Genomic DNA, 57,671 nt, shown 5'->3' with positions numbered 1-57,671 from the left:
TAGCGATTTGTTTTACTCGCTCAGGCAAATGACGGAACCGCTATAAAAAGTCTTGCGTGAGTTCAGATTTCATCGCAAAAATCGGGCGATCAATAAAAAAGTGTGCCATGTGATGAATCCTGTGGAGGGGGAAGATTGAGTGTATTAAAAATACTCATCCCGTTTTAACAAAAAAGGGACAGCTACAGGTCACAACTAAAACTACCTATTTTTCTTTATTGAGATGACAGCGTACTTTTGACTTCAAAGATGATTACATAAACGCAAGTTGCTTTAGATTTTCAGGAGCGCTCGTGCTATTTTTCGATAGGATCGAAAGCGCATAATTTGAAATAAATAACTCGTTTCCTTTATCGGCTTTACCTTGTTTATAATTATTCATGCCGTATTGCAATTCCCATTCGTAAATGTTTGCAAACGCAAAGTTGTTTCGGATTTCTGGCGAATCATCATAGGTAATAAGCCATGAATGGTTGCATGTTTTCAGCGCACTCGCAAAATCATCGTGATTAAATGCGGTATGCAAAATGCCATTTTTTCCATACAATTTTGATTTCGTTGCTTTGAAATACGGTGGATCAAGAAAGGTAAATACCTCGTTGCCGCCACTCGTCAATACTTCACGGTAATCTAAAAATGTAATTTTAATTCCTTCTAATAACTTTCCAAGTTTTGCAACACGTTCAATTGAAGATTCAGTAAAACGTCCAACGAAAGCCAGTTGTGAGTACCCGCCAGATTCAACCACGCCCGAAAATGTAATTCGATTTAAAACAAAAAAACGGACGGCACGTTCTAATTCAGTCAAGGTGTCATTCTTCACCGTTAATAATTCGCTGAACAATGCCTGACCATGTGCGCGCTTTGTTTTAATTTTCAAAACTTCATGTGCTAATTTTTCAGAATCAATTTGAGCATATTTCCAGAACAAATAAAGTTCTGGATTGAGGTCGTTAATCCAAATTTTTAATTCTGGATAGGTTTGTCGCAGATAGATAAAAAACGACCCACCACCAACAAAAGGTTCTCTGTATTCCTCAAACGCTTTTGGCAAAAGAGATTTCATTTGTTGAATAGCGCGAGACTTGCCGCCGGGGTATCGTAAAGGACTTTTTATCATTGGGTGTTGGATGACATTTGCATGACAAATTTTTGTCACTATTCAGCCCAAATTGAATTTTAGAAAATGCAGTTAGATAGCGTTTATTTAATAAAACTGATCGTCCCCACGCCCGCGCATGGGAACGCGCTGGTCATCAATTTAATGCACGGGCGCCGCCGCCGCGCCCGCCTCAACCACCTTCACCTGCATCCCCGGCCGCACATGTTGCAATCCCTCCACAATCACCCGCTCACCCGCCGCCAAGCCGCTCTCCACCAGCCACTGATCGCCCTGAGTGCGGTTAATTTGCAACACATGCTGCGCCACCTGATTGTCCGCCGTCACCACCAGCGCCGTCGGATTGCCACGCCGATCGCGTTGCACCGCCTGCTGCGGAATCAAAATTGCATCCGCCCGCGTCCCCTCCTCGACCAGAGCGCGGACAAACATCCCCGGTAACAAAATACGGTCGGGATTGGGAAAGGTCGCCCGCAACGTCACCGTCCCCGTGCCTTGTGACACCGTCACCTCCGAAAATTTCAACCGCCCGGCGTGTGGATAGCGCGTTTCATCCTCCAAAATCAACGTCACACTCGGCTGTTCACCAGCCGGCCGTTGCAAGCGCCCATCCGCCAGCGCCTGCCGCAATCGCAACAATTGCGCGCTCGATTGCGTCAGATCAACGTAGATCGGATCAAGTTGTTGCACCGTCGCCAACGCCTGTTCCTGATTCGCCGTGACCAACGCCCCCTGCGTCAACGCCGACCGCCCAATCCGCCCCGCAATCGGCGCCTTGACCTGCGTGTAATCCAAATCAATCCGCGCCGCCGTCAAACTCGCCTGCGCCAGCGCGACTTCGGCATCCGCCTCCTTCAACGCCGCGGCGGTATCGTCAGAATCCTCCTGACTGACCGCCTTCGCCCGCAGCAAATTGGCGTAACGATTCGCCTTCAACTTCGCCCGCGCTTGCGTCGCCTGCGCCCGCGCTAACGCCGCCTCGGCACTGGCATAGGTCGCCCGATAACGCGCCGCATCAATCTGATATAACACCTGCCCGGCGCGAATCTGCGCCCCCTCCTGAAACGCCCGCGCTTGAATTAACCCGCCAACCTGCGGGCGGACTTCGGCAATTTGATACGGCGCAGCGCGGCCGGTCAGCTCAGTGGTCAAGGTCACGGGCGCGGTTTTGACCACGACCACGCTGACTTCGGGTGTACCGCGACCACCGGGCGGCCCGCCCGCTGCCGGCGCCGTCGCGTTATTGCAACCAGTCAACACGGCGGTTGTGGTGAATAAAAACCAGCACGAGGTGAATAATGAACGCGGCAAATAACGCAATAACACGGATGGCGACCTCGCAGATTAAACAATCAACAAAAAGCGGCTCATTTGATTAGATAGTTCGGATGATAACGAATAAAAACTTGCGCACATTCATTGACGCAAATAAGTCAAGGCCCGCGCAGTTAATGGCGTGGGTGTAATGCCCAAACGTTGAAACCCATCATCACCGCACACATTGCCTGCTAATAACATGCGCAATTGATCGCGGGTGACCGGAAACCACGCAAAGCGATCAAACACCGCCGCCACCGATTCAATCATCGCTGCTGGCGCTGGTACCATCAATTTGGATTTACCCGCCGCCTGCGCAATTAACGTTAATAATTGTTTCCACGTCATCCGCGCCGGCCCGCATAATTCATAAGTCTGACCAATGGTATCGGTACGATGACAGGCAATTGCAAAAGCGGCGGCGACATCATCCACCCACACCGGACCCAATTCAAATGAACCGGCATTCACCGGCAATACACCCGAATAAAACAGTGGCGCGGGCAGCAGGCTGTCAATCAATTCCGCTTTTAATTGGGTACAAATCTCCATCCGCCCCTGACCATGCGGATCACCAAAGATCACCGACGGGCGAAAAATGGTGAAATCCAATCCCGAGTCTTTTAATGCCTGCTCGGCTTGCAATTTGGTGATTTGATACGAAGTCATAGCCGCATCAATCCCATTTGCGCTCATCAATAAAAAGCGTTTCACCCCGCTCGCCTGCGCGGCGGCAATGGTATTTTTCACTCCTTGATAATGCAGCGCCTCAAAAGTAATGCCCGCCGCCGGCCGCTCGCGTAATAAACCTACCAAATAAATCACCACGTCACTGTCATCTAAACACGCTTGCAATGATGCCGGGTTATTTAATTCACCGGCAATCCAAGTGCAGCGCGGATGAGTAAAGGCTTTATGTTGACTGGTTGAGCGGACTAATAACCGAATTTGATGGCCGTCATTTAATAATTTCGCCACCACAGCGCGCCCGACAAAGCCCGTGCCGCCAATCACGCTAATCCGCAGTTTTGATCCCGATTTAGAGGAATTAGATGATGAGTTAGTAGTCATAGCGATTCGTTCCTTAATGGCAGTTATTTGACGTTTATAATAGCACCAGATTGTCGCGGTGAATTAACTCCGGATCCGCAATAAACCCCAGCAATTCCACAAATTCCGTACTCGATTGTCCTTGAATCCGCCGCGTTTCATTCGCATCATAATTGATTAACCCCCGCGCAATTTCATTACCGGCCAAATCCACACACGCCACCACCTCGCCGCGATTGAACTCGCCCTGCACCATTTTGACACCGACCGCCAGCAAACTTTTGCCCTGCTCGCGCAACGCCCGCACCGCGCCGGCGTCAATCATCACCCGCCCGCGCACCTGCAAATGTCCCGCAAGCCATTGTTTTTTCGCCACTTGTGGCTCTTGCACCGGCGTTAATAGTGTACCAACCAACTCGCCGTGATGAATGCGCGTCAAAATCTGCTCGCCACGCCCGGGCGCAATTACGGTGGCACATCCCGAGCGGGCGGCTAATCGGGCTGCGCGGATTTTGGTGGTCATGCCGCCGCTGCCTAACGCGCTGCCGCTGCCGCCCGCGACCACATCTAATTGCGCGTCATTCACCGGAATAGTGCTAATTAACGTGGCATCTGAATTAAAACGCGGGTCGGCGTCAAATAGCCCGTCTTGATCGGTGAGCAGGATTAATAATTCGGCTTCAATTAAATTGGCCACCAGCGCGGCCAGTGTGTCATTATCGCCAAAGCGCAATTCATCGGTGGCGACCGTGTCATTTTCATTAATGATCGGAATCACGCCCAGTTTTAATAAGGTGCGCAAGGTACTGCGCGCATTTAAATAGCGCCGCCGATCAGCCAAATCATCTCGCGTTAATAACACTTGCGCGGTGTGTAATCCCAGCCGTTGAAAGCCATCTTCATAGGCGCGCACCAAGCCCATTTGACCAATAGCGGCGGCCGCTTGTAATTCGTGCAACATCTTTGGCCGCCGCTGCCAACCCATACGCACCATGCCCTGCGCGACCGCGCCGGAGGTGACTAAAACTAATTGATGTCCATTGCGGCGGCGAGTGGCGATCTGTTCAATCCATAATTGCAAAATGTCCGGATCCAAGCCGGCACCGTCGCGGGTAATTAATGCACTACCAATTTTAACGACCCACCGTTTGGTAAAGGGAATGCGAGCGCGTGCAAACATGTTGATAATAATAACGTGGCAAGTTGAATGGCGAAATGGTCAAGGAGATTGGCAATGGTGTAATTGACCATTGCCAATGAACATCTTAATCGAGCGGATGCCAGGGCGCGGTTTGAGTCGGCGGGTTGCGTATTGAATTGGGCAATGAATCCGCTAATGAATCATCGAGCGGTTGTGTGCGCAGCACGTCAAGGCGCTGCATCAAGGCGTGACACAATTCAGTTAATCCATCACCCGTCAGCGCGGAAACGCAATACACCGGCCCCGTCCAATTCAAATCAGTGATTAACTGTTGCCGCGTGAATTCTAATTCTTCCGCATCCAATAAATCCGTTTTATTCAATACCAACCAGCGCTCTTTGTCATCCAGATTGGCGCTATACGCGGTCAATTCCTGTTCAATCGTGCGCACCTGTTCACTGGGCGACGGTAATTCGGGCAGTGGGGCGGCGTCAATTAAATGCAGTAATAAACGGGTGCGCATTAAATGTTTTAAGAATTGAATACCCAAGCCCGCGCCGTCGGAGGCACCGGGAATTAACCCGGGAATGTCGGCTAATACAAAATGTTGCCGCTCGGCTACGCGCACCACGCCGAGATTGGGATATAAGGTGGTGAATGGATAATCGGCAATTTTCGGGCGGGCGCTGGAGACTTGACTAATTAAACTTGATTTACCGACATTGGGTAATCCGAGTAAACCGACATCCGCTAATAATAATAATTCTAAATGCAGATCGCGGCGCTCGCCGGGGGTGCCGGGCGTGAATTGACGCGGGGCGCGGTTGACGCTGGATTTATAACGCGCATTGCCGATGCCGTGAAATCCGCCCTGCGCGACCAGTAACTGCTCGCCGTCGTTGAGAATATCGCCCAGCAAGTCTTGGGTTTCGGCGTCGTGAACCCGCGTCCCGACTGGCACGGGGACGAATAAATCCACGCCCGAGCGGCCGGTCATGTTGCGGCCGCGGCCGTTGTGACCGCGTTCGGCGCGGTGGACGCGCTGGTGGCGGAAGTCAATCAACGTGTTTAAGCCCGCGTCGCCGACTAAATAAATTGAGCCGCCGTTGCCACCGTCGCCACCGTCGGGGCCGCCGCGGGGAATGTATTTTTCACGGCGGAAACTGACGCACCCGCTGCCACCATCGCCCGCTTCGACGCGGATACCGGCTTCATCAACGAATTTCATTAATGCAATTTCACCGTTAATAATGACGCAATTCAATAATGACAAATGGTCTGGTTTGCACTGACCAATGTGATTAAAAACGTCCTGTGATTAAATGCAAAACGCCTCACCGCTGGCGGCAAGGCGTTGCACGAATTGACCATTAACAATGAAGCGGCGTTATGCGGGAGTAGCGACCGGCTCAATCCGAATATAACGGCGATTATTTGGTCCCTTTATTTCAAAATGCACAAAGCCATCCGCTAATGCAAACAACGTATGATCGCGCCCTAATCCGACATTGACGCCATTATGAAACTGCGTCCCGCGCTGCCGCACTAAAATGGTGCCGGCATTCACTAATTGTCCACCGAAACGCTTGACGCCCAACCGTTTTGATTCTGAATCGCGGCCATTGCGTGAACTGCCGCCTGCTTTTTTATGTGCCATTACTAAAATCCTTTAATCATTAAAGCGGAAATGTGCAATGCAAATGCTTGAATTAACCGCCGACGCCGGTGATTTCAATTTCAGTAAACCATTGCCGATGCCCTTGCCGTTTTAAATAATGTTTGCGGCGGCGGAATTTGACGATATGCACCTTTTTTGCCCGCCCGTGCGCTTTCACTGTCGCCCGCACCACCTGACCGGCCAACAGCGGTTGCCCAATCTGCACCTGATCGCCGTCCGCCAGCAGCAACACCTGATCTAACTCAACTGTTGTGCCAATGTCCGCCACGAGTTTTTCCACCCGCAACCGATCCCCTTCCGCCACCCGATACTGTTTTCCACCGGTTTGAATCACCGCGTACATGCCCTTTTGCTCCTCACAAGCGAAATCAAGCGAAAAATCCTAAAACACGTCAGGGTACCGGAACGGGGCAAGATCAGTCAACCACATTAATAAATCTGCGCATTGACCTTGACCGTTGCGGGAATGAAAAATCACCAGCGTTGCGAATAAAACTGGCAATGAATTGGTCGGTTGGGTTGCGCAGTAACTCAATACTTTCCTCTCATTCACCCCAATTGATTGAATGAAACAACCAACCGCCGCCGATTAAATTGATTCGAGCGGTTTTTTATTGCGGGCGAAATGCTGGGTTGCCCGTCAATAGAAATGAGTGACTTGATTAAACGCCGCAGCCGCGCCAGCGCGTAAGTCCTGAATTTGCTTAAGTTTCCTGTACTTTTGCCGATAAACGTTATGGCTAGTAGAGTTCAGCGGTATAAACTTCTGAGCTGATTTGTTCAACGGCGTAGCTTCTGACAATAATGGAGTACGAATATGAAAATCAATACGAATATGGCAAGTCTATTTGCCTATCGCAGTTTGGCTGGTCAGGAACACCATCTGCAAAAGATAACACAGCGCCTGGCGAGTGGTGTGCGCATCAATAACGCGGTTGATGATGCGGCGGGTTTGGGGATTACCGAGCGCATGACCGCCCACATCCGCGGGTTAAATCAGTCCCACCGCAACGTCAACGACGGGGTCTCCTTGCTGCAAACGGCCGATTCGGCGCTGGGGAGTGTCGGCGATGCGTTGCAACGGATTCGTGAAATTGCGGTGCAAGCGGCAAATGACACCTACAGCACCACTGATCGCAGTTCCATGCAGAGCGAAGTGTCGCAGTTGATGTTGGAAATCAATCGCGTCGCCATTGATACGCAATTTAACGGCAAGTCGTTGATGGATGGCACCGGCAGCTTGATGGGCGGCAGCGAGAATGAGCAATTTGTCATTAGCGGCCTGCGCGGGTCTTGGCTACGCGAATCCGAGAGTCGCATTGCGGAGTATTACGGTCTTGAGGGCAAGGGGAGTGATTTCAAAATCATTCTGGAAGAAGATGCGCCTGGCGGAACTATCGCGTCCATCACTCCGCTGGCTAATGGTACTAAAGAGATGCGCGTGGATATGCTGGATTTTACTGCCCCGGATGGTCTTGGCGGGTTTTCAGCCGACCGGGTGATCGCCCATGAAATGGTTCATACGGTGATGGTAGATAACATGAATCTCTTCGCCATGCCCTGGTGGTTTATCGAGGGCACGGCGGAATTCATTCACGGCGCAGACGAGCGCGTGGAAGCAGATTTCACCACCGCCGCCGCATTGGTGGCCGCCGTACCCACCGTCCAACCGACTACCAGCTTCGAGTATTCCAGCGCCTATGTCGCCGTGCGTTTTCTAAACGAGCAAATGAGCGGCGGCATTAAAAGCATTATGGCGGAACTCGGAACTGGCGCAACCTTCGATCAGGCGCTCGCCGCCACCACTGGTTTTGCCGACGACGCGGCTTTTCGGGCGGCCTACACCGGCGCCACCGGACAAAGTTATGTGCAAGGACTGTGGGATGGCGGTTATTTCAGCAATGAGGACACCGGCGCGATTGGCGGGGCGGATGCGGACGGCGGCGAGGTGCTGACGGGCGCGTCGGTCATTCCCGATACCGGCGGCTACACCTACGATCCCTTGAGCAATTATGCGGAAATATGGCCGGGCGGTTTTGATCGGAGCGCGAGCGCAAATACGTTCGCTTTGCAGATTGGCGAGAATAGTGGCGACAGTTTGGCGGTCAGCATCGGCGCCACCACGATCAACGCGCTCGGCCTTGCCGGGATTGATGTGTCAACCGCGCCACAAACGGTGATTGGCAAGGTTGATCTGGCAATTGATTATCTTAACGAACAACGCGGCCGCGTCGGTGCCAGCATCAACCGGCTTGACCATACCATTAACTCCATTGCCCACAATATCGAAACTACGTCCGCCGCCCGCTCGCGGATTCTCGACACCGACTTTGCCCGGGAAACTGGTGAACTGACGCGCCAGCAGATTCTGCAACAGTCCAGCCAAACGATACTGGCGCAGGCCAATAAGTTACCCCAACAAGTGCTCAGTTTATTGGGTTAACATTCCAGCGATACCCGTGCTATTGACATTCAATCCAATTGATTGAGTGAAACAATTAACCGCTACCGATTGAATTTTGGAGCGGTTTTTTATTGCAGGGAAAATGTTGGGTTGCTCGTCAATAGAGATTGGTGACTTGATTAAACGCAACCTAACCGCCGCGCAGTTGCCAATAAAACTGGCAATGAATTGTCACCGCCGGCGAATCAACGTCCCGACGCCTTCATCCGTGAACAAGTCTAATAACACCGCATGTTCCACCCGCCCGTCGAGAATATGTGCGGCATTAACACCGGCTTGAATCGCATCTAATGCGCAGCGAATTTTGGGTAACATGCCACCGAAAATCACGCCCGTTTGAATTAAATTGGCCACGCCGGCCGCGTCAATTTGGCGAATTAACTCACCCGCGCTGTCTAATAAACCCGCCGTGTTGGTTAATAACACCAACTTTTCTGCGTGCAACACTTCGGCCAATTTTCCCGCCACCAAATCGGCATTGATGTTGTATGAAAACCCATCCGCGCCGACGCCAATCGGGGCAATGACGGGAATGAAATTGCCGCTGACTAACATATCCACCACGCCGGCATCAATGCTTTCTACTTCGCCGACGTGACCTAAATCAATCAATTCGGGAATGTCGGTTTCTAATACGGTAGTATCGCTCGCATCACGCCGTAATAATAATTTGCGGGCGCGAATTAAATCGCCATCTTTACCCGTTAAACCAACCGCCGCGCCGCCGTGGCGGTTAATTAAATTGACGATTTCTTTATTCACCGATCCGCCGAGTACCATTTCCACCACGTCCATTGTTTCGCTATCGGTGACGCGCATTCCCTGCACGAATTCGGTGGCCTTGCCCAAGCGTTTGAGTAATTGACCAATTTGCGGCCCGCCGCCATGAACAATCACCGGGTTGACGCCGACTAATTTCATTAATACGAGATCGCGGGCAAAGCCGTCTTTTAAGTGCGGCTCGGTCATCGCATTGCCGCCGTATTTAATGACAATGGTTTTACCAGTAAAGCGGCGAATGTACGGCAGGGCTTCAATCAATACTCGCGCAATGTTTTGGGCGCGTTCAGCAGCAATGGGCATAATAATTAAATGGTCAAATGAAGTGAGTGGAAGTAATTAACGGTTAAACAATTTAACTCGACTAGCAATTATTTATCATGTTTTAAGCGGTTGGTTTAAGCAAAGTTGGCGTGCGGGTTTTGTTTTTTATAAAAACAAATCCAATGATTCCTAATACCAACGCTACGCCCAATACAACAATCCAAATAATGTAGTGCGGATGATCTGTATTCGCATGTCGGCGTGACGCATTATCAAACATCTTGATTTGTTCTATTTGCGCTTGCGGTAATCCAAATATCAGTTGAATACCACGTTTATCCGTCTCAGACTGCAATGCCTGCAAATAGCTGAGATTATCGGGTTTATTGGTGATGGTGCAAAAGAGAACAACGTGATTGCTATTCGCGTTTTTATATGCAACTAAGGTATCTAAATCCGCTCTAAACCTATCCAATCGTATTTTTGTTGTTGAGGCATAGTTTTTAGCTTCAATCGCAAATAACCGATCTTTTTTATTAAGCAATAGATCAATATCTGTGGCCCCTTTTTTTAAACCATCGTTAAATTTTTCTCCTATTCCTAACACTTTAAACCCATTTGTTACCGCGCTCTCTGCAATCCTGAGTTCATTCAAATGCCCAATGGTCACAGCACGATTGTTGCCAATAATTTTCCGCAAAGTTGCCCGAAACCCAGGCACGCCAGTTAATCGCGCAAACATCCCCTCGGCTGTCTGTCTATCTAATTTTTCCTGATAAATGGCAATTCTCAAAAACGCATCTTCGAGGACATCATTAGGCAAATTCAATTCACCCAGTTCTTTTCCAACTTTCTGAGTACCTTTAACCTCATCTGATAGTTTTGAGAGCCTCACAATGTCATTGTCAGATAACGCCTGAGTGTTTTCAGTAATTGCCGCAATTGATTGCGTCATCAACCCCCAAGCACTATTGGCTTGAGAAATTAAAGCAGCAAAAACAATTACAATTAAACCCAATTGTCTATAAAACATGATCGGCTCTCTTGATGAGCGAGTGCGGGGCGTCATCTAATTCACGGTCGCCACCAACCGCTTGGGCATTGGCAAACGCGGGCGCATCGTCACCAGCCGACACAGCGCCTCCAGCAGTGCCGCGTCACTGGCTTCGCTCGCCACCGCCACCACGCGAAAACCCAGTTGCATCGCCGTCGCCGCCGTGCGCTCGCTAAACACCGCCAGCGGCAAACTGCGCAGCCACGCCTGATCGGCCTCCGGCACCAGTTGATACAGGTTATTTAATATCTCGTCACTGGTCGCGGTCAGCAAATTCAGCGACCGCCGCCACTCGGCAATCAACGGTTTAACCTCCACCTCGGGCAATGCGCGACGGTACACCTCGGCATACGCCACCTCCGCCCCGCGCTGCATCAAGGTTTCCGCCAACACCGCCCGCCCGCCTTCGCCGCGCACAATCAAAATCCGTTGCCCCTTGACGTGCCGCAACTGCCGCAGCGCCAGCAACCCTTCGCTGTCAAACTTTTGATTGGCGGGGATTAAATCCGGCACCCGCCCGGCCTGCCGCAACGCCACCGCCGTCCCCGCCCCAACAGCGGCCAGCGCGACATCGGTGGGCAGTCGCTGATCGGGCAGCAACGGCAGCGCGTAATTGACTGCGTTGCGGCTGACAAAAATCCACACATCCCAGGTCGCCCGCAGCAACGCCTGCGCCGCGGTCATTTGCCGACCGGGACGGATGATGACGGTTGGAAAAGACTGCGCCACGCCGCCGGCGGTGTGGATTAATTGGCACAAGCCCGCAGCCTGTTCCGCCGGACGGGTGACGAGGATGACCTGCCCGCTCAGATCGCACGGCGCGTTCATAGCTCGCGCACTGCCTCCAAAATGTGATCGGCACCGTGCGCGAGTAATTCTTCGGCTACCTCGCGTCCAATTGCTTCACCATTCGCTGGATCACCGCGCCGTTCGCTGCGCAAAATCAGTTGCCCGTCGGGTAATCCCACCAAGCCGCGCAGGTACAGTTGCCCGTCGGGTTCTAACACCGCGTGACCGGCAATTGGTACTTGGCAGCCGCCGTCCAGTCGCGCATTCATCGCCCGTTCGGCCAACACGCAATAGGCGGTGGCGGGGTGATGCAGCGGCGCAATCAATTGATGCACCCGCTCGTCGGCGGTGCGGCACTCGATGCCAATCGCGCCCTGACCAATCGCCGGCAAGCTGTCCTCTAAACTGAGCCGCGCTCGGATGCGCTCGGCCAATTCCAGCCGAATTAATCCCGCTGATGCCAGCAAGATGCCGACAAATTCGCCGTCGTCCAATTTGCGCAGGCGGGTGTTGACGTTACCGCGTAACGAGGCGATGCGGATGTCAGGACGGCGGGCGGCGAGTTGACATTGGCGGCGCAGGCTGGAGGTGCCGATGCAGGCGCCGAACGGTACCTCATCAATGGTGGCGTATTGGCTCGACACCCACGCATCGGTCGGGTCTTCGCGCTCCAAAATGGCGGCTAAATGCAGCCCGTCGGGAAATTCGACCGGCACATCTTTCATCGAGTGGACGGCGATGTCGGCGTCCCCGTCGAGCATTCCCTGCTCTAACTCCTTGACAAATAAGCCTTTACCGCCAATTTTCGCCAGCGGTGAGTCGAGCAATTTGTCGCCTCGCGTGATCATGCCGACGATCTCAACCCGCAAGTCGGGGTACAGACGGCTGAGTTCGGCGGCGACGTGTTCGGCTTGCCACATAGCCAGTGGAGATTTGCGGGTGGCAATTTTGAGAGTCTCGGTCATTGACGATCATTCCAATGCGAAACGCTAAACATTAGCGGGGTTGATGGGCGTGGGTTACTTGAGTGCCAGTGCGGGGGATTTTAGCTGACTTTGGCAGACGTTACGCAGTCGAGTGTTAAAAAGATTGTCACGATTGCTGCATTCCCGCCCGCAGCACCTGTCGCACCGCCGCCACATGCCGCCGACTGATCGGCAGGCGCTCGGCAGTGCCGTTCAACACCGCCACCGCCTCGCCGTTTTGATGTTTAGCAATTCCAATTAACGCGGCGCGGGCAATTAAAATGCTGCGATGAACGCGAATAAACTGGTCGGCAAATTCTGTTTCCAAGTGTTTTAATGATTCGTCAATTAACGCCGCGCCGCCCGCGTAATGTACCGTGACATATTTCTGATCGGCTTGTAAATAAACAACGGTCGCAATTGGAATGGTGAGCAATGCACCGCGATAATTGACTTGCAATTGCGTGCGCCGTGCTGGCGCATTGAATGGCGGCGGCGGGGATTGTAAGCGCGTGGTTAAATGCAGGTGTTCTAATGCCGCCTGTAATCGCTCGCGCCGCACCGGTTTAACCAAATAATCAGCGACGTGATGGTCAAAAGCTGCGAGCGCATATTCCGAATACGCGGTAATTAAAATCACAGCCGGCGGCGGGGTTAATTGTGCTAATTGCGCGGCCACTTGCAAGCCATCCATGCCGGGCATTCGCACGTCTAATAACACCACGTCCACCGGTGATGCCGTGCATTGCGCAAAGGTCAAGCGGCTATCGGCCAATTCACCAATCACATGATAGGTCGCGGCATTGGGTAATTCAGTTAATAATCGCCGCAGCCGTTGCCGAGCGGGCGCTTCATCATCAACGAGGAGGATGTTCACGAATAACCTCGTTACACAGAGTGAATAATAACAGTGCCGCAAATAATCACACGGTATCTGACAACTCAACCTATGCGGTTATTAACCAACCAATATCAGCAAACAAGGTATCAGCCGACAAATCAGCGCCACATTCCCATTCAATAAAATACCCACCATTATGCACCCGCATAAAAACAGTTTCATCTTTCAGCGCCGCAAATGCTTCAGCCTTCAAATAAGGCTGTACATTAAATATGCCTTGCCGTTCATCGGCAGTGGTAATTTCAAGCTGATAATTTGGTTTTGGTATGACTGATTTGATTATCATTGATCTAATCCTTGAATAGAGTTGTTTTAACCAGCAAAATCAATCATCTGAGCAGAGTACGTTCCCACACTGAAACGTGGTAACAATTAAATACTCTCTATTGTAATCGTTAAACAAACTTGATACTGCAATACATCACGACTGCAATTCAGCGTCGCCCGCCCGGGTAAATGCGCAGCTAATCGCTGACGGACATTCTCTAATGCAACCTGATGCCCGCGTAATGATGACATAGGCGGTTCACTTGGCAAACTATTCGTAATGATTAATTGCAACCGCCCGCGTTGATACTTGCCCGCAATGCGAATAAACCCCGGCGCGACGCTCGGTTGAATACCATGATACACTGCATTCTCCACCAGCGGCTGCAAAGTTAATAACGGCAATGAGATTTGCGTCATCAACGCCTCGGGTAATTCATCTATTGCCCAAATCACTTGCAAGCGCTCACCCAACCGCTGCTGTTCAATATGCAAATAACGCCGCACTAAATCTAATTCCTCAGCCAGCGTGGTTAATTCGCGTTCGGTGGCAATAGCGGCACGAAATAAATCAGCTAAATCTTCGACAATTTCCTCGGCTAATTGTGGATCAGTGCGGGTGAGATTCGCAATGGTATTCATGCTGTTAAATAAGAAATGCGGACGGATGCGCGCCTGTAATAATTTGAAGCGCGTATTGGCGGTCATTTCCACCTGCTGCCGCCATTGTTGATGCAAATACAGATACCGCAGCAATACTAACCCGACAATTGCGGCAATACCAATACTGCGAATCAATAAACCCACCATGCCATCATGCGGTAATAAATCGGCGGCAATGTCGGCGGGTAAGCCAATGAACATGGTAAATAACACCGCCGCCGTTGTTATTGGAATTAATGCCCAGGCGAGAATAGCGGCGAGGCGCGGATTTAATGCGACTAAATGCGGGCGAATAACACACAGCAGCGCCGCATTAGTTAAAATACTCAATTGCGCAAAGACTGACAGCGGCCCCAGCCGTAACCAAAACGAATTAAGTGGCATTGGCGAGGCTAATGTGAGTAAAATAGCCAATAGTTCACCGTACACCACCACGCCGAGTACCATTGGCACACTGCAAAAATCGGGTAATAACTCGTCACGTTTTGTCAATTGCATGGGCGGCGCTACTGTTTAATTTAACTTGAATAATGATGACACAAAATACCATGATAAAACAATCCAACGTACCGAATAAACTTTGGTCAGGACGGTTTGACCAACCGACCGATGCGTTTGTCGAAGCCTTCACTGCATCTATTGAATTTGACCAGCGATTAGCGCTGCATGATATTACCGGTTCTATTGCTCATGCGCGGATGTTAAGTCAGCAAGGCATTATTGATCCGAATGAATGTGCCGCAATCATCGCGGGATTAGAACGCATTGCAACGCAAATAAAAAACGGCAGCTTTGAATGGTCAATTGCATTAGAAGATGTCCACATGAATATTGAAGCGGCATTAACTGCTGAGATTGGTGATGCCGGTAAACGTTTGCATACCGGGCGCTCGCGCAATGATCAAGTGGCAACTGATGTGCGATTATGGTTGCGTGATGAAATAGACGCCATTGGTACGGCAATTGAAAACTTGCAATTGACGTTATTAACACGGGCGGAACAAGAAGCCGATACCATTATGCCGGGTTTTACGCATTTACAGGTCGCGCAACCCATTACTTTTGGTCATCATTTAATGGCGTGGTATGCGATGCTCGACCGCGATAGTGAGCGTTTATTCGATTGTCGGCGGCGGATGAATACGATGCCATTGGGCGCGGCCGCATTAGCTGGCACCAGTTATCCAATTGATCGCCATTATACAGCCGCGTTATTGGGATTTGACCAGCCGGCCGATAATTCATTAGATGCCGTGTCAGATCGAGATTTTGCCATTGAGTTCTGCGCATTTGCGGCTATTTTAATGATGCACCTGTCGCGCTGTTCAGAAGAGTTAATTCTGTGGTCATCTGCGCAATTCGGATTTATTGAATTAGCGGATGCGTTTTGCACTGGCTCTTCTATTATGCCGCAGAAAAAAAATCCCGACGTGCCCGAATTAATACGCGGCAAAAGCGGACGGGTGTTTGGGCATTTGATGGCGCTATTAACGTTAATGAAAAGTCAGCCGCTGGCGTATAATAAAGATAATCAAGAAGACAAGGAACCGTTATTCGATACGGTGGACACGGTGCGGGCGGTATTGCGGGTGTTTAATGATTTAATTGGCGCTATTCACTGCCGCACGGAACGAATGCGCGCTGCTGCGTTACAGGGGTTTTCAACCGCGACTGATTTGGCCGATTATCTCGTGCGTCAAGGGCTTCCATTTCGTGATGCGCATGAAATTGTTGGTAAAACAGTCGCTTATGCGATTCGTGAACAGCGCGATCTTGCCGCGTTATCATTAGCAGAATTGCAGACCTTTTCACCGCTGATTAACGCCGATGTATTCGCTGTATTAACATTAGAGGGATCGGTTGCGGCGCGCAATCATTTAGGCGGCACGGCACCGCAGCAGGTGCGGGCGGCAATTGCACGAGCAAAAACTAAAACACTGCGTTGGCAAACATTGGATTGATACTGAAATGACCACACCACCAGATTCACTTGCACACTTAAATGCACGTTTATTGCAATTTGCCCGCGACCGCGATTGGGAGCAATTCCATTCACCGAAAAACTTGGCAATGGCGCTGGCCGGTGAAGCGGGCGAATTATTGGAACAGTTTCAATGGTTGACCGAGGCGCAAAGTGCGCAATTAACGGATAAACAACGGCAAGCAGTTGCGCATGAATTGGCCGATATTTTGATTTATCTTATTCGGTTGGGCGAGCGGTTGGACATTGATTTAATCGCGGCTGCGAATGAAAAAATGGCAATTAACGCGCAACGCTATCCGATTGAGCGGGTCAAGGGCGATGCGCGGCGGGCGGGTGAGTATGACGCCACGAGCGATTAAACTGGATTAAATCCAATTAATCCACGACGGGATTGGCGGTGAGTGTGTCGCGTTTATCGCGGCGGCTGGTTAATACGCCGGCAATGCTAATTAACGCGGCGCCAGTTAATAAATGCCAGGTGAGTGGTTCTTGCCATAATAACCAGCCATAACCACCGGCAAAGATGATTGAAAAATAATTAAAAACGCCGATTTGTGAGGCGGGCGCGAGTGTTAATCCAGTAGTCAGCGCCCATTGCCCGAGGGTGGCGAAAATGGCAATCATTAATAACCAAAGCCACGCAATGAATGAGGGGGTTTGCCAACTCCACAACATGGGTAGGATAGAGACAATGGTGGATAATAAAGTGAAATAAAACAGAATGCGGCCGGTGGGTTCAGTGCGGGATAACCGCCGAATTGTGACCATTGCAACTGCGGTAAAAACGCCGCCGAGTAATCCAATCCAAATGACCGGTGATATATCCAATCCTTGCGGTTGGATAATCATCATAACGCCAATAAACCCGAGGGCAACGGCGAGCCAGACTGATAATGACACCCGTTCGTTCATCCAAAAAATTGCAATGACTGGAATGAATAAGGGCGCGGTTAATTTTAATAACATCGCCTCGGCCAAGTTAATATGCGCGAGGGCGTAAAAGAAACAATACATGGCGGCCACACCGGTTGCGGCGCGAATCACATGTAATCTAAATACGGTGGTTTGAATGACGTTATTGTCGCGCATGAGCCAGGGTAGCACTAAACAAAATGCGAATAGATTGCGGATAAAAACAATCATTTCATTCGATAATTCAGCGGCAACGATGCGCACACCAACGCCCATTGAGGCAAATAACCATTCGCCAATGATGATCCAAAGCGCGGCGCGCAAAAGGGCGGTGGTGGAGTGCAATGCGGGATGACCTGTTGTTTTTTTAAGACAGTAACGGCTGTGTTGTTTATGATAATAAAATGATTAAAAACAAATGTTTGTGTACAAATTGCCCGCGAGCCAAGCTGTCCGGGTGGCAATTTTGTCGCGTCTTGCAATTTAAGTTGCACTTTTGTCGGCATTATCAGCTAAAATAACGACGATGCTATTTTCAACGCCATTTTAACGTAAGCAGAGAGGAAACCACTGATGCTCCATGTACGCTCCCTGACCCGCGCTGCCGGGTTGATTTCGACCGCCGCGCTGGCACTGACACTAGTCGCTGCGCCCGCTTTCGCCGCTGATCATGACGAAAGTTATTGGTATGCCACTGGCGACCGCAGCCTGCCGGATGGGCAGTTGTGGGTGAATAGCGCCGGCGAATGTTGGCAGAGCGCCTACCCTGATGGCCCGAACGATTTGCCGCCGTGCGGGGTGGAAAAGCCGGCCGAAGTAGCTGAAGTGCCTGAAGAATTTACCGTGCGCTTGAATTTTGCGTTTGATAAGGACGAAATGCGGGATGTCGTGAACCGTGACGAAGTGGCGCGTTTGGACGATTATATCGCCAATGTCAAGGCGACCACGACGCTGGAATACCTGACTGTGATCGGTCACACGGACGCGGTGGGATCAGATGCCTATAATGAACGTTTAGGGATGCGGCGTGCTGTGACTGTGCGTAACTATTTGATTGCACAGGGTTTAGCAGAAGAACAGATCGCTGCACCGCAAAGCATGGGTGAACGCAAGATGTTGCCGAGTTATCCGCCAGATGCGCTTGAACAACGGCGGGTGCGCATTATGTCTCGCGCTGACTAATGATTTAATACCAGTTTAGTTCTGAAGGTGTTTTGAATGTTCATTAAGCCGACCTGTCATAAGGTCGGCTTTTTTATTGCGATAATAATTGATTGATGCCCGGCACCTGAGCAATCTTGACCAGCCTAATTAAAATTTCTCGCGCCACTTGTAATAATTTTTTGACTAGACAGTCTTGTTTTATAAATTGCGGCAGTTTGAGCGCAATGCTATTGAGCCATCACATTCAATACGAGGATAAAAGCATGACACTGTTTGCTGAACTATTTCCTGTCAATACGAACAAGTTGCCCCGTTTATTCGTATATCAATTGCAAACTGTGCGCGGTGAAATCACCAAAAAAATCGGCTGGCAATTGGCGTATCGCTTAACCAACCAATTCAAAAAACAACATTTTGTCTGGGATGACGACGGGCAAGTGCTGATTGCAGATATTGCGCTTGAACAAGCAGAGATTGACGCATTCATTAAAGAACTGTGGCAATTGCCAATAGACAGTTTCAAGGCGGCATTAGAAGCAATGACATTGGCGCCGCATTTACAACCATCGCAGCAGGGCATTGCCGATTTTGTTGCGCATTCATTCCTCAATGATATTGCCCCGCACGTCACAAAAGCATTAGATCAATTCAAACGGAAGCGAGAAAACTACGACGTTATTTTGAAAGCAGACTATGCCGGTTGGGTGGTGCATGGACAGCCGGCTATTTCTATTTCCGTGAGTTCTGAATTGCAATATAAACATGATGTCAAACGTCATGCTGCGACCTTATCAGATATTAACCAGTTAATTGGTTTAAGTGTCTTTGATAAAACGAAATGGTTTTTTAAACCAATGAAAATTACCAGTATTGTTGGTCAATTGGGAGAACCCGGCCGGCGCGAACGTTTACTCAGTTTTGACTTAATGCCCAGGATGCAGAAATGCGTTGAAGAAGCGCCCGATAGTGAATTAGTTGTTAAACTCAACCGTCAATATGATTATGTGATTAGTGCGCTCGGTATTAATATTCGTAATAAAGATCACGGCACTTTTAATGTGAGTGAAAGATTGCAAATTCCACCCAAAAAAAGAGCGGAGTGTATTAAAGCAGTTGTGCAACTGATTCAAAAAATTGGGATCATTGGTGGGGCTTACGGAGTCGGCAGAGGAAATAATTCCAGTGTGTTTCTCAATGCAACAGATATTGGTTATACGCCGCAACTCCTCTTTGGTAATCACAAAAGCGCTTCGTTTGGTAAAGCATTTGATTCAATTCGGCAATTTGGGGCGTATAAACCAGCAAAAGATAAAACAATCCGGTTAGCGATTGTGAATACCGTACCCAATGTGTCATTAAAAGGTCTGCGGGAACAATTGCGTTCTCTGCTCGGAGAAGATGGTCTAGGCTATAAACTCATATTAACAGGTGGCCCTAAAAATATTGTAGAACCGTCACGCGCTGCATTAGAAATTGCGATTAATGATTTAGCGGGTAAAATACCAGACTTAATTTTAGGCATTATTGCAAAACCGTATAATACGAGTGATGAAGAACAATGGACACTATACGATCATTTCAAACATCTGACATTAGACCAGGGTTTATACAGTCAAGTTTTGCAACCGAAAAACTTGGATAATGAATATGTGCTGAATAATGTTGTGCTGGGCATTTTGGCAAAAACCGGCACCATTCCGTATGTATTAGCAAATCCAATTGATTACGCCGATTTAATTGTCGGCTTGGATGTTGCCCGTCGTCCTAAACAAATGCGGGCGGGGACGATCAATGTCGCAGCCAGCGCCAGAGTGTATTTGAATACTGGCGAATTATTGCGCTACAGCATTCGTAATTCCATGTTGGAAGGTGAAATCATTCCAATGCCGGTTTTGCAGGATATGTTTCCTGTTGCCGATTTCGCCGGCAAGCGAGTGATTATTCACCGCGATGGTCGGTTATACGAAAAAGAACAGCGCAATTTATTACGATGGAGTCGTGAAATCGGCGCGACGTTTTATTTTGTAGAAATTATTAAAGATGGCAATCCGCGACTGTACGGTGTGAAAGAAAAAGAGATTGTTAAAGCACCGAAAGGGAGTATTTTGACGTTGAGTGACACTGAGGCATTTCTTATTTCATCAGACATTCCCGACAAATTTCAAGCAACGCCGCAACCATTACGCATACGCACTGATTCATCATTGCCGCTGGCAAAAGCATTGCATTCAGTATTAACCCTCACGCTATTGCATTATGGCTCAGAGCGCCCACCACGTTTGCCAGTCACAACCTATTATGCTGATCGTATTTCTTCAATGGTGTTGAAAGGGTTGCGCCCGAATAAATTGGATGGCAACATTCCGTTTTGGTTATGAATCAGGAGTGACTCAGTTCAGATTATAACTGATTGATTGTCGACATTCCCACGCTGGAGTGTGGGAACGATCAATAGATAGTTTAGTGCTGTTGTTTAATTTAAACTATCCCGCAAGTGTATTCAAAATTGTTGCCGCTAATTCGGCCGGTATTAATTATTCTTCCGCACCTGTTTATATGTGTTTGCACGGCACAGCATAATCAGGACAAGAACACTCGGTAATGAGAAAATCTGTGTCATTGCGGGGCAATTTGCAGACACGTCTTCGGTAACTGCACCTGCTGCAAGACCTGACTTCAGCGCAGTGACGCAACAGGCTGAATGACCGCGTAACTCGCGGCGACGGTGTTAATGAACACGGTGCGCAATTCTTTCAAGCGTTATCATCACTGGCAATAAACTTGCCCAGATTATTTTAATAAGCGTGTAATCTCACGGAACGCGACAACTACCAGTTCACCCTATTAATTGCCAATAAAAAAACCGCTGCCAGTGTGAATCACGACAGCGGTGTTGAATTGATGAGTAAACCGCTGGTTAGTCACAACCCCAGCGGCTGAATTGATTAGCGATATTGGCGCAGATAATTCCACTCATAAAAGCGTTTGAGCCAATGAAAAGCGCGGGATGATGGCAGCACCACATTGTGACGTTCATTGCGCGCAATTAAAAAGCCGTGATCGTTAGCATCCACAATGCACAATAATTCCACGCGGAAAGTTTTATTCGGCGCTTGATGATCTAATTCAGCCAATAAATTATGCGCCGCCGCTTGCGCTTGCAAATCCGCCATGTGCGCTTGACGCGGCATCCAATCGGGTCCGGGGAAACTACCCGCATCACCGGCAACATAAATGCGCTCACATCCCACCACGCGACCGTACTGGTCAGCTTGTAATAACCCGCCCGGCGAGCGCGGTAATTCGGTTTGATCGAACCACGCATTTCCCGTTAATCCGGGCATGAAAATAATTAAATCGGCCGGCACATCGCCATTCTCAGTTAATATCGCAGTGGGCGTAAATCCTTTTAACTTATGCCCGACATGCGCATCAATTCCCAAGCGCGTCATTTCGGCTAATAATAAACCAACGGCTTTTGGCCCCAGCCGATTACCCGGGCGTTCCGCTGGAGTGAAAAAGACGAGGCGGAATTGATCGCGGCGTTTTTCAGCGCGTAATTGTTGGTCTAATCCGAATAAAAACTCGAAAATCGGCCCGCCGCGCATGGCCGCTGGTTCATTCGGATTACCGGCAAATCCCATTGCCACCGTGCCGCCGTTCATGGTTTTTAAACGATCACGAATGGCTTCGGCGGAAGCAATGCCTTCACACGGGGTAATGGCGTGTTCAATCCCCGGCAGTTTTTTAATAAAACGCCCGCCGCTGGCAATGAATAACGCATCATTTCGCACCGGCCCGAGCGTGGTATCTAACACGCGCCCATTGTCGCGTAACCCAGTGGCGCTGGCGGCAATGTGGCGAATACGCAGCCGTTCAAAAAATGGGCGTAAATCAATACGCAAATCATCACCGGTTCTTAGCCCGGACGGAATCCAAATCAATCCCGGCAAATAGACAAACTCGGCGGTTGGGCTGACTAAGGTTAATTCAAGGTCTGCGGAGGCTTGCCGCAGTGTCCGCAAGGCGGTCAAAGCAGCGAAGCCAGAGCCAACGACAGTGATACGATGCACGGTGACAAATCCTTAGAAAAACGGCAATGGAAACAGCGTTTTGGGAATGATTGAATACGGTGGGTTGGCGAATAGAACGAATAAAACAGTGAATAGACGTTTGGCAATTAACGCGGCTATTCTGACGGCGGCAATTCTGAGTCAGTGGCGTAATGACGATTAACCCGATCACGCAATTCTTTACCAGGTTTGAAATGCGGCACATATTTACCCGCCAACGTCACAATATCGCCCGTGCGCGGATTACGACCGGTGCGCGGCGGACGGTAATGTAATGAAAAACTGCCAAATCCGCGTATTTCAATCCGCTCACCAGATGCCAGCGCTTGACTCATCTGTTCAAGAATACAACGGATCGCTAGTTCCACATCCTTGTGCGCGAGGTGGTTTTGTTCCACCGCCAGCGTCTCAATCAATTCAGATTTCATCATTGCGAAAGCCCGTTGATTTGCAACTGAAAACAATTAAACCTAGTTGGCGGGTTGATGACTCATTCGCACTTGACATCAACCCGCACTGACCAATACGTCAGGAATTAAACATCCCGCTGCGCATCTTCCATTTGTTGTTTGAGAATATCGCCCAACGTCGCGGTGCCAGTCTGCGCATCAGTGGAATAACCCTTGATGGCCGCCTGTTCATCCGCCGCGTCTTTAGCTTTAATTGACAGCGAAATGGTGCGATTTTTCCGATCAACGCCAATAAACTTGGCTTCGATTTCTTCACCGAGGTGCAATACCGCCCGCGCATCTTCAATTCGATCACGCGAAATTTCTGACGCCCGCAAATAGCCCTCCACGCCCTCGGCTAGGGTCAAGGTCGCGCCCTTGGCATCTAATTCGCTGACCACGCCATGCACGATGCTGCCCTTTTCATGCTGGGCAACGAAACTGGAGAAGGGATCCTTGTCTAACTGCTTGACGCCCAACGAAATCCGCTCGCGCTCGGGATCAACCGACAGCACCACTGTTTCAAGCAGATCGCCCTTTTTGTAGCGCTTGAGTGCCTCTTCGCCGTTGTCTTCCCACGAAATGTCGGATAAATGCACCAACCCATCAATGCCGCCGTCCAGCCCAATGAAGATGCCGAAATCGGTAATGGATTTAATTTGCCCGCTGACGTGATCGCCCTTTTTATGCGTGGCGGAGAATTCTTCCCAGGGATTCAATTGACATTGTTTAATGCCAAGTGAAATACGGCGGCGCTCTTCATCAATATCCAGCACCATCACCTCGACCTCGTCACCGAGTGAAACGACCTTGCTGGGATGGATGTTTTTATTTGTCCAATCCATTTCAGAAACGTGGACTAAACCTTCGACGCCCGCCTCGATTTCAACAAAACAGCCGTAGTCGGCGATGTTGGTCACTTTGCCGAACACGCGGGTATTTTCGGGATAACGCCGCGAAATATTAATCCACGGATCCTCGCCCATCTGCTTGAGGCCGAGTGACACGCGCTGGCGATCACGGTCAAATTTCAACACCTTAACCAGGATTTCCTGACCAATTTCAACCACTTCGGACGGATGCTTCACCCGCCGCCACGCCATGTCGGTAATGTGCAACAGCCCGTCAATACCGCCCAAATCGAGGAATGCGCCGTAGTCGGTCAAGTTCTTGACCACGCCCTTGACTTCGTTACCCTCTTCCAACTTGTTCAGCAGGGCATCACGCTCGGCGCTGTATTCTTCCTCAACCACCGCCCGCCGCGACACCACAACATTGTTGCGCCGGCGGTCGAGTTTGATGACCTTGAAATCCAACTCCTTGCCTTCGAGGTACGCCGTGTCGCGCACCGGGCGGACATCCACCAATGAGCCGGGCAGGAAGGCGCGCACGGTGCCAATTTCGACCGTGAACCCGCCCTTGACCTTGCCATTGATGAGACCCTTGATGGTTTGCGCATCTTCAAAGGCTTTTTCGAGCGTATCCCAGGCGGCGAAGCGTTTGGCTTTTTCGCGTGACAGCCGCGTGATGCCAAAGCCATCTTCGACGGCATCGAGCGCCACCAGCACCTCGTCACCGACGGCGACTTCCAATTCGCCTTCGGGTGAAATGAACTGGCTGCGCGGGATGGCGCCTTCGGATTTCAAGCCAGCATTGATGATGACGGAATCAGCAGTGATGGCGACGACTTGACCGGTGATGAGGGTCCCGGGCTGGAGTTGGGTGGTGGACAGACTCTGTTCAAAGAGTTCGGCGAAACTTTCGGTCATGAGTATGCAATTTCCTGGCGGTGGCGCCTGGTCCCGTCGCGCACCAAGTACCGAGCGCGGCAGCGGGGGTTGGGGTGAATGAAAATAAATGTTTTATCAAGCACATCAAACAGTTGTTGAGGCGGCGGGCAAGGTGCGGCGGATCACCACCATCACCTGCGCAAACACCTCGGCAATGGACGCGGTCGTCGTGTCAAACACCACCGCGTCGGCGGGGATGGTTAGCGGACTGTGTAACCGCTCGCGGTCGTGGGCATCGCGCACACGCAACGCCTCAACAAGATTCGCAAGGTTAGCATCTAGCCCCTTGTCTCTCAACTGTTTATAACGCCGCTGCGCCCGTTCTTCGGCACTGGCGTCGAGATATAATTTCACCAGCGCCGTCGGGAAAACCGTGCTGCCCATGTCGCGTCCGTCCGCCACCAACCCCGGCGGCTGCGCGGCGGCACGTTGCCAGTCCAGTAACGCGGCGCGCACCTGCGGCTGCTGCGCCAATTGTGACGCGGCCAATCCCACCTGCTCGGTGCGAATCTGATCGCCCAGTTCCCGCCCGTTGAGGTGCAGTTGCCCGCTGACAAAGTGCAATTGACACCGCCCCGCCAGTGCCGCCAGTGCTGCGCCGTCGTCGAGCGCCACGCCCGCCTCCAGCGCCGCCACTGCCAATCCGCGATACAGCGCGCCGCTGTCGAGCAAATGCCAACCCAGCGCCAGCGCCACTTGTGACGCAATCGTGCCTTTGCCAGTCCCCGACGGGCCGTCAATCGTAATCACCGGCGCCGCCGTCTGCGTTGAACTGTTTAAATCAACCGTTGTCATCGCTGCTAATCCTGAGGCCGGCCGCGGCCGCGAGTGGGGCAAAATCGGGAAAGGACGTGGCGACGTTGGCGCAGTCTAAAATCGTGATCGGTTCACTTGCCCGCAGCGCCGCCATCGCAAATGCCATCGCCACGCGGTGATCGCCGTGACTGTTGACCGTCCCGCCGCGCAATTGACCGCCGCGAATGCGCAACCCGTCCGCCGCCGGGTCTGCCGCAATCCCCAGCGCGGTCAAGCCGTCCGCCATGACTTGGATGCGGTCACTTTCCTTGACGCGCAATTCAGCCGCGCCGCGTAACACCGTTTCACCCTCCGCGCAGGCGGCGGCAATGAACAGCGCGGGAAATTCGTCAATTGCCAGCGCGACCTGCTCTTCGGGAATTTCAATGCCATGCAGCGCGGCGCTGCGGACGCGCAAGTCAGCGACCGGTTCACCACCAAAGGTGCGCGGGTTCACGATCTCGATGTCTGCGCCCATCATTTGTAACAAGGTAATAATGCCGCGGCGGGTGGGATTGATGCCAACGTCGGTCAAGATCAAATCAGACTCGGGCGCGATGCTGGCGCCGACGAGGAAAAATGCCGCCGAGGATAAATCTGCTGGAATCGCCACGTCAGTTGCCACCAGTCGCCCGCCGCCGCGCACACCCACCCGCATCCCGTCGCGTTCGACCGTGTAACCAAATGCCGTCAACATGCGCTCGGTGTGATCGCGGCTCGGCGCCGGTTCCGTCACCCACGTCGCGCCGTCGGCAAATAACCCTGCCAATAAAATGCTCGATTTGACCTGCGCACTGGCGACCGGCAGCGCGTACTCGATGCCGCGCAACTGGTCAACCGGCGTGATCTGCAACGGCGCGGTGCCGCTGGCGCTCGCGGTGATCTGCGCCCCCATCAACCCGAGCGGCTGCGTCACCCGCCGCATCGGGCGCTGCATCAGCGACGCATCGCCAATCAAAGTGCTGGCGAACGGCTGTCCGGCGAGTAATCCCGCCAGCAATCGCATTGACGTGCCAGAATTGCCCAGATCGAGCGGCGCGCTCGGGGCGGTCAAACCGTGCAGACCGCCGCCGTGAATCGTGACGCGGCCGGCGGCGTCGGGATCGGTGATGGCAACACCCATCGCCCGACATGCCGCGAGCGTGGCTAAACTGTCTGCGCCGCTGAGAAATCCCGTCACGCCGGTCACGCCGTCGGCTAAAGCGCCGAGCATGATGGCGCGGTGGGAAATGGATTTGTCGCCCGGGACGCGCACACTGCCGCGCAAATTGCCGCCGGGGTTGAGTAGAAAACGCATTGCGCATTTACCAATTGTGATGTTGCAGAAGGATGAATTCGGTATTCAAATAGCAGTGCGCAAAATAGCGGATTATCAGCGCGTTTGTAAATTTAAATTTATTTGGTTTATTCGTTTAGCGATCAAACATTATGACCGACTTCATGCGATTGTGGCAATTATTCCGCCCCTACCGGGGATTAATCATCACCGGCTTTATCATTGCATTAATCACGCTCGTGGCCAATGTCACCTTATTAGCCATCTCGGCGTGGTTCATTACCGCAATGGCTGTGGCCGGCAGCACGGGATCGGCAATGAACTATTTCACCCCGGCGGGCATCATCCGCGCCAGCGCCATTGCCAGAACCGGCGGGCGTTATTTAGAGCGGTTAATTACCCACGACGCCACCTTACGTCAACTCGCCGCATTGCGCGTGTGGTTTTATCAACAATTAGAACCGCTCGCCCCCGCCCGATTACAAGCCTTCCACAGCGGCGATCTATTAAGCCGCATTCGCGCCGATGTGGACGCGCTCGATCAATTTTATGTCCGCGTGTTAATTCCCACCGCCGTCGCGTTCATTGCCGGCATTGGCTTCGTATTATTCACCGCGTGGTATCAAATTCAATTAGCACTGGTGCTGGCATTATTACTCATCAGCGGCGGCGTTTTATTACCGATGTTCACCCGCCGTTTAGCAATTATTCCCGGGCAGCGATTAGTCACCACCGAAGCCGCGCTGCGCCAAGCCACGATTGACGGCACGCAGGGCTTGGCCGAATTGCTCGTTTGCGGCGCTGCCGATACGCACGCCGCCTATTTAAACCAATTAAGTCAACAACTTATCGCCGACCAGCGCCGCTACAGCCGCATTCACGGCATCACGCACGGCGGAGTCAGTTTGCACGCGCACCTCGCGCTGTGGGCGGTACTGTGGCTCGGACTACCCATGTTGCAAAACGGTCAAATATTGCCGCCGCAACTGGCGATGCTGGCGCTGTTGGCACTGGGCAGTTTTGAAGCGATTGCGCCGCTGCCGTCCGCATTTGCGCAACTGGAAACGACGCGAGCCGCGGCACGGCGGCTGTTTAGCTTGGCTGATCTGGCGCCGGCGGTGATTGAACCGACCACACCCGCGCCGCTGCCGGCCACTGTTTCGTTGCAAATCCAACAGTTGTATTTTCACTACCCAGATGCTGACCAGCCGGCGTTGGCGGATGTCAATCTGACGCTCTCACCCGGGCAACACGTCGCCATCGTCGGCGCAACTGGGTCGGGAAAAACCAGTTTATTCAACCTGTTACTCAAGTTTTGGTCGCCGACCAGCGGCGCTATTTTGCTCGGCGGGCAGTCGCTCGCGGAGTTGGCCAGTGAGTCAGTTCGGCAACAGATCGCGCTCGTGTCGCAGCAGACGTATTTGTTTAACACCACGATTGCGGAAAATCTGCGGCTGGCCGCGCCCAATGCCACGCTGGCGGAGTTGGAAGATGCCTGCAAGATCGCGCAAATTCACGACTGGATCGCCACTTTACCCGACGGTTACGCGACCTGGGTGGGTGAAACGGGCGTGCGCGTTTCGGGTGGACAGGCGCGGCGGATTGCGATTGCGCGGGCGCTATTAAAAAATGCGCCGTTATTATTATTAGATGAGCCGACTGAAGGATTAGATGCTGAAACCGAACGGGCATTGATGTTGGCGTTGCAGCAATTGATGCGCGGGCGCACGACCATATTAATTACGCATCGCCCGGTGGCATTGGCGGCAATGGATGAGGTATTGGTGTTGGAACATGGGCGAATTAAAACGCGGGGGACTCATGCCGAGTTAGTGCGCGATGTCAATTATACGCGGCTGTTGGGGTTGAATGATTAGGGTGCCGTCATTATTGCTATAAAACGGCGGTGTTTAAATGAAATTTAGGCGTGACGCAGTTGGGCGGTAAGTCATTAATCGTTCCCACACTGACACATGGGAACGATCAAGATGAGCAGCGCGGTTTTATTAAACTGGTGAATTAAGAAAACCAGGTGGCGAGTGTATCACGGGCGCGCTGTTTTACTTCATCATTAATATAAAAACTGACCGCCACCACCGCTGCGGCTAATACGCTTAAATCATCGCTGTATCCCACAACCGGTATGACATCCGGCACGACATCAATTGGTGAAATGAAATAAGCCAGCGCGGCGTAAATGGCAGCTTTGGCTTTGGCGGGTACGTTCGGGTTGTCAGCGGCATAATACAACCACAGCACTTTTTCAATGACCGTGTAACCGGCTTGGCGGGCGTAAATGCCCAGTTTTGACCAGAGCGAGTCGTCAGAATAGGTCGAGTTTGCTTGCGTGTCATTCATGGTATTTGACCTTGTGGTTAAATAAAAAAACGAATGAGATGGCGGCAGACTGGTGAATACGGATGCTCACACGCGGCAAAGCAATCTAGCATTTTAATCTTCAGTCCGTGTTCAATCAGCCGCCGCCGTTGGTAATAAATATAATAACTATAATAGGTATAATCATTTTGCGATTAGAACCGGCGATTGATTAGTCGCTGAATAACCAATAAGCCAACCCGCCAACGGCCGCGGCGGCTACGACTGGTGCGGCCACCAACACGCCGACGCCCGCCGCCATGCCCCCGCCCACCACGCTGCCGATGGTTGCCAGACCCGCCGGCCCTGCCCCCGCTACCGCAACTGCCACCGCTGATCCGGCCGTGCCAACTGCCGCGCCGCCGTAAGTGCCGACTTGCGCGGCATCGCAGGCGGCTTGGTCGGCGCAGTCGCTGTACAAAGCGTCGTTCATCAGTTTGGCGGAACTCACCGCAGTGGCACCGGCAAGCGTGACGGGGCCGCCAGCGGTGGCGAGCGTGTGCATGATGGTTGCGCCCGAGCCGGTGGCGATGGTGGCGCCGACGGCAGTCGTTTCCGCCAATGCCGTGCCAGTGCTGGCGTAATCCGTGACTTGCGCGGCAGTTTGCATGGCGTCGCTGCCGTCATTGAAGGCGTCAACGCCCGCGTCCGCGCCGCTGGCCAAACGATTTGCGTATTTGGTGATGGTTAATGCGTCCGCTGCTTGTGCCGGGGTTGACATGACGGCAGCGGTGAATAAGGCGATGGTCAGGGCGGGGGCGACTAATTGATTGCTATTGTTCATTTAATAATCTCCAATTGCGTGATAAATAAATCAGTTTAATCGTGTTAATCGTGTTGAAAGGCCAACTTAATCAATCAGATGTTTAGTTGCTTGATTCACAAGGTTAAGACGGTGCCGCGTTATTTATTTGTCAAACTGCGCGGGTTGTTTGATAATTCGTTCCATATTTATCGATTCCGATAAATAATCCATCTGAAATATCAACGGATATTTTTTTATATAATGAACATAATTCAGTATAAACATATTCATTAGAATTCTTCACTTTTAAATTAGAATAGTCTTTCAAATCAATTTTAATATAAGTATTAATATCATCTAATGATTTCACTTGTTCCTCAAATAGAAATTGATAATATTGTTCTGATTTAAATCTTTTATTTTTTGGTTTATAAGTTATTCTTTGAATTGAAAATAACCATCCATTAATATCACCAATATGTTTGTTATGATTATAGCTATCTTCCCACTTTAATAATTTAATTAAATGTTTTAATATTTCTAATCCTTGAAATGTTATTTTTGCTTCGGCATTTCTTCTATCAAATGCCATTTCGTGAATTAAATCTAATATATTTTCGATAATATCTGACATTTTTTAGTTTTCTCCAAAAATAAAAGAATTAATTTCGAAAGAACAAACACACTGAAAATTGATGCTGAAAATCAGTTTAACCGGCAAATTGCGCGTGTCTATGGTTCGCAAGGTTGTTAACCGTGCCGCGCTGTTCATTTGCAAAAACTTCAATCATTAAACAACACGGGTTGATTGGCGCGTTCCCACACGCTGGCATGGGAACGGTTGGGGGCGGGGCGGGTTAGTCGTCGAACAAGTTGTCGATGAGCACGATGGTACCGGCCGCCACTAACAGCGGCACCAACACTGGGGCAACGGTGAGGACAGTGATCGTGCGGCTGCGGTCAATAAAGCGATGGTCAGGGCGGGGGCGGCTAATTGATTGCTATTGTTCATTTAATAATCTCCGTTAATTAATCAACTGTGAATTAACTCTGCCGGACTGTACGCACTGCTACATTCCGGCATTGGATTAGCGGCAAATGAGTACGAGCAACAAGCGCAGTAACATCACGATGACGGCAAAGACGGTGCAAACACCCACGAATCCGGCCACAATCATTATCATTCACTCCTGTTTAAATAATTAATATCCGCGTTTAGCTGGTTGATTTTACTGATTAAAACAACTCTATTCTAATTGGGCAGGATGAATTGCCGCAGTTTGATAACCCGACCCATCCACACTGCCCCGCCGTATTTGGCTAGTCGTCGAACAGGCTGGCGATGAACGCGACGGCACCGGCCGCGATGGCCAGCGGCACCACGACTGGCGCGGCGGCGGTGGCGAGGGTCGCAGCGGCCGTGGCAACCGCGCCGGTGCTGACGGTGGCGGCTGCGGTGGAGCCAATCACGAGCGCTTCGGTGGCAACCACGCCGAGTGTTGCGCCCGCACCAGTGGCGACGGCGGAGCGTTTGGCGCTGACTTCGCTGGTGCCGGTGATCTTCTTGGACAGTTCATTGCCGGCAAGACCAAGACCAAGTGCTTTATGAATCGTCATGTACATTACTCCAAATGTGTGATGAATAAATCAGTTTAACCGGGTTGAAAGGTCAGTTTAATTAATCAGATGGTTGGTTGCTTGGTTCGCAAGGTTAAGACTGTGCCATGCCCTCCATTTGCCAAACTGCGCGGGTTGATTGATGATGAAAACCAGTTTAACTGACAAATTGCGCGTGTCTATGGTTCGCAAGGTTGTTAACCGTGCCGCGCTGTTCATTTGCCAAACTGCGTGACTTAATTGATGATGAAAACCAGTCTAGCAGACAGGTTGCGCGTGTCCAGGTTTCGCAAGATTGCGAATAGTGCGCACGCGGTACGATGCTGGTTTAATTGCCGTGCCATGCAGATTTTCATCAGCGGAGGTAATGACGCTAAATGCTAGAACGCTTAGGGTTATTTGCTTACGATATGAGTGACACGGCGCAGCGCCGGCGGGTATTGCGGCAGTTGCGCGGTTGGCGCATGGCGGGGCAATTATCAGTACACGCCTGTCAGTTGCGTCCCGCCGATGCGCCGCCGTTATTTCAGCAATTAACCGCATCCATTACGCCACGAACAGATCGGTTGTTATTCACTTGGGCGGATGGAATGCGGCCGATTTTAATGCGCGGGCGCAGTGCCATGTATTCAACCACGTCTGGTTTATTGTACGTTGGATAGGAGATATTTATGCAGCACCCGGGCTGGTATTTAATTGCTTACGATGTGCGCGATGATCATCGCCTGCAGCAAATACATCGGGCATTGCGCCGCGCTGCCATGCCAATTCAACGCTCGGTTTTTGTGACCCGCGCAACGGTGGCCGAGGTGACGCAGTTATTAGATGACCTGATGCCGTTATTAGCACCACACGAGGATGCGCTGTGTGCGTGGCCGGTGGATGAGCCGACGCGGTGGTGGACGAGCGGTATTCCACTGCTGGGATCAGTGTTCACTGGTTAAACCAATGCAGTCGAGGTCACGATGTCAGCAGAGTTGCTCTTGGTGTTGGATCGGCGGGATACGGTGGTGCGGTTGGATGTGCGCGCCTTGCGGATAGATCAGGCCGAGCAGCCGCCGCAATATGTGCCGCTGCATTTGCTGGGTTTGGTGGTGGTGTACGGCCGCGCACTGGTGGCGTGTGATGTGTGGCGGGCGTTGGCCGAGCGCGATATTCCGGCCGTGTTATTGCCCGCTCGCGGCGGTGGTGCGAGTGCGTGGGTCGGCGCGGCGCTGAGTGGCAATATTCTGTTGCGCAGCGCCCAGCATCGGGCGGCTGAGTGCGACGTGGCGCGGTTGAAGCTGGCGCGGCAGGTATTGAACGCGAAACTGGCGGCGTATCAATCGGCAGCGCGGCGGCTGGTGCCAGTGGTGGCTAATGCCGGTCAGGTGTTCTCGACGCTGTTTCAATCCAATGTTGAGGTATTGGCAATTGGCAATGCGCCGAATATTGGGGTGTTGATGGGGATTGAAGGTCATGCCGCGGCCGCGTGGTTTCAGGGATTGGCGACGGGTATTGCGCCGCACTGGCAGTTTCATCATCGCAACCGCCGCCCGCCGCGTGATCCGGTGAATGCGCTCTTGTCATTGGGCTATACGCTCATTGGTGGTGAAATGCTCGGTGCTATTCAACAGGCGGGCTTGGATCCGGCACGCGGGTTTTTGCACGAATCGGTGTCCGGGCGTGAGGCGTTGGTATTGGATTTAATTGAGCCGCTGCGCCCGGCGGTGGATGTGGTGGTATTAAATCTGTTGGAGCGGGTATTAACGCCGGCGGATTTCACGACAAATGACAGCGATGGTTGCCGTTTAACTAAAGATGGGCGGGCGCGGTTTTATCAGGCGTGGGCGACGGCGCGGAAAAACTGGCCGGATTTGGAGGATGCGGCGCCAGAGGCGGTGCGCTCGCTGCGGCAGGTGTGTCAGGCGCGGATGGCGTGGCTGCGGATGGCGCTGGATAAATACAGCTAGGTGCGGGCGCGAGTGACAGTTGGTGTGATCTGTGTCACACTTGACAGCGCCGCTCAGATCAATAACGATGCGTCTGCGGCGGCAATGAAGCTAAGTTTTTCGACTTTTGCGATTTGGCAGTTTGTAACACGCAACCGCGTTTGTAAGTGCTTGATTTGTAAAGGGTCGGATACTGTCCAAAAGTGTTACTGTAGGCTAACTTTTTTCCGTGATTTTATCCGCTCAAAAACTGCTTCGTAACGCTCTGATTTGTCAGGAGAAAAAAATCATGCCGCTGTCGGAACTGAGACCCGCTTTTTAGGGGATTGAGACAAAGGCTACCCGCGCAAAACCCGATTGCCCATTAGTCGGAACTGAGACCCGCTTTTTAGGGGATTGAGACTGTGCAAAGCACCTCTGTATAAGCACAGTAATAAGTCGGAACTGAGACCCGCTTTTTAGGGGATTGAGACGAGGATTTCTCCCACCCTGCGAGCTTGAACACTGGTCGGAACTGAGCCCCGCTTTTAAGTGGATAATAAAAACCCGCCGAATGAGGCGGGTTTTTTTGTGTGAACAGATAAATCGTCATTCCCACAATCTTGTGACACTGGCATTCGCGGCCGGCGCGGGCGATACTATCCACCACGCCCCGCGCTCACACAGGTTGACCATGACGCCCCACCCGCTGCTCATCCCTTCCTGCCGCATGGCACTCGCCGCGTTACTGCACGATGTCGGCAAATTCGCCGAACGTGCTGGCATCACCTCCGATCCCGCAACGTTAGAAACGCATCTGCAACTGTACGCCCGCCGTCAACCGGCCGGTTGGTACAGCCATCGCCACGCCGCGCACACTGGATTGGCGATTGATGCGCTCGAACCGTACCTGCCGCCGCTGGTCGGTCGTGACATGACGCCCTTTGCCGCGTGGAAAGAGCGCAACGCCGATGATTCGCTTATCAACGCCGCCGCGCTGCATCACAAACCAACGACGTTTTTGCAGTGGATGATTGCCACCGCTGACCGCATCGCGTCGGGTTTTGAGCGCGAAACGTTCGACAAATACAACGATGGTGAGGAAAAAACTGCGACGAAACGGACGCACATCACGGCGCGGCAGTTGACGTTGTTTGAGCAGATTCGTTTGGCGGATGGGTCAGAAATCCCCCCCAGCCCCCCTTTGTCAAAGGGGGGATTAACCAAACGCTACCCACTGCGGCCGCTGTCACCGCTGACCATTTTTCCCGTTGCGGCAACGGCGGTGGAGGGCGATAAACCCGCGCCAGCACAGGCGGAATATCGCCAATTGTGGGATCAGTTCATGGCGGCGCTGCAAACCATCCCGGCCGCGCATCGCCAGCGGCTCGATCTGTGGCTCGACCATTTTGAAACGCTCTGGTTGACGTTCACGCACGCCATCCCGTCAGCGACGGCGTTTAACGTCAAACCTGACGTGTCGTTGTATGACCATTCCAAAGCGGTCGCGGCGCTGGCGGTCGCGTTGTGGCGTTATCACCACGAGCGTGGCGATGATCCGGCCACCGTTGCCGCCGCGCAGGTGAAACGCGGCGATTGGAATGAACAGAAACTGCTGCTGGTGCAGGGCGATTTGTTTGGCATTCAGGAATTCATTTTTGCCAGCGGCGGCGAAACCAACCGCCGCGCCGCTAAGTTGTTACGCGGGCGGTCGTTTTACGTCGGGTTGCTGACTGAATGCGCGGCGATGCGGGTATTGGATGCGCTCGGCTTGCCGGCCACCAGTCAGATCATCAACGCGGCCGGCAAATTCCTGATCGTCGCCCCGAATACTGCGGCAACGGTGGCGGCGCTCACCCAAGTCCGCGCTGACATCAACCGCTGGTTTTTAGATCACAGTTACGGGCAATGCGGCGTCGGGCTGGCGTGGCTACCGGCCGCGTGTGACGATTTTGTGAGTGGCGACACCACGACGGGTCACAGCCGCTTCCGTGACCTGATGAAGCGGCTGTTTGCGCAACTCGAAATCGCCAAAGCGCAGCGGTTTGACTTGTGCGCGGACAGCGCCGCGCCCGCCCTGTTCAGCGAATTTTTAGACAGTTTCGATAACCAGCGCGGCGTCTGTCAGATTGACGGACGCTCGCCGGCCGTGACGCACCTGACCGAGTCCGGGCGGGAAATTCAACTCGGCCAAATGGCAGTAGATCAAATCAATTTGGGTAACTGGTTGACCAGCGACGAGCGCCTGCTGGTCAGCCGCCAGCCGATTGTCGCGCACACGCTCGCCATTGACGTGTTCGGCTATCGCATTGGGTTAACCGGCGCGGAGGACGACAGCGGCCGCTTCGGCCCCGAAGTGACTCGCGGCAATTTGCTGCGGGCGTGGGATTTCAGTTTGCCCGCTGACAACGGCGAGCGCCCGCTGTGGAATGGCTACGCCCGCCGCGCCATCAATGCCTACATCCCGCGTTTTGACGGCAGCGAGGTCGGCGAGGCGTGGTTTGCCGAAAAATACGGCGCGACTGATCCCGACGAGCCATTTGACGCGGGGCACGGTGAGCCGAAAACTTTTAACCATCTGGCGTGTGAGGATCGCCACCTCGATCAGGACAACCGCTGGGTCGGCATCACGGCGTTGATGACGTTGAAAGGTGACGTGGACAATTTGGGGCAGATTTTCCAGCGCGGTCTGGATAAACCGACTTTTGCCAAGATGGCGGCATTATCGCGGCAAATGAACGCTTTTTTCGCCATTTATCTACCCTGGCGGTGCAGTACCCAATACCACAACGCCTACACCGTGTTTGCCGGCGGTGATGATTTTTTCCTGATTGGGCCGTGGCGGGCGCAGATGGAGCTGGCGCGTGACCTGCGCACCGCGTTCCGCCGGTACGTCGCTGATAATCCAGAGATTCATTTCTCTGCCGGGCTGTCGCTGACCAAATCCAATGTACCGGTGCGGCAGTTGGCGGAATTGGCCGAACACGCGCTGGAGGCGGCCAAATCGCGCTGTCCACCCAAACAGGATTTAACGGGTGCGCCGCCGGCCGCGGTGCAAATGAAATGTCCGCCTAAAGACAGCGTGACCGCGTTTGGGCAAACGGTGGCGTGGACGACATTTGACCAATTAGATCGAGCGCGGGAACGATTAGAACAGCATTTGATCGCAGACGGGTACCAAAATGGCGACTATGGAACGGTTCACGGAATCGTTTAGAAATCGGTCATTTTTAAGGGCAAGTAGTATTCATCTTGTGGTAAAGGTCCCAGATTAACCATTCGAGTGTTAGCTTGGAGTGAGCGCAAAAACGACTATCTAACGTCCAAATGCTCCCGTTCTCTTTTTCAGCATTGAACGGGCATCCACCACCACATATACCTAACGCCGCGCATTGCAGACACTCTTTCATGTTAATTGGGGAACGCCTTGACCATTCAAGAAAGACATCATTTGATTTTAGATCAAATTTATCTATATCATTAACATTTGCTATAAAATTATTTCTTGTTCCTAAATAACCGTGACACACCCCAATAGAACCATCTGGTGAAAAAACAACTTGATTTCCCCCAGCCGCTGCACAGTCAAACAAATGAATTTTCCTTTCACAGAAGGCGTCTAGTTTCCGCATAATGCGGTCTTCATATATTCCCTGTTCACGAAATAAAGTAAAAGCATCTAAAATAAATCTAGCAGCCCTTTCAGGGTAATCATCAAGAACATTGTTATCTTTGTCATACATGAGGATGTTAAACCCTAGACCTTTAACTCCAATATCTTTGACTAAAAGATCAAGCGATCTTTTTGGATTTGAGAGTAGCGATTCGGTGATCGTAACAGAGAGAGAGAAATCTAAACCAACCTCTTTGCAATAAGCAATAGCCTGAAGCACATCACCATACACACCTTTCCCACTGCAATAGTGTCTACAAGAGTTCGTGGCTACCTCGTCTCCATCTAGGGAAATACTTACTGCAATATCGTTATTTTTAAGAAGGATAGCATTTGCTTTACTCAATAAGGAACCATTCGTAATAAGCGAAACACGGAGATTTTCAGGCAAACGTTTTTTTTCTTTTCTTTCTGTAACTGACTGTGCAATAAAAAGAGCAATATTAATTTCGAGAAGTGGTTCTCCTCCATAAATGATGATGCTATTGTCTGTATCATCGGCTTTGCAAACTAAGTTTTTCTCAAAAAAATCCAAACATTTAACCACAGTGTCCTTTGACATCGCTGTATTCACATGGTCGGCAGGCATGTCACGTTTAATGAAACAATATGTACAATCAAAATTACATTCATCTGTAACAATGAAGTAGGCAATTTTTAGCTCTGGCTTGCCGGTTTGGGAACGTACCTTGTGCAATACTTTTTGGTCTATTTCTTCGTGCTCAACAAAGTATTTTGCCTCCAAAAGCGCCTGTTTTGCTTTTATTTCTGCTTCAGATAAAGGCAATTCTTCCTTAATAGAGGCAAGCAATTTTTTTGCTACATCACTGTCGAGATATACAGGGTTTAGCCGCAAAGAATTTATAAATGCTGTAATGCCATTACGTTCGTAAGTGTGGGAAAATTTTGAAATTAACATTGATTCTCTCAAAAAAGCAAAATGGCGGAACACATATGAAAAACTATGCACCAAGGTGACGCATAAAAAAGAAATTGTTGACCATTATGTGACGTGCTATGGATTTTGATAGTTGTGGTTGAGGCTCACCAACACCCATCGGTGAACCTCATATTCGCTATTTATTCCCAAATCGCCAAAAAAGTCGCCATATCGCTGCGACATGAACAATCACATCTACAGGAATTGCAAGCACTGCAATTGCATTTTGCTGATATTGCCAATGTTGTACTAATTTTTCCTCGAAGCATGCTGAAATGCGTTTTGGAAGGAATAGTGAAAACAGCCTCAAAAACAGATTCCGACAATAAAGGACTTTTATTACACTGACATCCTTGACATTGGGAAATACACTTTGCTGCTGTGAACGGATCAGCCGTGATTCCGCCTCTCATTGCGCGGTAGTGTTTTTGGTTTGGTAGAAACATATTCATTCAGATTCTCCAATAACGTCGAAAACCATAAGCGTCCCTTAATATAGGGGCGTGAAAATTATCATATATCTCACCATTAGAGTGCAACTAAATTTTTTTGTTTTTCAAGTAGTTCACTTTTTAAAAAAAGTAGATTTTTGTGTAATATTTTGAAAATTAAGAAAAAATATTTTTGTAAATTTCCACAGTTATGTGATTGGATCTCAACCATTTGATTTACAATTGAATTAGTAGAGCAACGGCATTCAAGCAATAACCGCATGTGGCGGCCGATTTTGCCCGGTTCCAGTTTGAAAGGTGCGATCCGCACCGCGCTGCTCGATCAGGTCAATGGTGACGCCAGTTTGCAGCAGGTGCCAGATCGCCGCACCGGTGGGATGCGCCGCGAAAATAATCAGGAATTACAACAGCGGCTGTTTGACTACCGCGCTGGTCAATTTCACTTGGACCCGATGCGGTTGGTGCAATTGGGCGACGCGGCGGATGTGCGCTCGGCTGACACGCTCGGCACCGAGATTCGCTACGCGGTCAATCGCAAGCGCCAGCCGGTACTCAAAGATGGGCGTGAATTGGCCAGCATGGCGGAGAATTTGCGGCAGGTGATCGAGTGCATTCCACCGCTGCGGCCGCGGGCGTTTGGCGGGCTGCTGACGTTGCAGGAGTTGGGCAAATTGACCGGTGCCAAGTTACCCGATCCCGACCTGCGCTGGCGCTTGACTGACATCGCCGCGGCCTGCAATGCGTTTTACCGCCCGCAGTTAGACGATGAATTGGCGCAACTGGCGAGTCGCGGTTATTTGGACACGCGCTGGGCGCAGACGGTGCAGCAAATTTTGACCACGCACGGCGCGGCGCTGGCGGCCAATCGCGCTTTTCTGTTGCGGTTGGGTTTTCACAGCGGCGCGGAGTCCGTGACGTTGAACGGTGTGCGCGACATCAAAATCATGCAGGGCAAGGATCCAAAAACTGGCAAAACGCGGTTTGAGTATTTGCCGGTGACGAAAACGATTTGGTTGGCCGCGCACGATATTCAAGAGCGGCGGGAGTTGTTGCCGTTCGGCTGGGTGTTGGTGGAGACGGCCGCCGTGGGGCAGGCGCTGCCGTCGTGGCCAGCGGAATTGCTCACGGCGACGGCGGATTACAGTGCCGATGAGCGGCGTTGGTTGCAAACGATTACGGGGCGGCGGGCGGCGTTGCAGGTGGCGTTGGAGCAACTGCGGGCGCGGGAGATGGCGCAGTTGGCGGCGGCCGAAGTGGCGCAGCGTGAGGCGGAAGTGGCGGCGGCGCAGTTGGCGAGTTTGTCAGCGGAGGCGCGGCAGTTGGCGCAGTTGCGTGAGTTGCTGGCGCGGGATCGAGCGGCGAATGTCAAGCAGGCGGGCGGCGAGTTGTCGAATACGCTGGTCGAGTTGCTGAAAATGGCGCAGGACAGTTGGCCGGCGGCAGACTGCGCGGCGTTGGCGGCTTTGGCGGAGGAGATTTACGCCTTTGTCGGTTGGCCGAGTAAACAGAAAAAAGCGGCGCGGCAGGCGCAGATTCAGGCGTTGCGTGGCAAATAGGATGCGGGCGTGTGTGATCTGTGTCACATGTGTCACACTTGACAGCGCCGCGCAGATCAATAACGATGCGGCTGCGGCGGCAATGAAGCTAAGTTTTTCGACTTTTGCGATTTGGCAGTTTGTAACACGCAACCGCGTTTGTAAGTGCTTGATTTGTAAAAGGTCGGATACTGTCCAAAAGTGTTACTGTAGGCTAACTTTTTTCCGTGATTTTATCCGCACAAAAACTGCTTCGTAACGCTCTGATTTGTCAGGAGAAAAAAATCACGCCGCGTCGGAACTGAGACCCGCTTTTTAGGGGATTGAGACGAATAATTACGGTATCTCCGTAATTTATTTTAAGGTCGGAACTGAGACCCGCTTTTTAGGGGATTGAGACAATTCACCCATAGCCCATGCGGCATCTGTTGTTAGTCGGAACTGAGACCCGCTTTTTAGGGGATTGAGACGGTAACGAATAATCAGAGTTTACCATCATCACATACGTCGGAACTGAGACCCGCTTTTTAGGGGATTGAGACATATTATCTAAAGAAGATATATTATCTTCTAATATGTCGGAACTGAGACCCGCTTTTTAGGGGATTGAGACTTATATGATGCGATAGTACTAACTATACTAACAGCGTCGGAACTGAGACCCGCTTTTTAGGGGATAATAAAAACCCGCCGAATTAGGCGGGTTTTTTGTGTGACGTATGAATAGCAGCGATATAGTCAATCCAAGATAATTTGATTTGAACACGGCAATTAAGCCGCAACCCAAATCGTCATTCCCCAACATCGCCCCGCCACAACCTTGTCATCCCTAGCACCTGCGCCAGCATAGGCGATACTATTCTCCGATGAACTCACGCCCTCATCGCAGGAATGGAGCAATCACCCATGCGGCAACTCAACCCCGCCCTCGATCCCCAAACAGCACTCGCTGACTGGTCAACTGCCACGTCGGCCAACGCTGATCCCTGGACGCACTACACCTGCAAACTGGTCACGCCGTTGTACGGCGGTGGCGTCCGCGCTGCCGAAGTGGACACTGCCATGCCAATTCGCGCTGCCGGCATTCGCGGGCAACTGCGCTTTTGGTGGCGCATTGCCAACGGCCCCTTTGCCTCATCTGCGGAGATGTTCCAGCGGGAAGTGGCGATTTGGGGCGGGATCGGCAATAAAAATCCCGTCGCCAGCAAAGTGGCGGTGCGCATTGATCGCATCACTGGTCAGACGCATCCCGAACCGGCCTTTATTTATCAATCCAATCCCAACAAACCGGGTGAATTGAAAACCATGCCCGACGCGGCCGACTGGATAGACAGTTACGCTCTGTTTCCGGCGCGGGGTGAATTGACCAAAGATAAACGGGCGGCAGAAGTGCCGCCGCACAAATTGATCCGCGCCGGATTGGGATTTCGCCTCGGTGTGCGTGACGCGGATTTGACTGCCGCGCAACGTGCCGAAGTGACCGCCGCGCTGCGCTGGTGGGCGAGTTTCGGCGGTGTCGGTGCGCGGACGCGGCGCGGGTTAGGCGCAGTGCAAGTCAGTAATTTGCCGCTGGTCACGGCCGAGGAAGTGGCGCAACGCGGCGGGCAGTTGTGTGTCCGTGCAGTGGAAAAAACGGCGGAATTGGCGTGGAAAATGAGCGTGACGCGGTTGCGTGATTTTCGGCAAGGCATTGATCTGGGACGTGATCCACGTTCACCCGGATCAGAAAGTCCGGCCGGGCGCAGCCGCTGGCCGGAGCCGGACATCATCCGCCACCAAACCAGACGGCATTCGCACGGCCATCAACCGACCCATCCCGTCACCACCGTTTACCCCCGCGCCGCGTTCGGTTTGCCGATTGTGTTTCATTTCAAAGATGAGAACAAAGGCGAGCCACCGCAGCAGTTGCTGGTACCCGACATGGGTGATCGCAAAGGCGACCGCATGGCCAGTCAACTGATCCTGCGCCCGTACTGGGATGGCAAAAATTGGCGGCCGGCCGCGTTACTGCTGCCCGGCTGGGAAGCGGCGCTCACTGTCAGAGCGGGATTTGGTGACGGAACATTTAAGCGCGCTTGGCCGACTGCGCCCGCCGAGCGCCAGCAACTGGCCGCGCAAATCGAACCGATGCAAAAACGCGGTGATGATCCACTGACCGCATTTCTCCACTATTTTGAGGAGCGCTAAACCATGCCGCGTTATTTGGTGACACTCTCACTCGGCCCCGTGCAGAGCCTGATCGAAGCGGCGCGGCGCACTCGTGATCTGTGGTGCGGCTCGTGGTTGTTGTCAGAATCCGCCCGCGCCGCCGCCCGCGTCCTGCATCAAGCGCAACCCGGCTGCCTGATTTTCCCGTGTCCGGCCAATCCCGACGTGGAACTCCAACCGCAAAAAACGCCGCGTGACGACGCCAACATTGCCAACATTATCCGCGCTGAGGTTGAGTTAGCCGACGCGGCCGCGGCGCGTGATCTGTGCGAACGTGCCAAAACGGCGGCCGCTGAACGGTTGCGGGAATTGGGCGAGCAAGCACTGGGTGAATTGCGGGTTAAATTGCGGCACGACGTGTGGCAAGCGCAGATCGGCGACATCCTCGAATCCTTTGCCGCGTGGGTGGAAATTGCCGACAGCGCGACTGGTGAGCAGACCGCTTATCAACGCGCCAGCGTCAACCTCAGCGCCACGTTGGCCGCTCGCAAAACCACCCGCGATTTCCAACCGTCCGCACTCGAACTCGCTGGTTTGCCCAAGTCGTCGCTCGACGGGGCGATGGAGACCGTGTTGCCCGACGCCGAGCGCTGGAGTGACAAACATCGTGATCGTCTCAAACTCGGCTTGTCCGGCAGTGAACAACTCGATGCGTTGGGCGTGATGAAACGACTGGCCGGCGATGTTGAACAATTCACTGCGTATGCACGGGTGGCGGCCGATCCGTGGATTGAACAGTTGCAACCCGACCAGCAGCGGGCGTTGAGCGCGGCGTATGACCCGCTTGTGCAATTTGATCTCGCCACTCGGGTGCGCGGCAACGTGGATTCTAAGACTGGGCAAAGTATTTACGCCGCGCTGCCCTACGATGCTCAGTTGCTGTACGAATTCCGCTTGGATAACGCCCGCGCTGGGCGGGGTGATGATGCGCTCGGTGCGGACGAAATCGCCGCGCTCGATCAATTGCGCTCAGTCATCAGACAGTTATCGAAAGACGCTGGTGCGCCGGTGCCCTATGCGGTGATTCTCAAGGCGGACGGCGACCGCATGGGCAAATTGCTGCAACAGGCGAAAACTGCCGATAACTCACGCGCCATCTCCCGCGAATTACATGGCTTTGCATCGAGCGTGCGCGAAATCGTGCGCAAACATCGCGGTCATGCGATTTACGCCGGTGGTGACGACGTGCTGGCGCTGCTGCCGCTGCCCAACGCGGTGCCGTGCGCTCGTGCATTGGCTGACGAATTTGCCAAAGTTATGGGCAAGGTGGCGACTGATTTGCGGGTGGACGCGGCGGAATCCCCGACGCTGTCGGTCGGCTTGGGCATTGGTCATTTCATGGAACCACTCGGGCGGTTGCGCAAACGCGCTGGTGATGCCGAGCATTTGGCGAAAGGCAATGGTCTGCCAGAGCAGCAACAACGCAATGCACTGGCGATCATTTTAGGTGTGCGTTCCGGCGGCGAAGTGAAATGGCGGGCGAATTGGAATGACGCCACCGCCTTTGATGATTTACAGCAATTTATTAACGCCTACCGTGCCGGTCAATTGCCCAGCCGCGTTGCTTATGATTTACGCGCTATTGATTTGCGATTGGATTGGTTGCGCGACGATCAAACGCCGACTGCAATTGGAATGCGCCGCGCTGAAGTTGCCCGAATGCTTGACCGTGCGCGAATGAAAGGCGGTGGCGATCAATTAAATGATAAAGAACGCGATTTGATTCTCAATTCAACTCAGCGCCAGCCACTAGCCAAACTGGCAAATACGCTCATCATGGCGCGGTGGTTAGCCGCCCGCTCTGCGAATGATTTGAACGTGCGGGGGGAATAATTCGTGACGAGCGCACATTTCAATTTGTATGACCACGACATCGTCGCGTGGGCGAATGAACAAGCGGCGGCATTACGCGCTAGTCAATTGGAACGGCTTGATTTAGAACACCTTGCCGATGAGATTGCTGACGTGGGTAAAAGTGAACAGCGCGAATTGATTAGCCGCCTCGCCGTTTTAATTGGGCATTTACTCAAATGGGCGTATCAATCAGAACGGCGCGGCGCGAGTTGGGAATCCACCATTCGCACTCAGCGCTCGGCAATTGCCCGTCGGTTGCGGCGCATTCCCAGTCTTAAACACACCTTGTCCGATCCCGATTGGTTTGCCGATGCGTGGAATGATGGGCGTGATTTAGCCGTGCGGGAAACTGGATTGACCGCGTTGCCAATGGAGTGCCCGTGGCCATTAGAAAACATATTGAAAACTAATTGGTTTCCAGTTTAATAACAGGTGCAGATTTACGGACTTATCTCAATCAGTGTTTCTCCAACGGACTTATCTCAATCAATGTTTCTCCAGCGGCCAATGCTTGTTCAATACTTGGCAGGACTTTGTCAAACCATGTCAGTAATTCACGTCGAGTCGTATTACCGGTGCGCACCCAAACAACCGCCGTGCCATTAAGATTGATGGAAAGGAATGTCACGAAATCCTGATCTTTAGTGATGAGTACCGCGTCGGTTTTGCAGGCGTGCATCCAGATGGTCTGATCGCTGGCCGTCAATAGCCCAAGATCAAGTACATGCGCCGCTTCGTGACCGCGCTCGCTTAACCACCGTGCTAACGCCGGTGGCAACTGGGCATCCACGAGGAACCGCATTGGTCAGGCAACCCGCAAAATACAGTGGTCAGTTTGTTGTGACGCATAGGCGAGCGCCGCAAAGATGTCGGCTTCTTCAAGGTAGGGATAGTCGCTGAGAATCTCGTCATGCGATGCACCGGCGGCTAGTAAATCAAGGACATCCTTGACACGAATGCGCATTCCCCGCAGACACGGCCGCCCGCCGCAGATGTGTGGATCGATGGTGATGCGGTGTAATAAGTGATCTACGCTCATTTCTATTGCTCTTAAATTGTCAGTCTCAAAGACCAAGTGAGATGGAAGTCGCTAATAATAGCGCACCCGCAAAATCAGATTGGTTGCCAGTTTAATAACAGGTGCAAATTGATGGCTAAACCGAATAAACATAAACAAAAAAGTGCGCCGCGTTATGACAAACAAAAGTCAAATGCGCGGTCAACTGCACCAGATCAAGCGGCGGCCACGCCCGCGACTGGTGCGGCGGTGGAACGCCAGCAGGTCAAGTCGCCGCCGCCCAGTCCGGTGGTGACGCTCGAACCGCTGGCACCGCTGATCGTGCGCTCGGGGCGACCATTTGATGGGCAGACGGGCGCTGATCCGGCGCGATTTCCGCCGCCCTCAACCGTTGCCGGGTGTTTGCGCACGGCGTGGGCGCGAGCGACTGGTCGCCCATTCAATCTCGACCTCGCTCAACTCACAATCGCCGCGCCGCTGCTGGTGCGCGTGGATCACGCCGGGCAAATTGTCAGTTACCTCGTGCCGAAGCCAGCGGATGCGCAGTATTTCGGCGAAGGTGATGATGCCCGCTGCATTCGCGCTGAACCGCGCAAATTGGAGGACGGTTGCGGAACTGATTTGCCCGCCGGCCTGCTGCCGGTGCGGCTCAACGTGGATGAAAAGGTCAAGGCCAGCAAAGGGCCGGCGTGGTGGGATTTAGACGATTTGCGCAATTTTCGGCGTGGTCAGCCAGTTGATCACAAGCGATTAACCGAGCGCGGTTGGTCGCCACCGGCGGGTGATAAACGCACCCACGTCGCCATTGACGAGCGGACGTTGGCATCGGAAACCAGTCGGCTGTTCCAAACCGAAGGACTGGATTTTGCCGCGGATAATCAGTGGTTGAAAAAAACTGATGTGCCAAGTGTGCGGCTGCTGGCGCGCTGTGCCGAGCCACTCGCCGCCGGACTGGTGCATTTGGGCGGTGAACGGCGACTGGCGCGGTTGCAGCCCGAAGCGGAAACGGTGTGGCCGCAGCCGCCCGCCAACTGGTTTGCCGACATCGCCAAAAGTGGCGGGTTGACGTTGACGTTGCTGACGTCCGCCTGTTTTGCGGCCGGCTACCGCCCCGACTGGTTGAACGATCAACTGATCGGCAGCCCACCGACTGCGCCTGATGTGGAATTGCAACTGGTGGCCGCGGCCGTTGAACGGTGGCAACCGCACTCCGGCTGGGATTTGGTCACACAAGCGCCGCGGCCGACGCGCAAATCGGTCGCGGCGGGGGCGACCTACTGGTTCAAATTGGTCAATCAACCGCCCGCGGAAACGCTGGCCGCGCTGTGGTTGACCAGCATTTGTGACGCTGACCAAGACCGCCACGATGGTTTCGGCCTCGCGTTGCCGGCCGCGTGGTCGCCAATCACCGACTGAATAAATCGCCCATTTCCCAACTGTGTTACAGGACGCCACCATGCAACCACGTCTCTTTCATCTGCACACGCTCTCCGCGCTGCACTGCGGCACTGGTCAATCCGTCGGCGTTGTGGATTTACCGATTGCCCGCGCCCGCGCTACCCAATTGCCCATCGTGCCGGGGTCATCACTGCGCGGCGTACTGCGGCAGGACATCACGGCTACCAATGAGCCGCTGGCGAAACAGTTGTTTGGCCCGAAAAATCCCAAAACCAATGACGAGAGTTTTGCTGGTGCGTTGACCGTCGGTGACGCGCACCTGTTAATCATGCCCATCCGTGCGCTGGCCGGCATCACCTGTTACGTCACCGCGCCGTTCATTTTGGATCGTTACGCCCGCGATTTGGCCAGCGTCGGGATCAAAACGCCGGCGGTGCCCCGCGCCGTTAAAGCGGAAAACGCGCTGGTGGCGCTGGAGTCGGTCAACGTGACCGCTGACACGCTGGTGTTGGAAGATTTGGATTTGAAAGTGGAACGTAACGCGCAAGTGCGGGCGTGGGCGGAGTTGATTGCCGCGCTGGTGCATACCTGTGACGCCAGCGGCCAAACGGATTTTGTCAATCGTTTCGCCATTTTGCCCGACAACATTTTGGGTTATTTGAGTGAAACGGCGACGGAACTGCGCACCCGCATCACGATTGACGAGCAGACTGGCACGGTTAAACAGGGCGCACTGTGGTTTGAGGAACATTTGCCGGCCGAGGCGGTGTTGTGGGGGATTTACGCGGTGAGCGATTCCAACGAGCGCCAGCAGCAGCGCGACGCGGCGGATTTGGTCAGCGATTTGCGTACCGCGCTGGCGCTCGACCGCGGCGCATTGTTGCAACTCGGCGGTCAAGCGGGTGTCGGGCGCGGACTGGTGCGGTTATTGGCGTGGGAGGATTTGGCATGAAAATGCGGGCGCATTGCGTGGCGGCAGCGGCGTATGAGCGGGTGGCAGCGCGGCAGAATGCTGATAACACGAAAAAATACGGGGCGATTGTCCACAAATTGCCGGGCATGATTTTGCAAAACGGGCTGGCGCAGGCGACGGGATTTCTGCTGGCTAAAGGCAGCAGTGCGCCGGAGCATTTGTTGGTGCTGGACGATCTCAACGCGGTGTTGTGCGCGGGTGACGCGGTGAAAACCTCCGACCGCGACACGTTGCACCGGCAAATCATCGCGGCTGATTTGCAGCAGACGCTCAAGTTGACGCGGCAGGCGCTGGAGGCGGCCGGTTGGCTCAAGCGCTATGTGCAGGGTTTGTTGCGGGTGGATGCGACGGGTGAGAGTGTTGACAAGGAGGGCAAATAATGGCCGCGACTGAACTGATGCGCGAGGCGCTGCGCCCGCTGTACCGCGCTGCAAATGACGCCCACCCCGGTTTGCTGATCCAGCGCGGGTTTGAGCAGTACGACGAGGAGAATAAAACGGCTAAAACCGCGCACCTGCAACGGATTTGCGCGATTCCCGCCGGTGATTTTTATCACAACGCTTATCAACGCTGGCGCACCGCGACGGCGGATGTGCGCCGTTTTCGGCAGGTCATTCTCGCGCTGGAATCGCGGCTGTTTATCGGCTTGACGGGCGGCGGGCTGTTGGAAACCGGCTGCGCAATCAGTCACACCTACGGAATGCCGTACATCCCCGGCTCCAGTATCAAGGGCGTGGTGCGAGCGCACGTCAGCGGCAGTTTGTTTGCGCGGCAGCACCCGGCGGTGATTGACGAGTTGTTTGGCGCGGCGGCCGATCCGACTGGTGAACAGCGCGACGGCTTGGCGGGATTGGTCAGTTTTCACGATGCGTGGTGGGTACCCGGCTCTGCGCCCGCTTCAGATAAAAATCGCCCGCTGGTCGAGGAAATCGTGACCACGCATCACCTCGATTACTACGGCAACGAGGGCGCGACGCCGGCGAGTGATTTGGATAGCCCGGTGCCGAATGCGCAGATCGCGGTGCAGGGCAGTTTTTTGTTTGTGTTAGAAGCGCCCGCCAACGCGCTCGGCTGGTTGGATGTGGCCGAACAGATGCTGCTGGCGGCGCTGGCCAGTCGCGGCATTGGGGCGAAAACGCGCACCGGTTACGGGCTGTTTGATCCCGCGCCGCTGGTGCCCGCCGCGCCAACCTGTGCGTGGGTGGATGAGACGATTGCGCGGCTGGCGCAGCAGAATCGTGCCAGCACCGATGACACGTTGCGCGGCAAGGGCTTGGTGAACGAGTGGGCAGCGTTGACGGATGCGGCACTCAAGGCGGCGGCGTTGGCGGATATTCAGTCGCGTTGGCAGGCGAAGGGTTGGTGGGAGCAGTCACTCACGGGCGCTGCCAAGTACGCGAAGGCGATTTATACGCAGTAATTTGGCGAGTTGTGGTGCGCGGCGTGACAAATTGTGTGATCTGTGTCACGCTTAACAGCGGCACTGGCGCGGTGCTAGGTTGGAATCCGAAAACCGCAATTCGTTGATTAATCGCGAATTGATCTACGAACGAATGGCAGTCATGCAGTGAGCAATCACAATAAACTAGGAGACGATTTGATGAAAGACGCGAAGCACACACAACGGGACGGTTTGACACGGCGTGAAGCACTTCAGCTTTCTGGCTTGGCATTGGGTGGTTTAACGCTGCTCGCAAGCGGAGACGGGGTCAAAGAAGCGGTTGCCAGTGTAATGCCAAGTAATCCTGCTACCAACACCAATTCGTTGTTTTATGCTCTAGAGCCTTACGAACCGGGTTCTGAGGAACTGGCAGCAGATGAGATGCGCATCTCTTTTTTAGGCACCTCACCTATTCTGCGCCGTAAACAAGTCAATTCTAGTATTTTTGTCGAACTGGGAAATGGAGAATGCTTCGTTTTTGATTGCGGTACCGGTGTCACGGTGAATTATGCTGCCATGCAAATCCCGATGTCTAAATTGAGAAAAGTGTTTCTGACACACTTGCATGGTGATCATACCAGCGATTTAACACAACTCTATTGTTTTGGCCCGCAACAGGACGGCAAATCGCCACTGTATATTTGGGGACCATCGGCATCGGGCATTGAAGACCCGACCATTCCGGGTAAGTATTATGACGATGGAACATTAAACTTTTGTCGGCATTTTCGTGAGATGAATCGTTGGCATACGGAAGCACAAAGTTTTGTCGGTACACGCTGGGCTGAGGATACCGAAGACGGTGATGGCTATGACATCATTGCCACCGAACTCAATTGGCGCAATGGGGAAACGCACACTTGGAATACGAATGATCCGTATCCCGATCCTGATCCTATGCCCAGTGCTTGTACGTTCTCCACAAATGGTGCGCCCTATCCAGAAGGCAAGGGTATCGCTTATGAACGTAATGGCGTACGGATTTCTTTTTTTCCCGCAATCCATGACCGCAATGGCTCCATTAGCTATAAATTAGAATGGCTCGATCAAGGCTTGTCGCTCATTTTTTCTGGCGACACTAAGCCGAATAATTTTATGATTTATCAAGCGACTAATGGAGAAAGCGGTGTTGATGTTTTTATTCACGAAATGGTTGTACCGCCGGAAGTTTGGTCTGCGAAGGGCGGTGGCAGTGCCAATCCTTTCGGTCTTGGTGTTAAAACAGCGCGAGCCATACAAGAGAATTCTCATACGCCCGAAATGGCTTTAGGCTACATCCTCAATGAAACAGCTCAATTTGGTAAGGCACCGCGATTAGCCGTTGCGACGCATTTTCAATCTGAAGATGACACGAATTATCCGGCTTTAAATAACATTCGTGCTTGGTATGCTGGACCAGTCACTATTGCAACAGATTTGACGGTGCTCAATGTTTCCAAAGCCCACATTCTACAGCGGCGGGCGGTCGTTGCGAGCTATTCTTGGAATCCACCCATTACAGATAGCCGTGCGCAATTCGGAACTGCGCCGCCGAAATATAAGGATTTCAGTGATGCGAATCCTTATAACCCCATGGCACCACTAGCCCAGTTTGATCAAAGTCTTTTAGACAATGTCATTGATCCCTGTCGTTACGATCCGTCAGAACTTGGTTGCACCAATCCTTATCCCCAGTCTTAGCGCATAGCGATTAATTGTTGTCGGTAATGACGCCCGCGTGATGATTATCATTCCATACGAAAGGAACGACTCGGCGAGCGTCACCCCGATTACAGTACACGCCACCACCCGCCAGCAAATTAACTACAGAGTCAAGAGTGGACAGTTTCAATATGAATCAGCCGCAACTGAAATACTTTGAAACAGAAGACGTTTTGCATTTGACGATTTCGAGTGAAACCGAATGTGGTAGCGTGGAAATTAGTCCTAATATCACCGCCGAATTAAATGAAAAAAACGAACTGATCGGTATTGAAATTATTGGTGCAAGTGTATTTTTGCGCGATACCATACTCGAATCAGTGCAGGCGAAATTGTCACAATTTCCGCAACGGGCGGCCTGACCAAACGTGCCGGTTGAATTGACGTGATGGTGATTGATTGCGAACTGAGCCCCGCTTTTTAGGGGATAATAAAAACCCGCCGAATTAGGCGGGTTTTTTATGAAGAAAAGCAAAGCACATAACTTTAATCATCTCTAATCAAATCAAGCAGCCCCCGCCCTCACAAGCCTTAACCTTGTGGTTGCCACACCAACCGTCAATTGGACGTACCGTAAGCACTCAGTCACCACCACTGATCTACGGAGTCAATCATGCCAACCCACATTGCCACTGAATTCACCCTCGCACACCTGCTGCGCGCCACCGCACTCAGCAACCCACTCTGGTCACACATCGGTGCGGCCGCCCACACCACCGACACCGCCCTCGACCAAGCACTGCGCCTCTCCCTGACCCAAACGGGCATGACCCGCCACACAACACTGGCCTGCTCCACCGCCGTCATCACCGTCGTGTACTAATCAACACGACCACCAACTCAGCAATCACCCCGCACCCGCAAAAAGGAATGACCGCTATGCGCACCCTCGTCTTACGCCTCGGCCCCGGTCGCGTCCAACTGTCCCCAGCCGCAGGTGCGGAACTGATCGTCACCTGTGCCAATGACCAACAACCGCAGCGCCGCGACACCCCCGACGGCGTCACCCTCACCGCTCAACAACGCACACTGCTTGGCATCAGCATCCCGTCACAGCCGCTGCATTGGCAGATACAGGTGCCAACCGACTTCAACCGCATCACCATCCAAGCGGCAGGTGCAACCGTGCTATCCCACGATGTGGCATGGGCTGAAATGCGCCTGGAAGGCACCGCCTCACAACTCGAATGCCGCACCACGCATCTCAACCGCATGGCACTGGTCGGCACCGGTCAAAGTGCCACGCTCCAGGTCGAGTGCCTAGATCACCTGCTACTCGACGGACTCAATAATCACGCAACGGTGGCACATCGCACCGCTTTCGCAATCGAACCCTTGACCGCCGGACTGGGTTGCCGCATCGAAGCACCCGCCGCCTACCCCAACGCCCAACACCGCCTGCAATGTCAGCTCAACGGACTGCACCAAGTTGTTGAGGTACAACATGTCACGCACTGATGCCGGCAACGCCCTCGTCTTCAAACCCACCCGCGCCTGCCCAGCACGGTGTGACTTCTGCTGCGATCCAACCGAACGCGCCCCCGAGCGCCTGCATCGCTCTGTCATGTTGGACTTAGTGGAACAGGTGGCGACAGCGGTACCGGGGCTAATCAGCATCATCGGCTTCACCGGTGGCGAACCATTCTTGGTATTTGATGACATATTCGCCGTGCTAGAACGCGCCAGCACACATGGCATGAGCGGTGCTGTGGTGTCGTCGTCACACTGGGCGCATGACGCCAGCACGGCACGGGCGCGACTCGCCGCACTGGCAACGGTTGGATTGCAACGCTACGCCACCTCTTGCGATCACGAACATCTGCGCTTTGTGCCACTGGAACGCATCCGCCACGCAGTCAGCGCCGCACTGGAACTGGGGTTAACCGTCACCGTCACCGGCACCTTTGCCCAACCCGGACAACAGGTTGCCCCACTGCTGGGCGCTGACCTAGCCGCGCAAGTGCAGTGTGAAAACAAGCTCATCGCACCCTACGGTCGCGCCAGCGGTCAAACCGCAACGGTGCAACACTACGGTTTGCAAGCCGAGCTGGCGCAATGGGGCTGCTACCGCCGTTGGGGACATGACATCTTGGTACAACCCAACGGTGACGTGCTGCCATGCTGTTCCACCAATAACACCATCAACCCGCTAATATTTGGCAATGTGTGCCACGGCGACCCGCTCACCGACATCGTGACCGCAATTACCCACTCGTTTTTGCTGCGCATCCTCAAGTTTGAAAGTTTCGCACTGTTGCGCGAACTGGTCGCACGGCATGTGTCAACTGCGGATTGGCCCGCGCCGACCAGCGCCTCGGGGCCGTGTGGCTATTGCGCACAATTGTTCAGCGACACCCAACGTACCGCCCGCATTTTGCACGCACTGGCACAGGAACAACCGCACTACTTGCGCCAGTTGCTGGCGCAGGCTGAACTACCCACCGCCACGGTCGAAACACTCACCGCTTACCCAAGCTAAACCACGCATCCCAACGCTCGCATTGCACCATGAACCACGAAACGCACCGCATTTTATTAGCCGTCACCGGCTTAACCCCGCAAATCGTCACCGAAACACTCTACGCCCTCACCTGTCAGCGACAACCGGCGTGGATTCCGCATGAAGTGCATTTAATCACCACCGCCACCGGTGCGGAAAATGCGCGGCTCAATTTATTAGCCGGTAGCGCGTGGTTTCACCGCCTCTGCACCGATTATCAATTACCGTCTATTGACTTTCCCGTCAATAATATTCATATCTTAACTGATGCCAGCGGGCAGCCATTGGAAGACATTCGCACGCAAGCACACAATACCGCCGCGGCCGATTTCATTATTGAAATGGTGCGCAATTTAACGGCGGATGCACAGACTGAATTGCACGTTTCAATCGCCGGCGGGCGCAAAACGATGGGCTATTATTTAGGATATGCGCTGTCACTTTACGGGCGGCCGCAAGATCGTTTATCACATGTCTTGGTGTCTGATCCGTATGAAACCAACCGTGACTTTTATTATCCCACGCCCTATGATTATCCAATTCACAGCCGGCGGGGTGATAAAGAAATCACCGTGGATGCCCGTCATGCGCAAGTTGATTTGGCGGATATTCCATTCGTGCAATTGCGTGATGGTTTGCCGGAACGCTTATGCAGCGGGCGCGGTCAATTCAGCCAAATAATAGAAACGGCCAATCGCGGGTTGCAAGCGGCGCTGCTGGTGATTAACGTGCCGCAACAACTGGTATTTGCCGATGATGAGGCGATTCAATTAACCAAAACCGAGTTTTGCGTTCTGTTATGGTTAGCCGAACGGGCGGTACGCGGTGAACGCATGACCGATTGGTCAATTCGCCCAATGGTCGAGGAATTTCTCGCTTTAGTGCAGCGCGTGTTTGCCAATCCAATGGACAATGAACATGAACGTATTCAAACAGCATTTGCACAACATAATTATGCACCACTCAAAAATCCCAAATACTTTCAGCCGCATAAAACCAATATCAATAAAAAGATCACGCAAGTATTGGGATTACGTTCCGCCGAGCGGTATTTGATTGTTGGCGATAGACAGCAACCGCTGGTTTCATTGCCATTAGAACCAGAGCAGATTGAGATTATTAACGATTAGTGGGTTGTTTATTCCTGTACGCCAACAGGATAATCATTAAGCAAAATTAACAACTGAGTATGACCATTCCTAATCATATTAAAACACGTTTAAGTAAAGAGCGCCCCATGACGACAGTGACGTTGCGGGTGCCAGAAGATGTTGTCTCATCATTGCAAGAGATGGCGGCATTAAAAGGTTTAGCGGATTATCACTCGCTGCTCAAGTGGTACATTAGCAATGGGTTGCGCCAAGATGAAGAGCGCTATCTATTTGGTCAAAGGGCGCGTTTCATTGCTGCCTTAAAAAAGCACGGTGTACCCGCTGCCGTGATTGACGCGGCAGTATTAGAAACCAACATAGAGCCGTTTGAATGATTCCCCCGCGCCAGCATTAAAACACTTTTTTAATCACAACGTCATTTACCGGAGTAATTGCCATGTCCAACGTATTACTCTCATTTATTGGGCGCACCCCGAAAACACAGGGCGGTTATCGCACGACGCGCTATGACTTTGGTGACGGCACGACTGAATTGCCGACCGCGTTTTTCGGTTGGTCATTACAGTGCTGCCGTCAACCCGACCGCATGGTCATTTTCGGCACGGCCGGCAGCATGTGGGATTACCTGTGCAGCGGCGATCACGCGGTTGAATTGCCCAACGACGCAATGCTGGAATTGATGACGGCGGTCGAGGACAAAGCAGTCACGCCCGCGCACCTCGCACCGTTAGCGCCGCGGTTGAGTACGCAACTGGGTTGTGACGTGCAATTTGAGATCATCCCCTACGCCCGCGACACGGCCGAGCAAGTCGAATTGCTGCGCATCATGGCGGCGCACGTCAATGCCGGTGATACGGTGGACATGGACGTCACGCACGGCTTCCGCCATTTGCCGATGCTGGCGATTGTCGCCGCACTGTATTTACGCAGTGTGCGCCGCGCTCAAATCAGCGGCATTTGGTACGGCGCTTATGATCCCGACACTCAGCAGGCATCAGTACACGAATTGTCGGGACTGCTGCGCATTGCTGACTGGTTGCAGGCACTCAACACTTATGACAAGGACGGTGACTACGGCGTGTTTGCCGAGTTGTTGGTACCAGCGGGCGGACTGCTGGCCGAGGCGGCGTTTTTCGAGCGCACCAGTAATCCGGTCAAAGCGCGTGAAAAATTGACGGCGTGGGCGAATCGCGCAGATCGTTTGCCAGCGGATGATCCGGCGGCGGAATTGTTTGGTGACACGTTGTACGAGCGCATTCGTTGGTATCGCGGCAACACGCGCACCGAGTGGGAGCGGTCGTTAGCGCAGTTGTATTTGCAACGGCGGGATTATGTGCGGGCGGCAATTTACGGGTTGGAGTCGCGCATCAGTGCGCAGGTCGTGGCGCCGATACATTTTTCTTAAACATCGCTCAACAATGCTGAAAGACGTTTAACTGCCAGTCCGGAGACTGGGGTGTATCTACCAAGGCTGCAAAAGCAGATGCTTCTACAGCGCGAACTCTTTGATGCGTTTCAAGTTTTACGCCAGCAACTCGTGCTTGCAACCGCATACTCGAACTTGTTAAAGAGCTTTACTAAATGCAGCAAGGGCTTGGTTATCGCCATAAAGTACATGCTGCACGGTTAGTCTAGCCTTATTTCACTGGTTGTAAAGTGTTTATTTTTATAGAAACATTAGACTCAGGACAAATTAGGTAGGTACTGATATCCCAAACATTCCTTGGTAATGTTAAGTGAAGTACAGCTTATTGAATACTATAGAGAAACCGCCGGGTGAGCAGGCGAATTTTGAATTGCGCAATCAGACCAGTACTGCGCTATACAAAAGTAATTGGGATTTCAGGCGTTTGAGTTGGATTCGTAATGCGCTGGCGCATGGCTCAAAACCAATCAATGAGGCGACGATTAAACTGCTGGGGGCGCGTCAGTTATTGGAACAGGCACTCCGCGACGTATTACGAACGCTCCGCCAATAATGATTTTGCGGCACTGTTACCCCGGTATTTTTAATACGCCGTGTCATTATTCTTAATTATCAAATCACACCGCTTGCTGCATTAACCACACTGGAATAGGACAGGTCAACGGTTGCAAGCCTGGCTGCGCTAATAATAGCGGCCGATTGCAGCGCAACAATGCCGCATCCGAGCGCTGCGGCGTCTGACTCAAGGTGATTTCTATTTCCCCCAACGTAAAATAATCAATTGCCCATTCCACCGTCAGCACACAATTAAATCCTGCCTGCCGCATTGCCGCTGAATACTGTTCAATTGATGAAATCGCCGCGCCATCGGTTAAAAATACCGTCTCAATCAATCCCGATCCCAGCGCATCCACGCGCACCGATTGCACCACCTCTTGCGCCTGATGTTCATAACTATTGTGCATTAACTTTTTAACCGTTGTGAACCCGGCATAATCGGAACTGCCATCGCTAAAATAATATTCGGTAAAACACCGGTGGCGTTTTAATTCAATCGAGCCACACTGCGCAATCACCGCCGGCAATGCATCATGCGGCAGCGCATAATAATAAAACTGCTCCTGCTCCGTGACATAAAAATCACCAATAATAATTGGACTGCCCGACCCATAACGGATTGCCATGCGGTCAATATAATCAACCCCCTGCGCCAGCGCCGTATTCAAATCAGTCTGTTTCAAATCAAGCGCATCTTCGGGATGCAAAAAGCACGCGAAATAACGCAACTCCGCCGTCACATTAATATCTCGATTGATTGCGCATTGGTCACATCCCAACCGACAAGTGCATTGCTGCAATTCCACCACCAATTGCGTCAGCCGATCCCGATACACCCGCCGCCGCGCCCCGGTATTCAAAAACTCAAAGCGCGCTGCAAATTGATTTTCTAATGCTTCCAACCGATAAAAATACGGATAAAACCACTTTAACTCTTCGGTGATTAATAATTCCAAAAACTTCACGCGCTCGGCGCCTAATGCACTCGCTTGTGCTAAAAAACTATCCAATTGCGCCGGGTCAGTATTAATCCCTTTTAATAACACACAATTTAACTTAAATGGGATTTGTGCCGCCCGCAACCGCTGCAAATTGTCTTTGACTGCTGCCAAATCATCATGGTGCTGCGGCGGTAATTCACCAACTAAATGATTGCGTATAATACGCTGGTACTGCTCGGGGATTAAACTATGCAGCGAAATGTTAAAGCGAATGCGTCCGGGATATTGATTTAATTCGGCAATCAATTCATCACTGATCGCCCGCCCATTCGTGACAAATTTAATTTCGGGTAAAAATTCAATCTCTCGCATGAATCGCAAACAACGCCTGACAATA

Annotated in this window: 55 protein-coding genes and 1 CRISPR repeat array; of the genes, 27 read left to right on the top strand and 28 right to left on the bottom strand. The window is 52.5% G+C overall.

Features of this window, described 5'->3' with window-relative positions:
• Nucleotides 1–253: 253 nt before the first annotated feature.
• The 7 genes from HUK38_RS05180 to rplU all read right to left on the bottom strand — a co-directional run bounded on the left by HUK38_RS05180 (nt 254) and on the right by rplU (nt 6,649).
• Nucleotides 254–1,159 (bottom strand): DNA adenine methylase, encoded by a 906-nt coding sequence (locus tag HUK38_RS05180; protein ID WP_202985512.1) that lies wholly within the window; start codon nt 1,157–1,159, stop codon nt 254–256.
• 102 nt (nt 1,160–1,261) lie between these two features.
• Nucleotides 1,262–2,446, bottom strand: a complete 1,185-nt coding sequence (locus HUK38_RS05175; RefSeq protein ID WP_338065360.1) for an efflux RND transporter periplasmic adaptor subunit — start codon at nt 2,444–2,446, stop codon at nt 1,262–1,264.
• Between the two features lie 90 nt (nt 2,447–2,536).
• Nucleotides 2,537–3,508: a complex I NDUFA9 subunit family protein gene (locus tag HUK38_RS05170; protein WP_238787475.1), complete on the bottom strand. Its 972-nt coding sequence runs from the start codon at nt 3,506–3,508 to the stop codon at nt 2,537–2,539.
• Nucleotides 3,509–3,542: 34 nt separating this feature from the next.
• Nucleotides 3,543–4,667, bottom strand: coding sequence for a glutamate 5-kinase (gene proB / locus HUK38_RS05165; protein ID WP_182583163.1), 1,125 nt, complete (start codon nt 4,665–4,667; stop codon nt 3,543–3,545).
• Nucleotides 4,668–4,752: 85 nt separating this feature from the next.
• Nucleotides 4,753–5,856, bottom strand: coding sequence for an Obg family GTPase CgtA (gene cgtA, locus HUK38_RS05160; RefSeq protein ID WP_182583161.1), 1,104 nt, complete (start codon nt 5,854–5,856; stop codon nt 4,753–4,755).
• Between the two features lie 159 nt (nt 5,857–6,015).
• Complete coding sequence (gene rpmA / locus HUK38_RS05155) at nt 6,016–6,285, bottom strand: 50S ribosomal protein L27 (RefSeq protein ID WP_182583159.1); 270 nt, start codon at nt 6,283–6,285, stop codon at nt 6,016–6,018.
• A 52-nt stretch (nt 6,286–6,337) separates the two neighbouring features.
• Complete coding sequence (rplU, locus tag HUK38_RS05150; protein WP_182583156.1) at nt 6,338–6,649, bottom strand: 50S ribosomal protein L21; 312 nt, start codon at nt 6,647–6,649, stop codon at nt 6,338–6,340.
• 474 nt (nt 6,650–7,123) lie between these two features.
• On the opposite strand from rplU, the gene HUK38_RS05145 reads away from it, so the two are divergent.
• A complete protein-coding gene (locus HUK38_RS05145; RefSeq protein ID WP_182583154.1) occupies nt 7,124–8,749 on the top strand; it encodes a flagellinolysin in 1,626 nt (541 codons plus the stop codon).
• Nucleotides 8,750–8,941: 192 nt separating this feature from the next.
• Here HUK38_RS05145 and argB read toward each other — a convergent pair whose 3' ends face one another.
• From argB to HUK38_RS05110, 7 genes are all read right to left on the bottom strand, one after another.
• Complete coding sequence (argB, locus tag HUK38_RS05140) at nt 8,942–9,853, bottom strand: acetylglutamate kinase (RefSeq protein WP_182583151.1); 912 nt, start codon at nt 9,851–9,853, stop codon at nt 8,942–8,944.
• 82 nt (nt 9,854–9,935) lie between these two features.
• Nucleotides 9,936–10,847 (bottom strand): hypothetical protein, encoded by a 912-nt coding sequence (locus HUK38_RS05135; protein WP_182583149.1) that lies wholly within the window; start codon nt 10,845–10,847, stop codon nt 9,936–9,938.
• Nucleotides 10,848–10,883: 36 nt separating this feature from the next.
• Complete coding sequence (locus HUK38_RS05130; protein ID WP_182583147.1) at nt 10,884–11,696, bottom strand: uroporphyrinogen-III synthase; 813 nt, start codon at nt 11,694–11,696, stop codon at nt 10,884–10,886.
• Nucleotides 11,693–12,622, bottom strand: a complete 930-nt coding sequence (gene hemC, locus HUK38_RS05125; protein ID WP_182583145.1) for a hydroxymethylbilane synthase — start codon at nt 12,620–12,622, stop codon at nt 11,693–11,695. Before hemC ends, HUK38_RS05130 begins: the two co-directional genes overlap by 4 nt.
• A gap of 127 nt (nt 12,623–12,749) precedes the next feature.
• Entirely contained in the window at nt 12,750–13,499 is a 750-nt protein-coding gene (locus tag HUK38_RS05120; RefSeq protein WP_182583143.1) for a response regulator, read from the bottom strand.
• A 70-nt stretch (nt 13,500–13,569) separates the two neighbouring features.
• The gene (locus HUK38_RS05115; RefSeq protein WP_182583141.1) at nt 13,570–13,809 is read right to left on the bottom strand and encodes a DUF2442 domain-containing protein; all 240 of its coding nucleotides are present in this window, start codon (nt 13,807–13,809) and stop codon (nt 13,570–13,572) included.
• A gap of 86 nt (nt 13,810–13,895) precedes the next feature.
• A complete protein-coding gene (locus HUK38_RS05110) occupies nt 13,896–14,951 on the bottom strand; it encodes a sensor histidine kinase (RefSeq protein WP_182583139.1) in 1,056 nt (351 codons plus the stop codon).
• 50 nt (nt 14,952–15,001) lie between these two features.
• Between HUK38_RS05110 and argH the strand changes: the two genes are divergently transcribed.
• Nucleotides 15,002–16,414 (top strand): argininosuccinate lyase, encoded by a 1,413-nt coding sequence (gene argH, locus HUK38_RS05105; RefSeq protein WP_182583254.1) that lies wholly within the window; start codon nt 15,002–15,004, stop codon nt 16,412–16,414.
• Between the two features lie 7 nt (nt 16,415–16,421).
• Entirely contained in the window at nt 16,422–16,796 is a 375-nt protein-coding gene (locus HUK38_RS05100; RefSeq protein WP_182583137.1) for a nucleotide pyrophosphohydrolase, read from the top strand.
• Between the two features lie 16 nt (nt 16,797–16,812).
• Here the strand turns inward: HUK38_RS05100 and HUK38_RS05095 are convergent, their stop codons facing one another.
• Entirely contained in the window at nt 16,813–17,694 is an 882-nt protein-coding gene (locus HUK38_RS05095) for a DMT family transporter (RefSeq protein WP_182583136.1), read from the bottom strand.
• Between the two features lie 228 nt (nt 17,695–17,922).
• Between HUK38_RS05095 and HUK38_RS05090 the strand changes: the two genes are divergently transcribed.
• Both HUK38_RS05090 and HUK38_RS05085 read left to right on the top strand, forming a co-directional pair.
• The gene (locus tag HUK38_RS05090) at nt 17,923–18,531 is read left to right on the top strand and encodes an OmpA family protein (protein WP_182583135.1); all 609 of its coding nucleotides are present in this window, start codon (nt 17,923–17,925) and stop codon (nt 18,529–18,531) included.
• 245 nt (nt 18,532–18,776) lie between these two features.
• Nucleotides 18,777–20,891 (top strand): Piwi domain-containing protein, encoded by a 2,115-nt coding sequence (locus HUK38_RS05085; protein WP_182583134.1) that lies wholly within the window; start codon nt 18,777–18,779, stop codon nt 20,889–20,891.
• 567 nt (nt 20,892–21,458) lie between these two features.
• Here HUK38_RS05085 and HUK38_RS05080 read toward each other — a convergent pair.
• The 5 genes from HUK38_RS05080 to aroA all read right to left on the bottom strand — a co-directional run bounded on the left by HUK38_RS05080 (nt 21,459) and on the right by aroA (nt 26,917).
• The gene (locus HUK38_RS05080; RefSeq protein WP_182583133.1) at nt 21,459–22,586 is read right to left on the bottom strand and encodes an FAD-dependent oxidoreductase; all 1,128 of its coding nucleotides are present in this window, start codon (nt 22,584–22,586) and stop codon (nt 21,459–21,461) included.
• Between the two features lie 116 nt (nt 22,587–22,702).
• On the bottom strand, nt 22,703–23,017 hold the full coding sequence (gene ihfB, locus HUK38_RS05075; RefSeq protein WP_182583132.1) for an integration host factor subunit beta: 315 nt from the start codon (nt 23,015–23,017) through the stop codon (nt 22,703–22,705).
• Between the two features lie 104 nt (nt 23,018–23,121).
• Nucleotides 23,122–24,804 carry a 30S ribosomal protein S1 gene (rpsA, locus tag HUK38_RS05070; RefSeq protein ID WP_182583131.1) on the bottom strand — a complete coding sequence of 561 codons (1,683 nt, stop codon included), beginning with the start codon at nt 24,802–24,804 and terminating at the stop codon, nt 23,122–23,124.
• Between the two features lie 105 nt (nt 24,805–24,909).
• Entirely contained in the window at nt 24,910–25,620 is a 711-nt protein-coding gene (gene cmk, locus HUK38_RS05065) for a (d)CMP kinase (RefSeq protein WP_182583130.1), read from the bottom strand.
• A complete protein-coding gene (gene aroA, locus HUK38_RS05060) occupies nt 25,607–26,917 on the bottom strand; it encodes a 3-phosphoshikimate 1-carboxyvinyltransferase (protein ID WP_182583128.1) in 1,311 nt (436 codons plus the stop codon). The genes cmk and aroA overlap by 14 nt, the downstream gene beginning before the upstream one ends.
• A gap of 131 nt (nt 26,918–27,048) precedes the next feature.
• On the opposite strand from aroA, the gene cydC reads away from it, so the two are divergent.
• Entirely contained in the window at nt 27,049–28,773 is a 1,725-nt protein-coding gene (gene cydC / locus HUK38_RS05055; protein ID WP_182583126.1) for a thiol reductant ABC exporter subunit CydC, read from the top strand.
• A gap of 142 nt (nt 28,774–28,915) precedes the next feature.
• Here the strand turns inward: cydC and HUK38_RS05050 are convergent, their stop codons facing one another.
• The 4 genes from HUK38_RS05050 to HUK38_RS05035 form a co-directional block, all read right to left on the bottom strand.
• Complete coding sequence (locus HUK38_RS05050; RefSeq protein WP_182583124.1) at nt 28,916–29,254, bottom strand: DUF1232 domain-containing protein; 339 nt, start codon at nt 29,252–29,254, stop codon at nt 28,916–28,918.
• A gap of 190 nt (nt 29,255–29,444) precedes the next feature.
• Nucleotides 29,445–30,056, bottom strand: coding sequence for a hypothetical protein (locus tag HUK38_RS05045; RefSeq protein ID WP_182583122.1), 612 nt, complete (start codon nt 30,054–30,056; stop codon nt 29,445–29,447).
• Between the two features lie 130 nt (nt 30,057–30,186).
• On the bottom strand, nt 30,187–30,651 hold the full coding sequence (locus HUK38_RS05040; protein ID WP_182583120.1) for a hypothetical protein: 465 nt from the start codon (nt 30,649–30,651) through the stop codon (nt 30,187–30,189).
• Between the two features lie 686 nt (nt 30,652–31,337).
• The gene (locus HUK38_RS05035) at nt 31,338–31,634 is read right to left on the bottom strand and encodes a hypothetical protein (protein ID WP_182583118.1); all 297 of its coding nucleotides are present in this window, start codon (nt 31,632–31,634) and stop codon (nt 31,338–31,340) included.
• Between the two features lie 377 nt (nt 31,635–32,011).
• Here HUK38_RS05035 and HUK38_RS05030 point away from each other — a divergent pair, with 377 nt between their 5' ends.
• From HUK38_RS05030 to cas10 (HUK38_RS05015), 4 genes are all read left to right on the top strand, one after another.
• Entirely contained in the window at nt 32,012–32,296 is a 285-nt protein-coding gene (locus HUK38_RS05030; RefSeq protein WP_182583116.1) for a CRISPR-associated endonuclease Cas2, read from the top strand.
• 9 nt (nt 32,297–32,305) lie between these two features.
• Nucleotides 32,306–32,578 carry a CRISPR-associated endonuclease Cas2 gene (locus HUK38_RS05025; RefSeq protein ID WP_182583115.1) on the top strand — a complete coding sequence of 91 codons (273 nt, stop codon included), beginning with the start codon at nt 32,306–32,308 and terminating at the stop codon, nt 32,576–32,578.
• Nucleotides 32,579–32,599: 21 nt separating this feature from the next.
• Nucleotides 32,600–33,586, top strand: coding sequence for a CRISPR-associated endonuclease Cas1 (gene cas1 / locus HUK38_RS05020; RefSeq protein ID WP_182583113.1), 987 nt, complete (start codon nt 32,600–32,602; stop codon nt 33,584–33,586).
• Between the two features lie 652 nt (nt 33,587–34,238).
• On the top strand, nt 34,239–36,761 hold the full coding sequence (cas10, locus tag HUK38_RS05015; RefSeq protein ID WP_182583111.1) for a type III-A CRISPR-associated protein Cas10/Csm1: 2,523 nt from the start codon (nt 34,239–34,241) through the stop codon (nt 36,759–36,761).
• A 13-nt stretch (nt 36,762–36,774) separates the two neighbouring features.
• Here cas10 (HUK38_RS05015) and HUK38_RS05010 read toward each other — a convergent pair whose 3' ends face one another.
• On the bottom strand, nt 36,775–38,136 hold the full coding sequence (locus HUK38_RS05010) for a radical SAM/SPASM domain-containing protein (RefSeq protein WP_182583109.1): 1,362 nt from the start codon (nt 38,134–38,136) through the stop codon (nt 36,775–36,777).
• A gap of 733 nt (nt 38,137–38,869) precedes the next feature.
• On the opposite strand from HUK38_RS05010, the gene HUK38_RS05005 reads away from it, so the two are divergent.
• The 4 genes from HUK38_RS05005 (at nt 38,870) to HUK38_RS04990 (ending at nt 44,632) form a co-directional block, all read left to right on the top strand.
• Nucleotides 38,870–40,165: an RAMP superfamily CRISPR-associated protein gene (locus HUK38_RS05005; RefSeq protein ID WP_182583107.1), complete on the top strand. Its 1,296-nt coding sequence runs from the start codon at nt 38,870–38,872 to the stop codon at nt 40,163–40,165.
• Nucleotides 40,166–40,438: 273 nt separating this feature from the next.
• Nucleotides 40,439–40,828: direct repeats of the CRISPR family, unit length 36 nt; unit sequence GTCGGAACTGAGACCCGCTTTTTAGGGGATTGAGAC.
• Nucleotides 40,829–41,050: 222 nt separating this feature from the next.
• Nucleotides 41,051–42,331 carry a type III-B CRISPR module RAMP protein Cmr1 gene (gene cmr1, locus HUK38_RS05000; protein ID WP_182583104.1) on the top strand — a complete coding sequence of 427 codons (1,281 nt, stop codon included), beginning with the start codon at nt 41,051–41,053 and terminating at the stop codon, nt 42,329–42,331.
• Nucleotides 42,332–42,334: 3 nt separating this feature from the next.
• A complete protein-coding gene (gene cas10, locus HUK38_RS04995; RefSeq protein ID WP_182583102.1) occupies nt 42,335–44,185 on the top strand; it encodes a type III-B CRISPR-associated protein Cas10/Cmr2 in 1,851 nt (616 codons plus the stop codon).
• Nucleotides 44,186–44,188: 3 nt separating this feature from the next.
• Entirely contained in the window at nt 44,189–44,632 is a 444-nt protein-coding gene (locus HUK38_RS04990) for a DUF29 family protein (RefSeq protein WP_182583100.1), read from the top strand.
• A gap of 31 nt (nt 44,633–44,663) precedes the next feature.
• Here the strand turns inward: HUK38_RS04990 and HUK38_RS04985 are convergent, their stop codons facing one another.
• On the bottom strand, nt 44,664–45,008 hold the full coding sequence (locus HUK38_RS04985; RefSeq protein WP_182583098.1) for a DUF5615 family PIN-like protein: 345 nt from the start codon (nt 45,006–45,008) through the stop codon (nt 44,664–44,666).
• Between the two features lie 3 nt (nt 45,009–45,011).
• Entirely contained in the window at nt 45,012–45,245 is a 234-nt protein-coding gene (locus tag HUK38_RS04980) for a DUF433 domain-containing protein (RefSeq protein WP_182583096.1), read from the bottom strand.
• 111 nt (nt 45,246–45,356) lie between these two features.
• On the opposite strand from HUK38_RS04980, the gene HUK38_RS04975 reads away from it, so the two are divergent.
• From HUK38_RS04975 to HUK38_RS04915, 13 genes are all read left to right on the top strand, one after another.
• The gene (locus HUK38_RS04975; protein ID WP_182583094.1) at nt 45,357–46,640 is read left to right on the top strand and encodes a type III-B CRISPR module-associated Cmr3 family protein; all 1,284 of its coding nucleotides are present in this window, start codon (nt 45,357–45,359) and stop codon (nt 46,638–46,640) included.
• A 40-nt stretch (nt 46,641–46,680) separates the two neighbouring features.
• The gene (gene cmr4 / locus HUK38_RS04970) at nt 46,681–47,574 is read left to right on the top strand and encodes a type III-B CRISPR module RAMP protein Cmr4 (protein WP_182583092.1); all 894 of its coding nucleotides are present in this window, start codon (nt 46,681–46,683) and stop codon (nt 47,572–47,574) included.
• On the top strand, nt 47,571–47,975 hold the full coding sequence (cmr5, locus tag HUK38_RS04965) for a type III-B CRISPR module-associated protein Cmr5 (protein ID WP_182583090.1): 405 nt from the start codon (nt 47,571–47,573) through the stop codon (nt 47,973–47,975). Before cmr4 ends, cmr5 begins: the two co-directional genes overlap by 4 nt.
• Nucleotides 47,975–49,015, top strand: a complete 1,041-nt coding sequence (cmr6, locus tag HUK38_RS04960) for a type III-B CRISPR module RAMP protein Cmr6 (protein WP_182583088.1) — start codon at nt 47,975–47,977, stop codon at nt 49,013–49,015. The genes cmr5 and cmr6 overlap by 1 nt, the downstream gene beginning before the upstream one ends.
• Nucleotides 49,016–49,195: 180 nt before the next feature.
• Nucleotides 49,196–50,716: an MBL fold metallo-hydrolase gene (locus tag HUK38_RS04955; RefSeq protein WP_182583086.1), complete on the top strand. Its 1,521-nt coding sequence runs from the start codon at nt 49,196–49,198 to the stop codon at nt 50,714–50,716.
• A 152-nt stretch (nt 50,717–50,868) separates the two neighbouring features.
• A complete protein-coding gene (locus HUK38_RS04950; RefSeq protein ID WP_182583084.1) occupies nt 50,869–51,099 on the top strand; it encodes a DUF2283 domain-containing protein in 231 nt (76 codons plus the stop codon).
• A gap of 251 nt (nt 51,100–51,350) precedes the next feature.
• Nucleotides 51,351–51,560: a hypothetical protein gene (locus tag HUK38_RS04945; RefSeq protein WP_182583082.1), complete on the top strand. Its 210-nt coding sequence runs from the start codon at nt 51,351–51,353 to the stop codon at nt 51,558–51,560.
• A 56-nt stretch (nt 51,561–51,616) separates the two neighbouring features.
• On the top strand, nt 51,617–52,195 hold the full coding sequence (locus HUK38_RS04940; protein WP_182583080.1) for a hypothetical protein: 579 nt from the start codon (nt 51,617–51,619) through the stop codon (nt 52,193–52,195).
• A complete protein-coding gene (locus HUK38_RS04935) occupies nt 52,182–53,216 on the top strand; it encodes a radical SAM/SPASM domain-containing protein (protein WP_182583078.1) in 1,035 nt (344 codons plus the stop codon). Before HUK38_RS04940 ends, HUK38_RS04935 begins: the two co-directional genes overlap by 14 nt.
• Nucleotides 53,217–53,245: 29 nt before the next feature.
• Nucleotides 53,246–54,367, top strand: a complete 1,122-nt coding sequence (gene csm6 / locus HUK38_RS04930; protein WP_182583076.1) for a CRISPR-associated ring nuclease Csm6 — start codon at nt 53,246–53,248, stop codon at nt 54,365–54,367.
• Nucleotides 54,368–54,426: 59 nt separating this feature from the next.
• Nucleotides 54,427–54,723, top strand: a complete 297-nt coding sequence (locus tag HUK38_RS04925) for a hypothetical protein (protein ID WP_182583074.1) — start codon at nt 54,427–54,429, stop codon at nt 54,721–54,723.
• 62 nt (nt 54,724–54,785) lie between these two features.
• Nucleotides 54,786–55,754, top strand: coding sequence for a TIGR02221 family CRISPR-associated protein (gene csx2 / locus HUK38_RS04920; protein ID WP_182583072.1), 969 nt, complete (start codon nt 54,786–54,788; stop codon nt 55,752–55,754).
• Nucleotides 55,755–56,100: 346 nt separating this feature from the next.
• Nucleotides 56,101–56,328, top strand: a complete 228-nt coding sequence (locus tag HUK38_RS04915) for a hypothetical protein (protein ID WP_238787474.1) — start codon at nt 56,101–56,103, stop codon at nt 56,326–56,328.
• 64 nt (nt 56,329–56,392) lie between these two features.
• On the opposite strand, the gene HUK38_RS04910 is transcribed toward HUK38_RS04915, so the two are convergent.
• Nucleotides 56,393–57,671, bottom strand: a 1,279-nt coding sequence (locus HUK38_RS04910; protein WP_238787473.1) for a GTP 3',8-cyclase MoaA family protein, incomplete at its 5' end; no start/stop codon positions are given.

This window comes from Thiospirillum jenense, assembly GCF_014145225.1.
GTDB lineage: Bacteria > Pseudomonadota > Gammaproteobacteria > Chromatiales > Chromatiaceae > Thiospirillum > Thiospirillum jenense.
Note: the sequence above shows the minus strand (reverse complement) of the source record. Positions and strands in the feature narration are given on the sequence as shown.

What these genes read in the sequence shown, in the direction of transcription:
- HUK38_RS04950 (WP_182583084.1), top strand. Translation starts at nt 50,869, where the DNA reads ATGAATCAGCCGCAACTGAAATACTTTGAAACAGAAGACGTTTTGCAT.
- cmr4 (WP_182583092.1), top strand. Translation starts at nt 46,681, where the DNA reads ATGCAACCACGTCTCTTTCATCTGCACACGCTCTCCGCGCTGCACTGC.
- HUK38_RS05145 (WP_182583154.1), top strand. Translation starts at nt 7,124, where the DNA reads ATGAAAATCAATACGAATATGGCAAGTCTATTTGCCTATCGCAGTTTG.
- HUK38_RS05135 (WP_182583149.1), bottom strand. Translation starts at nt 10,847, where the DNA reads ATGTTTTATAGACAATTGGGTTTAATTGTAATTGTTTTTGCTGCTTTA.
- HUK38_RS05110 (WP_182583139.1), bottom strand. Translation starts at nt 14,951, where the DNA reads ATGCAATTGACAAAACGTGACGAGTTATTACCCGATTTTTGCAGTGTG.
- cmr6 (WP_182583088.1), top strand. Translation starts at nt 47,975, where the DNA reads ATGGCCGCGACTGAACTGATGCGCGAGGCGCTGCGCCCGCTGTACCGC.
- HUK38_RS05040 (WP_182583120.1), bottom strand. Translation starts at nt 30,651, where the DNA reads ATGTCAGATATTATCGAAAATATATTAGATTTAATTCACGAAATGGCA.
- argB (WP_182583151.1), bottom strand. Translation starts at nt 9,853, where the DNA reads ATGCCCATTGCTGCTGAACGCGCCCAAAACATTGCGCGAGTATTGATT.
- cas10 (WP_182583102.1), top strand. Translation starts at nt 42,335, where the DNA reads ATGCCGCGTTATTTGGTGACACTCTCACTCGGCCCCGTGCAGAGCCTG.
- csm6 (WP_182583076.1), top strand. Translation starts at nt 53,246, where the DNA reads ATGAACCACGAAACGCACCGCATTTTATTAGCCGTCACCGGCTTAACC.
- rpmA (WP_182583159.1), bottom strand. Translation starts at nt 6,285, where the DNA reads ATGGCACATAAAAAAGCAGGCGGCAGTTCACGCAATGGCCGCGATTCA.
- HUK38_RS05025 (WP_182583115.1), top strand. Translation starts at nt 32,306, where the DNA reads ATGCAGCACCCGGGCTGGTATTTAATTGCTTACGATGTGCGCGATGAT.
- aroA (WP_182583128.1), bottom strand. Translation starts at nt 26,917, where the DNA reads ATGCGTTTTCTACTCAACCCCGGCGGCAATTTGCGCGGCAGTGTGCGC.
- HUK38_RS04975 (WP_182583094.1), top strand. Translation starts at nt 45,357, where the DNA reads ATGGCTAAACCGAATAAACATAAACAAAAAAGTGCGCCGCGTTATGAC.
- HUK38_RS04940 (WP_182583080.1), top strand. Translation starts at nt 51,617, where the DNA reads ATGCGCACCCTCGTCTTACGCCTCGGCCCCGGTCGCGTCCAACTGTCC.
- HUK38_RS05045 (WP_182583122.1), bottom strand. Translation starts at nt 30,056, where the DNA reads ATGAACAATAGCAATCAATTAGTCGCCCCCGCCCTGACCATCGCCTTA.
- HUK38_RS05030 (WP_182583116.1), top strand. Translation starts at nt 32,012, where the DNA reads ATGCTAGAACGCTTAGGGTTATTTGCTTACGATATGAGTGACACGGCG.
- HUK38_RS05050 (WP_182583124.1), bottom strand. Translation starts at nt 29,254, where the DNA reads ATGAATGACACGCAAGCAAACTCGACCTATTCTGACGACTCGCTCTGG.
- HUK38_RS05170 (WP_238787475.1), bottom strand. Translation starts at nt 3,508, where the DNA reads ATGACTACTAACTCATCATCTAATTCCTCTAAATCGGGATCAAAACTG.
- proB (WP_182583163.1), bottom strand. Translation starts at nt 4,667, where the DNA reads ATGTTTGCACGCGCTCGCATTCCCTTTACCAAACGGTGGGTCGTTAAA.
- HUK38_RS05090 (WP_182583135.1), top strand. Translation starts at nt 17,923, where the DNA reads ATGCTCCATGTACGCTCCCTGACCCGCGCTGCCGGGTTGATTTCGACC.
- cas10 (WP_182583111.1), top strand. Translation starts at nt 34,239, where the DNA reads ATGACGCCCCACCCGCTGCTCATCCCTTCCTGCCGCATGGCACTCGCC.
- HUK38_RS04935 (WP_182583078.1), top strand. Translation starts at nt 52,182, where the DNA reads ATGTCACGCACTGATGCCGGCAACGCCCTCGTCTTCAAACCCACCCGC.
- csx2 (WP_182583072.1), top strand. Translation starts at nt 54,786, where the DNA reads ATGTCCAACGTATTACTCTCATTTATTGGGCGCACCCCGAAAACACAG.
- cmr5 (WP_182583090.1), top strand. Translation starts at nt 47,571, where the DNA reads ATGAAAATGCGGGCGCATTGCGTGGCGGCAGCGGCGTATGAGCGGGTG.
- HUK38_RS04980 (WP_182583096.1), bottom strand. Translation starts at nt 45,245, where the DNA reads ATGAGCGTAGATCACTTATTACACCGCATCACCATCGATCCACACATC.
- HUK38_RS05130 (WP_182583147.1), bottom strand. Translation starts at nt 11,696, where the DNA reads ATGAACGCGCCGTGCGATCTGAGCGGGCAGGTCATCCTCGTCACCCGT.
- HUK38_RS05035 (WP_182583118.1), bottom strand. Translation starts at nt 31,634, where the DNA reads ATGACGATTCATAAAGCACTTGGTCTTGGTCTTGCCGGCAATGAACTG.
- HUK38_RS04945 (WP_182583082.1), top strand. Translation starts at nt 51,351, where the DNA reads ATGCCAACCCACATTGCCACTGAATTCACCCTCGCACACCTGCTGCGC.
- HUK38_RS05100 (WP_182583137.1), top strand. Translation starts at nt 16,422, where the DNA reads ATGACCACACCACCAGATTCACTTGCACACTTAAATGCACGTTTATTG.
- cgtA (WP_182583161.1), bottom strand. Translation starts at nt 5,856, where the DNA reads ATGAAATTCGTTGATGAAGCCGGTATCCGCGTCGAAGCGGGCGATGGT.
- HUK38_RS04925 (WP_182583074.1), top strand. Translation starts at nt 54,427, where the DNA reads ATGACCATTCCTAATCATATTAAAACACGTTTAAGTAAAGAGCGCCCC.
- cas1 (WP_182583113.1), top strand. Translation starts at nt 32,600, where the DNA reads ATGTCAGCAGAGTTGCTCTTGGTGTTGGATCGGCGGGATACGGTGGTG.
- HUK38_RS05115 (WP_182583141.1), bottom strand. Translation starts at nt 13,809, where the DNA reads ATGATAATCAAATCAGTCATACCAAAACCAAATTATCAGCTTGAAATT.
- cydC (WP_182583126.1), top strand. Translation starts at nt 27,049, where the DNA reads ATGACCGACTTCATGCGATTGTGGCAATTATTCCGCCCCTACCGGGGA.
- cmr1 (WP_182583104.1), top strand. Translation starts at nt 41,051, where the DNA reads ATGCGGCAACTCAACCCCGCCCTCGATCCCCAAACAGCACTCGCTGAC.
- cmk (WP_182583130.1), bottom strand. Translation starts at nt 25,620, where the DNA reads ATGACAACGGTTGATTTAAACAGTTCAACGCAGACGGCGGCGCCGGTG.
- rpsA (WP_182583131.1), bottom strand. Translation starts at nt 24,804, where the DNA reads ATGACCGAAAGTTTCGCCGAACTCTTTGAACAGAGTCTGTCCACCACC.
- ihfB (WP_182583132.1), bottom strand. Translation starts at nt 23,017, where the DNA reads ATGATGAAATCTGAATTGATTGAGACGCTGGCGGTGGAACAAAACCAC.
- HUK38_RS04955 (WP_182583086.1), top strand. Translation starts at nt 49,196, where the DNA reads ATGAAAGACGCGAAGCACACACAACGGGACGGTTTGACACGGCGTGAA.
- argH (WP_182583254.1), top strand. Translation starts at nt 15,002, where the DNA reads ATGATAAAACAATCCAACGTACCGAATAAACTTTGGTCAGGACGGTTT.
- rplU (WP_182583156.1), bottom strand. Translation starts at nt 6,649, where the DNA reads ATGTACGCGGTGATTCAAACCGGTGGAAAACAGTATCGGGTGGCGGAA.
- hemC (WP_182583145.1), bottom strand. Translation starts at nt 12,622, where the DNA reads ATGACCGAGACTCTCAAAATTGCCACCCGCAAATCTCCACTGGCTATG.
- HUK38_RS05005 (WP_182583107.1), top strand. Translation starts at nt 38,870, where the DNA reads ATGTGGCGGCCGATTTTGCCCGGTTCCAGTTTGAAAGGTGCGATCCGC.
- HUK38_RS05010 (WP_182583109.1), bottom strand. Translation starts at nt 38,136, where the DNA reads ATGTTAATTTCAAAATTTTCCCACACTTACGAACGTAATGGCATTACA.
- HUK38_RS04985 (WP_182583098.1), bottom strand. Translation starts at nt 45,008, where the DNA reads ATGCGGTTCCTCGTGGATGCCCAGTTGCCACCGGCGTTAGCACGGTGG.
- HUK38_RS05085 (WP_182583134.1), top strand. Translation starts at nt 18,777, where the DNA reads ATGACACTGTTTGCTGAACTATTTCCTGTCAATACGAACAAGTTGCCC.